Here is a 52945-nt window from a genome sequence, read left to right as displayed (position 1 = left end):
AATAAACTACCAAGTAACGTTCGTGCCAACGCACCAATTTGTTGGTTTCTTCCTTTAACCAAAACTTACCTAACTCCACTTCAAAGCCCTTTCCCACAGGAGGTTCAAGTTCATCCTGTCGCGGTAAACGAATCTCCACTGTCTGGGAAAGTGGGTCAAGTACCCATTGCTGAAGATATTGGGGGTGTTGCCCACTCATGGGTACAGGGAAGCAATAAACACCTCCATTTGCTGCTATTTGGGCGCGAGTTGCTATCGAGCCTGCTTTGCAATCGGCAACGAAGACAAACTTTTTATGCCCAATGACTTTCGCCATTTTTTGCCAGGTGGGGAAATATAATGGGTCATCGGCTCCATTACCTTCAAGGGTGGCGCTGACCAATGGCATTCCCATTGGGTCGAGGGTTGCCAGTAATTGACGGTATTGCAGCAAGTCTGGGCGAAAATCTTTGGAGTACCCATGACGCAGTAGACTTTCTTCTGGCGATTCACCCTGTTGATGATTCACACTAAAACTGCTTGTATCAGCTCGTGCCACTTCTGTCGGTAATTCGTAGGCACGAATCAGATGTCGTCCCAACTTTATTTCTATTTCAAGCCTTGCCTCTGACTGCTTACCTAATTCTTCTACTACCCTTCCCAATCGGTCATCACTGGCATCTTTTTCCGCTATCGACCACCCGGTGCTTAACTCTAAAATATGCACGGTGTGCTTCTACCCAAGGTTCCACCGCAGATAACCGATGGTCTGACTGGGTCGTGATATATGTTAATAATAATACACTCAATTTTCCGTAGCTCAGTCCTTTGTGGTTTCCATGCGGTTCCCTCAGTTTTTGGTCAATACATTTGGCTATCTCCATCTGTTTGAGCCATTCCACTATTACGGGAATATCGTCAATCCGCTCAGAAGTTATTTCCATGATTTTTTTGGTGATCTGACGTTGGCGAAAAAGGACTCTTGTGTATACTAGTACCGTGCGGCGTAAATACGCCTACCATTTTCAAAGACTACAAATGATGATTTTTTCAAGGTTCGTAATGGTGGGTTTATTTCCGCCATGCTGTACTAGCTAGTTAGTGCCGCAATAAAATGATTGAGGGCAATAAGATGCTGCTTTGTAGCCTGGAGCTTGCTTGCCTAACTTTAATTGTAGTAAAACTTCGTCACGTAAAGTTGAGAGTGTTGTCACCGAGAGTGGCGTAGTCGCAAGTTCAACAACACTAGTTTTGGCTTGATCCATTGGCTCTTTTTTCCATGTAATACTTGGGTTAGCATTGCCCCTAATCACCTGTTCCAAGTAATCAGCTCTACTCATACCGAAGCATTCAGCCGCGATCCCCAAAGCCTTCCAGGTTTCATCAGTTACTCTTAAAGAGCGTACTTGACGATAATCATCGTCTTTCAGCGCGAACTTGCCTTGAATGTCCCGCTTCAACATTACTCTTCTCCCGTGTATTACACAGTAAGGTTAACCCCAAATTGGTGAAGTTTTTAATGTATTACACTGAGTTACATCAAGGGGATGTTTTATGAGGAACAGCCTCCAATCGAATTCAATTTTCTCCCATGTAATACACGGAAACACCCTATTTCCCTCCCAGCCGTGTATTACATCGTTAATCTGACAAAGCTTTCCCCAAGTATTACACGGGGTTTGGCTTTATTGTCCACAATCACGTTGAAACCTTGGACAGTAAGCCATTAATTCCTTTCTCCCTTCAATCAGGAGCGAACGTACAGTAATTGATAATCTGATGAACTAATACATTGCGACTTCAACCATGTTGGATAGTTTGTTGTGCCTACCATTGACGTTCTTTAGTATCTTTAACAGCGTCTAAAATATGGACGTTATGACCCTAAGGAATTTGTGCAACAACCTGTTGCACAAATTGTTCGTTTGGATTACTTAACCCACTAGCAATTCAAATTACCGAACTCATAGCACAAGGTCTAACTACTATTGTCAATGCTCTTTGATACTCTTCTTCTGTTTTTATTAGCTTAGGCTGATATTGAATTAGTAGGTCAGTATAGGTAAGAAATACTTTGCGATCGCACATCATGTTCGCTATACGTCCGGTTAACAGTTTCAAAAAGGTATTTCCCGTACTTTCGTTCTTGTTGACACAGAACAACCAGAGATAATTACACAGTTTAAGCCAGTAACCACCCGAAAGCGATCGCTATACCCAAAATACATTAAATTGACAAGTTGAAGTAGAGGTGCTTCCCCATTGTGTTATCTTTTAGTTAGGTAGCTAATTATAAGGTAACTAATTATAAGCTAATTGTCATCTTTCAAGAATCACCCAATTGCGAAAGGAGAACTAGATGAAAAAGTTGAGTGTCAAACCCAAGAACTGGCTACTGTCTTTCCATGTAGCCTCTGGAGGGATTTGGTTAGGAACAGCACTTTGTATTGTTGCAGTTGCCATAACGAAAAAAAACATACTAAATGGAGACGAGCTTTATGGCATCAACTCAGTATTAAAGTTTATGGATGATTGGGTAATTATTCCAACTGCTATTCTGTCACTAATCACTGGTGGACTGCTTTGTTGGCTCACTATCTGGGGATTTACAAAACATTATTGGGTTATCGTGAAATGGGTAGTAACTGTGACATTAATTACCACAGGAACAATTTGGCTAGGTCCTTGGTTAAATACCATGACTGCCATTTCCGAAACAGAACGAATACAGGCTTTACACAACCCACTATACATACTTAATCAACAGGGTGTAATCCTTGGCGGTGCGATTCAAACTGCTTGCTTATTAGCGATCGTTGCAATTTCAATAGTTAAACCTTGGGGAAGACGGCTAGTCAAACAATCAAAAGAAATGAAAGAAGTGGTATCCTCAAATAGTTGAAATACTCTTGCTACAGAAGTGCCGTAGGTTTACAGATAGGGCAAGTCTTGTATTAATTTTTACTCAAAGCTTGCCCAACACAATTAGACAAATTTATTCTTTAAAATAATTTTTTGTATCAAATACTGCCGAACGCTAATCAATGGCAGATTGAAACATGAAAAAACTTTCGCGAAAAATTATTGCTATCACTAGAGTTAAGCTATGTCTTAACCTCTTCCTAGTGAGTTCTTAAACTAACTAGTATAACTTAATGGTGCGGAATACAAATTAATACCGCCAAAACGCCCAGGTATCATAACTCAATTCCATTTACAAGATCGTGTTCGCCTTTTAAGTAACAATACTTTCGGTTTTGGGGATTTACCTGAAGATGGCGACGTAGATTATAACGACATCGTTTTACAAGTAAATTTAGCTTGATTGGGGATTAGGCATGGGTCATAATAAATAACAAATGACAAATAAACTAACAATCGTACAAACAATTAACAGTCAATTGGTATCTTATATAGTGACAGAAACATTAGGATTTGAAGAACTAGCGATCGCACTCATTGCCAATCAATTTGCTTCTACCACACTGCAACTAGATTTTCTCAAAATGAGTGGAATTCTTCCCCCAGATTGGGAATTACAAAAGCAGCCCGTTCTCACAGCTACTGTATCTCAATTAAACTTTAAAAATGGAGTCAATATTGTTGCCCAAGCACGTAGCATTACATTTTCTCAAGCCATTGAGCCTAATAGTGGAAACACACCACAGATTCCGGCTTTAGCCCGTCAGTTTGTAGAAAAACTCCCCAATGCTGACTATCAAGGAATTAGTATCAATCCTAAGATACTCATTGCATTTTCTGATGGTCAGAACACAGCTAGGAAATTTATTACAGAAACCTTATTATCACCAGGACTTTGGAACACCATAGGTATAGCTCAAGTACAAGCTGCTGTCAACTTTTTCTATCAATTAGAGCGTTGTAAACTGCTAGTTAATTTAAACGAAGCACAAGTTCAACAACCCAATCAAATACCAATGTCAGCTTTGTTATTTTCTGGTAATTTTAACTATGAAATAGGAAATTATGGACTTGAAGAAAGACTTAAACAAATGATAATGAGATTGGAAAATTTTTCAACAGATGTTGAAGAATTCCGAGCAATAGTCAGCAACAAATTTTTAGGACAACAAGAAGATAATGTCTTTAATCAGTGACCAGTGACTACAGGTCGGCTCCTCGTTCCCAGGCAGAGCCTGGGAATGAAAACCTGGAGGCTCTACCTCCAGTCACATATCTTGAGGCGGAGCCTCTAGTCATGCGTTCCCAGGCGGAGCCTAGGAACGAGAGATGAGGGGGAGCTTAGGAACGAGATGAATCCAAAATCTAAAATCCAAAATTCAAACTATGGTGACTACCAACACAATTCGCTTTTCTCAATTCAATGCTTCTTTGAACCGTAGTGCAGAGGGTCAGTTAATTCAAGATTTATCTACCCCCGAAAATGCACAAGCAAAGTCCGTTGCAGAAATTATTCAACGTACAAACCCAGATATACTGCTGATTAATGAGTTTGACTATTACGAACCAGATCCATATAAAGCAGTAGAACTTTTTCAAAAAAATTATCTTTCAGTCAGCCAAAACGGTGCAAATCCCACTGAGTACCGTTATGCTTACATTGCACCCTCTAACACTGGTATCTCATCTGGATTTGACTTGAACAACGATGGTACAGTCGTCACAGAACCCGGTACGCGAGGATATGGTGATGATGCCTTCGGTTTTGGCGAGTTTCCGGGTCAGTATGGGATGTTATTGCTATCAAAGTATCCTATCGATACAGAGAATCTTCGGACTTTCCAAACTTTTTTGTGGAAAGATATGCCAGGAGCTTTGTTACCTACAATTGCGCTTCCCGATTCCAATACACCTTGGTATTCACCAGAAGAACAAGAGGTTTTGCGTCTTTCTTCTAAGAGTCATTGGGATGTTCCCATTTTAGTGAATGGCGAGACTATTCATGCTCTAGTCAGCCATCCCACACCGCCTACATTTGACGGACTTGAAGACCGCAACGGTAAGCGCAATTATGATGAGATTCGCTTCTGGGCAGATTATATTACTCCTGGAAAAGGCGACTATATATATGACGATGCAGGAAACAAAGGCAGTCTTAATGCTGGGTCGCGCTTTGTAATAATGGGTGACCAAAATGCAGATCCCTTTGATGGTGACAGTTACAACAACGCAATCCGACAACTGTTACTCAATCCCGGTATCAATACGAATTTTATCCCTTCAAGCCCTGGCGGTCCTCAACAAGCAATATTACAAGGTGGGGCAAATCTGACTCATCGGGGGAATCCTGCTTTTGACACTGCGGACTTTGCCGATACAGCTCCTGGAAACTTGCGGGTAGACCACATACTACCCTCTGCTGACTTGCAAATTAGTAATTCAGCTGTTTTTTGGCCTCTCAATACAGACCCTCTGTTCCGACTGGTAGGCACATTCGATCCAACTTTACCTGGTGGGTATCCCAGTTCTGACCATAAATTGACTTGGGCAGATTTACAAATTCCACCAACAGAAGCGGGGAGAACTATTCCCGACGCTGACTTTTTGGGACAAACGGTATTTCCTACTGGCTTTATTCCTGGTGGTGCGGCTGGAACAACTGCAATAGGCGGACTGTCTGGTATTACTTATGATGGTGCAAATAATGTCTTTTACGCTATCTCTGACGATCGCTCTCAATTTGCTCCTGCCCGATTCTACACATTGACAGCTGACCCGTCCACTATTGCGACTTCAGGAGTGACTTTCACCAATGTCACTACCTTAAAATACGCCAACGGTCAAGAGTTCGCACTTAATAGCGTAGATACAGAAGGAATTGCACTTACCAACAAGGGAACGGTGTTTATCTCCTCGGAAGGAGAAGCAAATATCAGTGCGGGTCGAATCACGAATCCCTTTATCAATGAATTTTCCCTCACTACGGGACAGCAAATACGTTCTTTACCCGTTCCGACAAAGTTCCTACCAGTTTTTCAAGATACCAACGGTAACGGGATTGTGGATACAGGAGATACTCAGGTATCTGGTATTCGCAATAATTTAGCGTTTGAAAGTTTAGCGATCGCACCCGACCAAAAATTCCTGTACACTGCAACTGAAGGTTCTTTGTTGCAAGATGGTGCTATTGCCAGTCTCAATGGGGGAAGTCGTTCTCGGATTCTTCAATATAACTTGGTTTCAGGTCAACCAGAAAAAGAATACCTCTACATCACCGACCCAGTTGCTACACCACCAAACCCTGCAACCGGCTTTGCTGACAATGGTTTAGTCGATTTGTTAGCCATTGATAACCGAGGAACTTTACTCTCATTAGAACGTTCCTTCTCTGAAGGCGTTGGCAACACAATTAAACTCTATGAAATCAGCTTGCAAGGTGCAACTGACATTCGGTACTACGATTCTCTCAACGCTTTAAGCCCCGAACAGTTGGCAGCAATTCAACCCGTTGAGAAGCGCCTGTTATTGAATCTCAACTCACTGAATCTGCCCACAGGTATAGACAATATTGAGGGGATTTCCTTTGGACCCAAACTAGCAGATGGTCGTCAGTCCATTGTGTTGGTGAGTGACAACAACTTCAGCCAAACGCAATTTACCCAAATCATCGCTTTAGGTGCAGACTTAGTTCCTACCGCAGCACCCACAGTCGAAACCCGTCCCGACCTCTTTGATGACCCCACATTACCACGTGACCAACGGGCTGATGCAGATGACCCAGCTATCTACGTAAATTCCACACATCCAGAACAAAGTCTGGTGTTGACGGTGGTTAAAAATGCTGGTTTGCGAGTTTATGACTTGTCTGGTAATTTGTTGGAAGAAATTAATCCCGGTAATATTCGTTATAACAATATAGACTTGCAATATGGTTTTAACTTAGGCGGTTATCCCGTCGATATTGCCGTAGCCACAGACCGCAACAACGATAAGTTGGCAATTTTCAAAATCAATGCCCAACCCAATGCTTCTGGTCAATACCTAGAGGATATTACCGACAACAGTATCAGTACTCTGTTTCAATCATCTCCTTACGAACCTCCTTATTCACCATCTTCAAGGAGTGCTTACGGAGTTGCTTTATATCGCAGCCCAGTAACAAACGATTACTATGTCTTCGCCAATCGTAGAGAAACCGGAGACGTTGCACAGTTAAAGCTAGTTGATAAAGGGAATGGTAAGCTCGGCACTGAGTTAGTCCGAAATTTCACCGTACCTACAACAGCAGGACGCGATCCGCAACTTGAAGGTATGGTAGCAGACCAAGAACTCGGCTACCTTTATATTGGTCAAGAAGATGTGGGTATTTGGAAGTACCAAGCAGAACCAACGGGTGGTACAACAGGTGTATTGATTGACAAAGTTAAAGATTTGGGCGGTCAATATCTAGAAGATGATGTTGAGGGGTTAACAATTTACTATGGCAATCGAGGGACTGGTTACTTGTTAACATCCAGTCAAGGCGATAACACCTTTGTTGCCTACACTCGTGAGGGGAACAATGACTTTTTGGGACGCTTTGCTGTTGGTAACAATGGACCCATTGACAGCGTGCAGGAGTCCGATGGTGCAGATGTTATTAATGTGCCTTTAGGTCCTAATTTCCCTGATGGTGTGTTCGTGACCCAAGATGGTAATAATTTACCTGCAAGATTGGTTGAGGATGATGGAGAGTTTGAGAACGTTAATTCTAACTTTAAGTTAGTGCCTTGGGAAAATATTGCCTATGGTTTCTCAACTCCTCTCGTACTAGATACAACTAGCTACGATCCTCGCAATCCTAGCCCTTACTACTTGTTTGATTCTAACAGCACCATTGCTAGTTCAGTTGAAGTAACACCTCTTCTGTAATCAGTGAGCAGTGACCAGTTACCATTTTAAAGATGGAGAAGAGCATGGTGGAATTATGGAAGTCACATCGGCTATTGAATTACTTTTACCTGATATATCCGATCGCAATCTATTAGATCGATACCTAGAAGCTGCTGTCGGAATTTGTGAAGAATACAAATCACAAAACGAGATGTATAATTACTAAAATCGCCTCAATTTTTCTCAATAAGCACATCAGGAAATTGGCTCTATTTGCTGCACTTGGGTTGTTAAGATCTTGCCGTAATTCTTGAATTGCTTCGGTAGCAGTTTGGACTTTGAACCTACTTGAGATGCTAGGGTTCGCGATCGCGAACCCTATCATTTTAGTTACAATTTGGTTGTTCTACAATCCACCCCCATATAAGATGGTAGTTGGTCTATTTGAGTAACCAAATTACCTGTATTTTGATTTTCCACAAAGAGATTGCTGGAAGCAAACCTTGATGGTGTTTCAAAAGGTGTATCAGAACCTAGAATTTGTCTATTGTCAAGTACAAACTGTTCGCTCAAATCAGTATTTTCACCTTGACTGATAATAAAATCATTGAGCTTTGCATCTCCTTCTGATGGTAAGTTGTACAAACCATCATTAATCAGCCCATACTTTTCGTAGTCTATGTCACTGTTACTTTCTTGGTCTGGTTCAGAGGTAGATTCATCTAATGTATAACCCATAACAGACTGGGTTGTAGAGACGTCAGATCCTGATATGGAGTTAGATCCAGCCTCTGAAGAGGTTGGGCTTGCTAGTACAGTATCGGGGTTGAGATCGCCACTGCCAAAATTTTGAACCCAATGATTGTTAAAAAAACCAGTGCCAATTTCGGTAAAGTTACGGTTAAGGATATTTGCTCTGTGTCCACTGCTCTTCATCCAAGCTTGAACAACCTGTTGTGGTGTTCGTTGACCTTTCGCGATATTCTCACCTATTCTTTGAGCTTCATAGCCTACTTCTTCTAGCCGATCTCTTGGTGTTGAGCCATCTGGTTCTATATGACTGAAGAATTTACCATTGGACATATCTTCAGCATATTTGTCTGCAACATAATTTAGCTCAGCATTTGCCTTCAGAGGTTGAAGCCCTTTCTCTATACGTTCTTGGTTCGTAAGTTCAAAGACCTGCTGTTCAAATGTCAAGTTATCTGATGCCATGAATCCGTCCTCTTAAAGATTTGTTCGTCTGGATTCAGCAGGAATAAGCTAAAGCACATTCAATTTGCATAAGAAAACTTGGTAAGATGGAGATCTTGCCCTTCTACCTTATGCTAATTAGATGTGGAACCGCTTAACAATTCTGCTGCAACAATTGGTAGAGGCAAACCTGTAGAGGCTGGTGAAACGTGAGCCAACATCTTAGTGCAAACACTGGCTATGGTAAACGAGTTGTCTCTCTGTGGCTAACTAACAGAGGTAAATGCGCTTCACCCTTGGACTTTACCATAGCCTTGTTTTTCTAGTTGAACAGTCTAACATAATTTATTGGCAAAAGTTTATTTTTTACAATTCTGCCATCGCACAAATAACTCCACAACGGCAATCAGCTTGTCGTTTGAGTCAAACGATCGCTATTTTTCTCAATAGGCGCATCAGGAAATCGGCTCCACTCATTCCAAGAACCATAGTAGTTCCGCACATTTGGATAGCCCAATAAGTACTTTAGAACAAAGCAAGTGTGTGCCGAGCGCGCTCCAACTGCACAATATGCGATCGCATTCTTGTCTGGAGTGATGCCTTTACTATGATACAGTGCCTGTAATTCCTCAACCGACCTAAAAGTTCCGTTTTCATTTAAAGTCAGTTCAAAGGGAATATGTATTGCACCAGGAATGTGTCCTGTCCGTTCGTCTCCTTCAGGAGGTTTAACATTGAACCATTCACCGCTATACTCTTGAGGCGTTCGCACATCAATTAACACGCAATCTTGACGCTCCATGGCTTGTCGTACATCCTCATACATCACTCGCAAATCTGTATTAATAGTTTGCACGGAATACTGAGTTTGTGTGACTTTTATCTGTTCTGTTGTCAGTAAACCTCCTTCTGCTACCCATTTCTGAGGATCGCCATTGAGGACGCGCACATCTTTATGACCAAAGACTTTCAATAACCAAAAGATAGCTGTGCCAATAGCAGGGTGTTCGCCACAGACGATAATAGTACTGTTATTGCTTATACCAGAACGACTGAGCAATCTTTCCATAACAGCCGGATCGAAATTAGTGCGATCGTTGGAAAGCATAAGTTCGCTAAAGACATTCCAAGATATTGCACCGGGAATATGTCCGTTCTTGTAGGATTTTGGATTGATACTCCCTTCAATTAAACATACGTTGGGATTGTCCAATTGCTCTGCAAGCCATTGAGTCTCAACAAGTACTTCAGGATGTGCATAATTCAACATAAATTTTTTCCTTTGCGCGATCGCGATTGTAAAAATCTAGAATTTATAGTACGGATAGCCATAAACTATGCACAGTCCTCGATCGTGTACACTTTGCAGCACACAATGGCAAACTCTCTGCAATCTCTATTTCAGGCGATCGCTCGAGTGCGTGACGAAACCGAACTCTAACAAGATGTTATAGAGTCTTCTAACTTGCGATAGAAAACTAATTTAAGCTAATGTTTTTTTCCTACCTATAGTAAGAGTTCTAATTAATTAAAAATTGTTATTCTTAATTTTATAAGAATATAAAAATTTAAGACTTATGTAAGGAAGTACTATACATTTGCTACTCATAGCAATTATGTTTGATTTTTGGAATATACGTAGGGTGGGCAATGCCCACCACATTATATTGGTGGGCATTGCCCACCCTACAGTACTTGCAAATTTTTTATAGATAGCTTATGAGTCACTTATTATTAAAAAAGCTGTAGATAAAATTGAAATGCCAATAGAGAAACACTTCATCATGCATCACACATCAAATATTTTTGATCGACAGTATTGGCTTTCAATAAAATAATCTTTATAAAATTTTTCATGCAATGTTAAGTCAAAATTTACTAGGAGGTAAGCATGAATAAGCCCCAGCAAAAATTTAAAAAATCAGTTGCTTTTCTCGGTGCTATTTGTGGAGGATTACTAATGGGTTTGTCCTCTGTTCCTAAATTTGTAGTAGCTCAGGAACTGCAACAGCCTCAGCCGAAACCAAATTCTCAAGTTAACCCCTGTCCTAGTATTTTCTACGTAGAACCTCACAATAGTAGAGTTTTGGTTCCTCAAGGATGTCCGCCAAATGCTTTGACTCGAAAACAATTATCTCAAAGTGGGACTTCTACAGGAGTCGTTCCGGCTAATCCAACTCAAGAACAAATCAATATGGGTGTTGGTGGTGAAGCACCATATAACGAAAATCAAAATTATTCTAGCAGACAGCAAGGACAAACTTCTGTCATTACACCGCCATTACCTAGTCAGCAACAATCTCCTATCGCTTCAGTAACACCTACAAACGGACAAGTCTCTGTAAAAATTAAAAACGACACAAATGCCGCTATTAATTATGAAGTTATTGGACATACAGAACGACGTGTTCTAGGTGGAAAACAAGAAGTTATTTTGCAAAACTTACCAGTACCCGTAACGATTTCTACAGTTCGTCAAGATAATGGCTTTGTTCAAGTGATTCCAGTTTCCACTAAACCTGGAATGATTGAATTTTCTCTAAACGAAAAAGCAAATCCGGGTAACGAACAGGGTGTTATCAGAATTCAACAAAGCGGACAAGTTTACTTGAATTAAGGGTGAGTAGTTAGTAGGGTGGGCATTGCCCACCAATCTCACCAATATTATGATGGTGGGCATTGCCCACCCTACTGCTAACCACTAACAAACAAATATTATGATGGTGGGCAATGCCCACCCTACTGCTAACCATTAACAAACAAATATTATCTTTTCTTTTTAGACCTACTCGTCGCAACCTTACCTTGAATCTGCCTCATTTTATCTAGGAGTTGCACTTCCAATTTGTTTTCATCAAGAGTTCTCGCTAGAATAACTGCTCTTTCATAAAAATTGCGAGCGGTTGGAAAGTCGCCCATTTGCTCGTATAGTTGAGCATAAGCTTCAAATGACTTTAATTCTTCTTGCCGACTGTTTAGTTCTTTTGCGAGTGTCAATCTCCGTTGTAGCAAGTCCAAGGCACGTTCGTAACGTTTTACACTACCGTGGGCAATAACTAAACCATCAATGGCTCGCAATTGATTGGGACGATCGCCTGCTATTTTTGCTAACCCCAGTGCTTCACCGTAAGCGCCAATCGTACCACTATAATCATTGGCTGCTGAGTAAGCATCGCCAAGATTATTTAGAATATTAGCTTGACCAATAACATCGTTGAGTTGACGGCGGTAAGTCAAAGCTTTTTCGTAGAGTTTAACGGCTTTGTTATACTCTCCTAATCTTGCCGTTGCCAAACCCAAACTATTTAAAGATAACCCTTGACCTTCTATATTCTTTAACTGGTTGGCAATTTCTACCGCTTCTGTCAAAGTTTGGAGGGCAGCTTTATTTTCTCCTTTCTGTAGAAGTAAGTTGCCAATGTTATTTAAGCCAAAAATCTGACCTTGAAAGTCTTTGATGTCGCGAGCGATCGCCAAACGTCGGCGCATGGCATCTTCTGCTTCTTTATAAAGACCCAATTGCACGTAACCCCTACTCAGAGCATCGTAAGTCAGACCTTGTGCTTTGAGGTCGCCGACTGAGTGGTAAAGCTCTAGTGCTTTTAACCAAGACTCAACGGCTTTGTCCGAACGTCCTTGCTGGTACTGTTGTTCTCCTTGACGCTGCAACTCATCTGCTTGAGTCGTTGTTTCTCGCATCATGGAACGATCCATGGGACGATGAAGTTGTTCGGTAATGTCGCCCGCACTTGCAACTGATGGACACAGCAAAATGACCAACAGCAAAATATAGTTTGCCCCTGGGAATAAACACCCTCTTTTCATAAAATTTTTCCGTGCTATTACGGTTTTAAGTAAACGGTTTAACAAGAAATTTAAAATTTACCAACCAAGTAACACGTTATTACGTAAATCTACGCTACTTCAGGTTGAAGAAAATTCTCACCTAAGTAGATAGCGCGTATATCTGTTGGTAATTTTTCCTCTAACATACGATAACCTTCCTGGAGAAAATTTGCTACCTCAATCGGAGCGATCGCTTCTCCTTCGGCTTGTAGGTAAGCAGCAATTCTGGTTTCGCTCCAGTGAAAGGTTTGAGCCATCACCACAATCAGGCGCAACATAGGTGGTAACCTATCCAAAGCTTGTTCCACATAACACCAAAGTGGCGGAGAGGTGGTTTTCAGAGAATAATGAATGGCTTCGGTGGGCGGTAATTGAATTTCGTTAATACAGAAAGCAGTCATATTAATCAACCAGTTTTGTAAAGTCAGACCTTCCCTGGCGGACTGACCGCTGTTTAAATCCAAGCCTCGAAGTTCGTGATAAATGTGCCGCCACGTGAGAGCAAACAAATAATCTGCTTGTACGGGCGAGCGAGCCGAATGCCGAATCAAGGTATAAACTATAGGAGTGTACCGACAAAAAACGGCTGTAAAGAATTTCCCCGCATCCGGGTTTTGTTGAAACTGAGTCAGCAGTTCCTGGTCGCTTTGGTGAAAGAGTGACTTGACCAATGGGTGATTGGCTTCAGTAAAATGAGGTATTTGTATCATTGAGATAAAGGTATGTTGCTAGAATTAGTGTGAAAGTGGCAATCTTGTTGTTAACCGAAATAATATCCTGCTATCAGCCCATAAGAGCTGAACAGCTAGAATGTATCAGTTAAGATACATTAGAGATACAAATTTAACCAAACTCTTACATCTACAAACTTAGAAAACAGATATCCTTATACAAACCCAAACGTATTCATGATTATAATTGCCAACGTGTTACAGTCCCTGTTTATTCCTCATACCATCGGATCGTTCCTGCCCTCCCTACCCTTAGACAGCATATTTTCCACCCAGGGCATAATGGTGATGCTACTAGCTGCATATGCAGGTGCCATGTGGATGTTTCTCACCAGCGCCCCAAAAGTGCATACTGTGATGGTGTCCGATTTAGAAATCGCAAGGCAGTTGTACGAAGGGCTGCTCGATCTACCAGCAGCAGAAGTTCCTTTGCATTATTACTACAACTACGAGCAAACCATTGGTGCAACAGGAGTTGATCCGTTGTACCTCTCTAGTAGCCCCTCCTTAGCTGGTAGTAGAATGACAAACGCTAGTGACGGGCTGTGGTATCAGCTTAAGAAAAATACACAATTGCACGTCATCACTGGAGCAAGTATAGGCACTAAAAATCAGCAGCGTCACGTTTGCTTCGACCGAGATTGCTTAGAAATGATTTTAATGCGAGTCGAAACCCGTGGTTTAAAATTCAAGATTCGTAACCAAAAACCCCTCAACTTTCTAGTTAAGGATTACGAAGGGCGCATCATTGAGATGGCTGAAGTGGCAAATTGATAATAGCTAATGGCTAATGGCTAATCGCTAGTTGCCTACAACGTATGAATAATGGTCTTGTGGAACTGGTCTTGTGGAACTGGTCTTGTGGAACTGGTCTTGTGGAACTGGTCTTGTGGAACTGGTCTTGTGGAACGGGCGTCCCGCCCGTTTTAACCGGACAAGATACCCGCACCACAAGAGCTGTATTGGGTTCGAGTGAAAAGCGTTAACAACAGTTAACAAAATTACCGTATTAATCTTTTGGTGGGCAATGCCCACCCTACTTGTAGTTATGTATAGTAGGCAACTAGCGATTAACAATTAGCCATTAGCCATTAGCCATTAATTAATTTGTCCCAGATATCCAACGAAAATTTTCCGCTAATTTTTCCAGCAATTCTTCTGCTAAATCCAATAACTCAAACTCCTTATATTGAGTGCTAGTCAGAAAGTCATTATCTGTAGCTGTGATAGCATCAGCCAGAACTTTCTTGACAGCAAACATTCTTTCATGAGGTTCGGGAATGCTCAAACATTCCTCTATCGCGATCGCAACTTCTGCTAGAGACTGGGATTCATCCTTGAATTGCTTGCGTATCCTCACAGCTACCCAATCATTGCTTTCCAGAAATCCAGTTATAGCTGCTACCATTTTTTGGCTCTGAACCTCTTTGTCTTCTCCATCTCCCCACGTTTCCAACCAATCTCCATCCACATCCTCAACATACAAATCTACACAGTCGATTCCATAATTCATCCAACTAATCTGTAATTGTCTAGCTTCTTCTAAATGTTTTAAGAATGTTGTAAATCTTGCTCGATCTTCAGAAGATGTTTCTTTCATCATAACGACTAAAATTTAGTTAATAATGCTTGTTTTTAAAAAAGACTAAACGGAAAAATGCGACTATAAATTGAGTTTTAAATAAAGGTTTATTCTCTGGCGATCGCTGTTATACAGCACTACATTAACTATCTGATTTACACCATCAATTGTATTAGGATTGTAACTTAAGAAAAGCCCTCTATCTATACCCCAGTGTTGTAGAGTACTTTTCCAATACTCGTACTTTTCCTGAGAGAATTCATCAGAGAGACTAGTAATCTGGCTGCAAAGTGGCTTTTGCTGCTTGTTACTAATAATTATATCAGTTGCCATTGACAAATCTGCAATATAGCACTGCCAAAAAGTTCCTTCACGCCGGACGACTTCAGCCGCTATGGATTGCAAAAGCGTGGTATCCGCTTGATTAAACTCGCCAGCCATTAATTTTTGTTTCCAAATTAAGAACTTTGAATCATTCTGCTCCAACCATTTGGGAAATAGATAACTGTACCAATATCTTTCAGTTGCAGTCATCTGCTGATAGTACAATTGCCGTTCTTCTTCTGAAGTTTGCGCTTTGATGTCTAACCAGATTTGAGCATCTCCAATCATTTGTTGAAGAAAGAACATGACAAATTTCTTAGATGTCAGCGACCCCTGCTTGACATCCTTAACCCAACGATTTATCTCATCTAATTTTTTCGCTAAATTAGAGTCGATGGAAGATGCTTCTTTCAGGAGTGCTCTTAGTCTATCTTTTATCTCTTGTGCTTGCAACAGATGTTCTACCTCAAACCATGTTATATTCTATATCCCGTAATGTGAATCGTACTTAATATAAAATATACAGGTTTGTTGAGTACCAGTCGTCAATTGTAACGTACCCTTTTACAATTTCTTATAGTTACAGCAGTTTTTAAGTAATGTAATACAGCACTTTGCTTATAGAAATGTAACACACCTCTTTCTTGTGGAACGGAGAGCAGCGCCGTGCGGGGGTTCCCCCCGTTAAGGCGACTGCGGGGCGTCCCCGCCCGTTCATACCGGAGAAAGCGGGCGAGACGCCCTCCCCACAAGATTTTTATTTAAAATTTAGGTTTGCAAATTTAAATATTTTTAGCTTACCTGAGTCAGTTCGGTTGTGGTCTTTTACTTGTACCTAATAAAATCCATACATAATAAAAATTATAGCCCTATAGAAAATAATGAGACCTCAGCTTCAATTTGGGGAATGTAGACCAAATGTATTCTTTAAATTGGCTCATCTTAACCCTTGGCATATAAAAGCAGCCCAGTGGCTAGGATGTGAAAAGGGAAAATCCAGAACCGAGTTTTTGACAATGTTAATTCGTTTTGTAACTCCAGCATACTTTCTATATTCACTCTCCCATTCCAAACGCTGTAGTGAATCCCCTAGATACTGTTTTCGCTGTCTTATCAGTTCCTTTTCCTTAGCTTCTACCTGCCGAGATATTTCTTCAATATCCTCTTTTCTCATATTGCGTAGCTTTATTTGCGCTTGCTGTAATGCTTTGGGACGGCTTTTGCCCTCTTGCCGTTGCTGATGATAGAAGATGGAGAAAAGCGCTGTGGCTAAATCCTCAACTGCCCAAAGAGTACTAACAACGCTTCAGGCACCCGCACACAGAAAACCGGTAGAAAGTGTGAGTACATCATCCGTGAGTGAAGGATTACCAAGATTCGTCTCGCAGCAAGAAAGAAATACATCTAAAAGATTAGGCAAACGCCAGCCAGGACTCATCAGCTGCCCCAAAGTAATACTGCCATCCCCTAATTTCAATTGCGATTCTAAGGGATTGTCTAACCGAGATTCAGCGTGGTGACAGGTATGCAATACCTGAACTTGTTGTGCAAGCTGGCGGTAGTTGCTACGGGTGGCTTGATTGCTACCGATTAATCTTCTTTCCTTAGGAATTTTACATAATTGAGAAATTTGTTCCCCTTCAAAACTCGCACAAGGAAGGTTGTCCTCTGCATCCTCTACTGTGCAAAATAGCAAAGACGTTGTATGAAACATCTTGGTTGCATCACGTTGTTGGCAAAATTCCAAAACTTGACAGCTAGGGGTATAACGGATAAGAAATTGATCGCCTAAATATTTCTGGTTATCTACAGGCAAAGCAGTAAAGGGAATTTGATGCAGCAAAAGATGAGGTACTATAATCAGTTCTTTAATACCCTTTAAATGTTGAGAAATAAGTTGGTCGATCTGCAAGCGTTTAGCCAGTTCCATTAAGAATTCAGGGACTTGAGACTTCCAAGTATTTCTATCTGTTATGTAAGGTATCAACCAGTTCTGCGCAATCCACTTTTGCAAGCTGTTAACACCTTGTCCATTACAGGTATGCAAAGTAATCTGATTTTGCCTCAATACAAAAATATATGTGTTGTTACTAGTGGTATAGAAGCTAAGGATAGCCGTAGTATGTAGGTCAATAAGGTTTTGTATTGCCAAAAAGTTAGGAGCATTAACTTGAATCTCACCTGCTAACACCGGATCTAGTCGTCCGAGTTGTTCCCAAATATCTTGTTTTTGTACTTCAAAGGATGCGATCGCTTGCGTCTTAGCTTGGAAAGCAACGTGGTTATTTATTCTGCTTTGCACTTCCATTCGTTCCTGGTTCTTGTCGGAATTATTCTGCGAGCGTTCTTGGTCAATTTGCTGCTGCAAAGTTTCATATTGCTGCAATAACTCTTTGAGTGCTGAAGGAATTTCGCCGTTTTGGTATAAGTCATTACTTGTCATTAAATCTACAAGCCTTTTGGAACGCGATCGCTCCACATACTCAACGGCTTTTTCCAGTTGACCTACATTCACACACGCTTGCACTATATTTTGGTACACATTGATCGACTCTTCTAAAATCTCTTGGCGACGTGATTCAGAAACTACCCAAGTGCGGCTTGTTTCCACTGCTTGAATTGCAATACTGTATCCCTCAATTGCTTCTTTCCACAGCCCAAAACTAAAAGCAGTGTTACCTAAGTTGCGCCCAACCCAAAAGCAGTCCAATGGCAAAACATTTTTTTGGTAAAATTCTACGGCTACTTGAAAACATTTAATGCTCTCTATTATATTTCCGTGCAAACCATGTATGTGTCCTAAATTTGTGTAAGTTATAGCCCTGTCTTCAGGAAAGGATTCTTTAGTGTAAACTTGTAAAGATGCTTGAAAAGCAGTAATAGATAACTCCAGATTCTTTTCTCTATCGCCCTTTATACGCTCTCCGTAAGCAATTCCTAAATTCATTTGAGTCCTAGCCCAATCTTGTGGGCAGTTCTTTTGAGTCCGAAATTGCAAAGCTGCTTGCAAAGCAGTAATAGATAACTCTAAATTTTCTGCTTTATTTCCATAAATTCTATCCAAGTATGCAATTCCCAAATTATTTTGAGTCATAGCCCATTCCTCAAAACAGGTTTCTTGGGTAAAGATTTGCAAAGCTGCTTGAAAAGCAGCTAGTGCTAATTCTATATTCTGTGCCCTGTCTCCTCGAACACGCTCTAAATAAGCAAGTCCCAAACTGTTTTGTGCCTCCGCCCAATCTTTTGAATAGTATTCTAGGGTAAAAACTTTCAAAGCTGCTTGGTGAGAGAGTATAGCTAACTCTATGTTTTCTGCTCTATCTCCTTTAATACGACAGCAATAAACTTTACCTAAGTTGTTCTGAGTTTCAGCCCACTTTTGAGGAAACACCTCTTGGGTGAAAACTTGCAATGCTTTTTGGCAGGTAACCATAGCTAATTCTAAATTCTCTGCCTTGTTTCCTTGAATACGGCCACGATAGACAGTTGCCAAATTGTTTTGAATATTTGCCCATTTTTGAGAATATTTCTCTTTACTACAGACTTGCAGGGCTGCATGAAAAGCAGTAACAGCCAATTCCAGATTTTCAGATCTGTCTCCGTTAATACGTTTTAAATAGACAGAGCCTAAATTGTTTTGGGTCATCACCCATTGTTCCGGAAAAGTTTGTTGATTAGAAACTTGCAAAGCTGCTTGCAAAACAGTAATAGCCATCTCAAAATTTTTAGCTTTATCTCCTTGGATGCGCCGAAAATAGGTAGATGCTATACAGTTTTGAGTTATAACCCATTCTTCAGGAAAGGTGTCTGTCGTAAATACTGTTTGTGCTATTCCATAGCCAGCAAGAGCAATTTCTAAATTTATTGCTTGGCTTCCCAAAGAAAACTCAGTCATCCGGTTGCTAATATTAAAAATATCTGACGCTAGTACTTCTTTTGGGATTAGCTCCTCTTGAGCTAAGATATTTGTAGCCCAAGCCTTTAAGAACTGAGGAAATTTATCATCAAGTTTGTCTAAGTTAACTTCCAAAATAGAGTGTAATACTTGTGGCTCGGTATTGTTACTATTGGCTGCCAACAGCATTTGCATAAGTTGGTCGTAGCTTTCTGCTAATGATGGCTGACCCATAGCAGCGGAAATCGTAACAGCTACATTTCGTAAAAAAAGAGCGTTGTCTTTATCTCCCTGTTCTGCTAGAGTTGCAGCTACCTGTTTCATTGTCGTCTCTAAACCCGTATCTACCAGGCTTTTATGAGTATTTAAAATCTCTAGTTCTTCCCCAAGACTTGATTCAAGAAGCTTTTGAATCAAATTTAAATAAGCTTGATTTCGTTCTTTGTTCACTACTAGCTTCCTATTGATAAGTCGGGTTCCTAAATTCTCTACTTATGTTTCCCCAAACTCTCTACCAAATTACCCAACCGTCTCTCAACTAAATTTGTAAATCAATTGTATTAAGCTTGCGCTTAGCTTTTCAGTTACTTACTCCACCATTAACGCTACCAGCTAACAGTTTGCCATCTTGTTTCATTCCACCTTATGATTTACGGAAATTGCCGCTAATTTCTCCAGTAGTTCCTCTGCTAAATTGAGGAGTTCGATTTCATCATGATGCTCATCACTAACATTGCGGTAATTCCCGTTACCAGTGATGCTACCTGCTAAGACATTTTTTACAGCAAAAATCCGGTCTTCTTCTTCCGGAAGACTGAGACATTGTTCCAAATCATCAACAATTTGTTGAGTAGACTTTGCTCTCAAACGCTCTCTTACCCTTACTGCTACTGGATTATCACTCTCCAGCAACTTCATGAGCGCTTCTCTCACGCCATTGCTTTTTGCTGAGTAGTTTTCAATAGCTGCACGTACATATTGACGCAAGCTCATTCCCGCCTCCTCAGCTTTTTGTGCGATTGACGTTGGCACATCTATGAGCAACACTTCCTCTTTGTCGCTTACCTGATAGAAATCTTCTCCCCGCTTTACAGCTACAAGCAAATCTGCCTCCAAAATATGCAAGTAGTGCAGCACTGATTCCAATTCATGGTCTTTAAGCGCTGACTCCAACTTTGACACAGCAGCTTGCTGTACACCTAATTTTTCAGCAAGTTGTGCTTGAGTCAGTCCTGCTTTTGCCCTTAAGTCGCGCATTGCATCTGTTAAGTAAACCCGTAAGTATTCTAGTTTTCCCGCTAGAACTACTTCTGGAGCGTCGCTTACCTTTTGCTGCAACCAAGCTTGAAAATTATACTTGCTCATGATGTTTCTCTCTGCTGCAATTCCCGCAGTCTAATCCGTGCAGGTTCTTTATCTTTCTCCCGAATAGCACCGTCATATTTCTTCATAAAAGCGTGGAGAACTACGAAACACTAAGGAGTAGCGGTTGTCAAGATAAATCGAGGGTTATGTTCGCTCTTCGTCATGCGTAACTCATACAAGTCATCCTCTAGCTTCTCAAAGATACCACTACTGAGCGAAGCAAGCCCTTTGTCGCATAAGTAACCCAGATTAACTTGAAGACGCTTAGTTTCCGAAGCACTAAGTAACGGCTTGGGTGGATTTTCGGGTTGTTCCTCCTCAGGAATCATCATAATGAAAAAAGCCAACAACTCTTTTGGTACTTCTCCACTCACGTCTTCGTAAAGTTGCCAAGTCCAACTCACTTCTTACCTCACACTATAATATTCCTTTTAAGGAATGTCAAATTGACTGTTAATTATAGCGGTTTTTAGTTGTGTAAAATACAGTTCTCGTGAATGACTCAGAGGTGCGTCTAATCGCTATTGTTACTTGTCACTCTTCGACGAGTAGTCTAAGAAGGTACATTATCACTTGAGCATCATGTACCTTAGATGTGCTTAACTGGCTTACTTAGGGATTTCCAAAAAATAAATTTTTCATCTTGTGGGATGGGCGTCCTCGCCCGTCCTATGTTGAGTGCGGGCGAGGACGCCCGCACCACGAAATTTTGAGAAATTTTTTTACTTGGAAGTCCCTTAACTCAATTGTTCGTACTTAAACTTGCCTTTAATAGACTCATTAAAGTACTTCCCATCAGATGGCGCATTCTCTAACGCTTCCTTAATTTCAGGAGGTACTTTGTAATATTCGTAAATGCTTCCACCACTAAATTCAATGGTAAGTGTTTGAGTTGCTGAGTTGTAGTCAAATCCTTTAATAACGCTGCCAGCAGGTTTTAGTAATGGGAATGCGATCGCATCGCGAATGCTAGCACAATCTGTTAGCACCATCACCAAGCGGTCAATTCCAATACCCAAACCACCAGTAGGGGGCATACCATATTCCAGCGCCGTCAAGAAATCTTCATCAACTCCATGCGCTTCCAAATCGCCAGCTGCTTTGCGTTCGGCTTGGGCTTCCAAACGCTTTCTTTGGTCAATAGGGTCAGTCAATTCAGAAAAACTATTGGCAGTTTCCCGCCCAACGATGAATAACTCAAAACGTTCTACAACACTGGGCTTAGAACGATGAGGTTTTGCCAGTGGCGAGATTTCCACAGGATAATCGATAACAAAAGTCGGCTGAATTAAGTTTTCCTCTACCTTTTGCTCGAAGGCTTCATTCAGAAGCTTTCCAATTGAGGAGCAATCTTCTATACCTTCAAGACCAGCATTTTTACTTGCTTCTTTCGCCTCTTCCAAAGTCTGGAACGAGTTAAAGTCTAATCCCGTATGTTCCTTCACCAAGTCATGCATAGTCGCACGCCGCCAGGGTGGAGTCAGATTCACTGGTGTACCTTGATAGCTAATTTCGAGCGTGCCGAGAACTTCTTTGGCAACGGTGGCAATAATATCCTCCGTTAATGCCATCATATCGTTGTAATCGGCGTAAGCTTGGTAAATTTCAATCGTGGTAAATTCAGGATTGTGGCGGGTAGAAATTCCTTCGTTGCGGAAAACTCGACCCAGTTCAAACACCTTTTCAAAACCCCCAACAATCAAACGCTTGAGATGAAGTTCTGTTGCAATCCGCAGGTACAGATCTATCTCTAAAGTGTTGTGGTAAGTGATGAACGGACGCGCATCTGCACCTCCTACTTCTGCTTGCAAAACAGGAGTTTCTATCTCAATAAAATCACGCTGTTCTAAGTAACGCCGAATACCAGCAGTAATGAGGGCGCGGCGGCGGAACGTTTGCCTAACTTCGGGATTAACAATCAAATCAACATAACGTTGACGGTATCGTTTTGCAACATCAGTCAACCCGTGCCATTTATCAGGTAAGGGGAGAAGGGATTTAGTAAGAATAGTGTATTTTTTTACGTATACAGATAACTCGCCCTTTTCAGTTCGTTTGATTGTTCCCTTTACTCCCAGAATATCGCCGACATCTGTAAGTTGTTTTAAATTATCGAAAGCACCAGCAACATCTGCCATGCCTTCCTCAATGCGCTTTTTCTCCAAGTAAAGCTGAATTGTGCCTGTTTCATCTTGCAAGGTGAAGAAAGCTAGTTTGCCAAAAACACGACGCGCCATAATGCGTCCTGCTACAGCGACTTCAACATCAACTTCTTCACCGCTAGGTAAATCGACAAATTTCTCCTGTAGTTCAGCAGCATGATGAGTTAATTCCCCATGATAGGCATAGGGATTCATGCCTAGCTGTCTGAGTTGTTCTACTTTTTCTAGTCGCGTGGCACGAATATCTTCTTCCGACATGATTAACGAACTAATTAGGGCAAGATTTAATTATAATTACGTTCCATTGTAAAAAGAACGGATAAGCAGCAACAACTCGCTTCAAACCCAAAAACAGTTGTTGACTAACTGCGCTCGTGGAATGTAAAGGTTACTGTTTGTTAAGTGGTAGACAGTTGTGTCAGCGTCCACTACGAGAAACAAAAGCACTCTTGTTGCTTGCGAATCGCTGTCTTCACCTCAAAAGTTAACAAAGAGACACTCTATGCTAGGGAAATTACAATTTGAATACGACAGTTCTGACGATATCTTGTATATTAACAAGCGCCCTCCGTACCCAGAACAGGAACCAGCTGAAATCGATTATGGTGTACGTGCTCGTCTTAACCCTACAACTGGCGAGATTGAGAACTTAGAAATTCTGTCTTTCTCTCAAAGATTATCGCAGCATCCTCTTGTCGAACTGCCTCTGCTAGCAGATTTCCACTTCTGTGCTGCATAATATATTTGCGCCTCTCGTTCCCAGGCTTAGCCTGGGAATGCGTAGAGCGAGGCTCAGCCTCGCATTCTCTATACAAGAGGCTTATATATTACCAGAATCAGATCTTCTCATTCTGTCAATTTCTCTTTGCAATTCTTCAATTTGCCGACGCAAAGTATCCACCTCTCCTCGTTGAGCAGTTTCTGCTTCTACATTAACTGCACCAGATGCGGGCGAACGTTGATAGTTCCCCCTCTTAATTTGCCGATACTCCTCTGATTCTGCCCACTGTCGCAAATAATGCACGCGCTCTACAGCAAATGGATGGCTTAAAAATACACCTCTACCTCCGTTATAAATCAAAAATTTGTAAATTTGATTGAATCCATCAGCATCAAGTGCTTGATAATCCTCTGACTGACGAATAAACTCTTGTAAGCTGCATTCGTTAGCATATTTAAGACTGCCCCCAGAAACTTTCATCATTGAAGTCATCACTGGGTTCAAGTCATCCATAACTAACAAAGCAGCCCGATCTGCTGATAACTCAGCTTTGCGTCGCCATTCATAGAAGGCGTAAATCAACCCTTGACTTAATAAGTTACCTATGCCTAAAGTTAATTCTCCAATGACAGATGCAGCACTCATCGCCCATATTGCCATTTGAATTAAAATAGTATGACCACATTTAATATGCCCCAGTTCATGGGCTAACACAGCCCTGATTTCGGCTTCGCTTAGCAAGTCTAAAATCCCTGTATTGATGACTATATAAGGATGCTCTTGCCCAAGCGCGTAGCTATTGGCTTGGGGATTTTGTTCGACAAACAGTGTTGGTTCTGGATAAATATCCAAATCCCGCACGCATTCCCGAAACATATGGTAAATAGTGGAATATTGACGAGGCCCAACTTGGATGGTGTTACCCATTAGATAAATTAACTGAGGGCGCTCAACAAAAAATTCCACGAACTTCCGGGCGATAAAATCAAACCCCGGTAAACTACGTAGGGCTTCCTCAGCTTGGCGGTCTAGGGGATGTTTAAAGGCTTCACTAGAGATTCCTGTATAAGTTGGCATAACTTAATTGTTAATTATTAGTGGTTAGTTATTAGTTGCTAATATAGCAAGCTACTGACGAATAACCACTAACAACTAACGACTAACCACGTAATGGATTTTTATGGGGCTATTACAAGTAAAAAATGAATTTGTAGGGGATTGAAAGCGAGTGATTGAGGCAGAAGTTCATTTATCACTACATAACTTCCTGCGATCGCAGGCGGGGTTCCCTTCGTGGCCTCATCATTTGACGATGGCACGGTTGGTGGCACGCGCTCTGCGTCTCGGACGGAGTGCTCTCATTCAAGTGGGGGCAGTGAGTGGCTATCAAGGGAGATATCGCACGAGTTTTGTTGCTTCGGCTTTGATGTGGCCCGGATCGGTGATTATTGTTGCCACCCAAACCGTACAGCAACGCTTGTTAAAGGTAGAAATACCTCGCCTGCAGCAGTGGTTGCAAGTCAATAAGCCAATCAGAACGGGGGACACTTGGCCCGGACATGATTTCCAGGGGCTACTTCTCATTTCTCCGGATGCTTGGTTAAAAGGACAACTTTCATCAGAGAATAGTTTTCCAGCTGGCATTCCCACAATTATTGATGGGGTAGACGATTTAGAAGATTGGGCGCGTCAACAAATGGCAGCCAGTTTGGAAGCACATGATTGGGATGAACTCATGCTCGCTTACCCAAGCCAAGCAGAAACAATTCGTGCTGCACGAGTACAACTCACCCACGAACTCTTCCAACATCCAGCCAACCCTTACGAGTGCTATCTCCTGACTTTAGCTGAAGAAGAAGTTTTGAGCCGCTTGTTTGGAGCATTGGACATAGCAAAGACACCACAAGCATGGCAAAACTTCTGGCATCAATTCAAAGAACGCCACGAAAACCTCCCCCTCACCCTGTCTTCTCCCCCTCATCCTCCCTCTCCTCCCCTCCTCTGGGCAACTATCGCTCGCCGTCAGGGTTTATTTTCTTTACACTGCGCCCCCATTCAATTAAGCAAGAGACTAGAGACAATTTGGCAACGTCAACCTGTCGTGCTTGTTGGGACTGCGTTAGAACCAGAAACGGAAGCACCTCTATTCCGCGCTCGATTGGGTTTAGGCGATTTGACTTGTTTGAAGTTTTCATCGGATAGCCAAACAGAAGCCATCCAATTGTACGTTCCTTACCAGTTCCCCCTACCTAATACGCCAGAATTTCAAGCAGCATTTATTCACAAAGTGCGAACTTTGGTTTGTCTCAGTGCTACAGCCCCTGGTTTGACTCTTGTTATCGTGGGAGATGTACCATTAAAAGCTCAAGTGGGCGCTATTCTGGCGGCTGAATTCGGTTCGCGAGTACAAGTAGAAAAAACTTGTTTGGATGAGAAAGGGATTTTGGTAACAGGCTGGGAATTCTGGCGCGAACATCAAAAAGTTTTGCCCGCCCCCCAACTCCTGGTTGTCTCCACTTTGCCCCTGCCATCTTTAGAACATCCTTTAGTGGCAGGAAGAGTGTCATACTATAAGCGATCGCATCAGGATTGGTTCCGTCTGTACTTGTTACCAGCAGCATTGAATGAATTGCAACGGGCAATAGCCCCCGTGCGAGAAAGCAAAGGTGTTGTTGCCTTACTAGATACTCGTGTCATTCTCAGAAGCTACGGCGCTCAGATTTTGGCAGCCCTCAGCCCTTTGGCACGTATCAATTATCTCGACCCCAGCTTGTTCTCCCCCACGCAAGAAGATTCTGCTAACCACTAACCACTAACCACTAACAGCTTATGAACGGTCAACTTTTGGGTGGTCGTTATCAAATTATTCAAGTTTTAGCACAAGGAGGATTTGGGCAAACTTATCTTGCCAACGACACCCATCGTCCCGGTCATCCTGTTTGTGTTGTTAAGCAATTACGACCAACAAAACAAAATCCAGAATTGATGCCAAAAATTCAGCTTTGGTTTAAAAATGAAGCGGAAATTTTGGAAAAATTAGGTTTGCACGAGCAAATCCCCCAATTATTAGCATATTTTGCCGAAAAAAAAGAATTTTATCTCGTTCAAGAGTACATTGCCGGACATACTCTCACTCAAGAGTTAATTGTGGGACAACCTTGGGACTCACAACGAGTTATCAATTTATTAACTGGTATTTTAGAAATCTTAAAATTTGTTCACAGTTATGGAGTTATTCACCGCGATGTCAAACCTTCTAACTTAATTAGAAGACAAACAGACGGGAAGTTAGTTTTAATCGACTTTGGTACAGTTAAACAAATTCCTCCCCTAGATGGACAAGGTGTACCAAATTTAACCCTGGCAGTAGGGACTCCTGCTTATATGCCCCCAGAACAGGTTTACGGTTACCCTCAGCTGAACAGCGATATTTATGCAGTGGGGGTGGTTGGCATACAAGCAGCAAGCGGATTATCCGCTCAAGAAGTAAAAACTCTCATCGATCCTAATAGTCCGTATGCAGGTATAAAAGATTGGCGCGATAATACTTCAATTAGTCAAGAACTGGCTAATATCCTTGGGAAAATGGTAGATTCCGACCGCCGCCAACGCTATCAAGCAGTGGAAGAGGTCTTACAAGACTTACAAAAAATTAACCAATCTAGTCGAACTCTTGCTGTTGAATCAAGATCGCCAATTTTCAGTAATTCTACAGTTTCAAGTGTAACAAGAATTGAATCATCCCCCCAGAATAAATTTTTAACAAATTGGTTACCCATAGGGCTAGGAGTTATAACCCTTGCGATCGCTACAGCAGCTGGGTTTTACTTTTTCCTAAGACCTAAATCCCCAGTCATTCCAGAAGCCAATCCTATAAGCCAACAACCAACCCCCTCAGAAGGTCAAAACAGAGAATACAGAGAATACACTCTTGCCAGAGTTGTTCCTGCTCATGACAGTTTTGTGTGGTCAGTTGCTTTAAGTGGTGATGGACAAATTCTCGCAAGTGGTAGCGAGGACAAAACTATTAAAATTTGGCAAGCCGATACGGGAAAACTCTTACACACGCTTAAATCTCATACTGAGAATGTCAGGGTAGTGACTCTGAGTGCAGATGGACAAACACTAGTCAGCGGGAGTGGGGATAATACTATTAAAATTTGGCAAACACGAACTGGTCAGTTGCTAAATACTCTCAGGGGTCACTCTCAACCCGTGTGGTCGGTGACCTTGAGCCGCGACGGTGAAACTCTTGTCAGTGGAAGTGAAGATAACACTATTAAAATTTGGAATGTCCGTACTGGAGAACTCTTAAAAACTCTCAACGGACACACAAGCGCTGTTTTTTCTCTGGCTTTAACACCTGATGGTAGAACTCTTGTCAGTAGTAGCCAAGATAAAACTATCAAAATTTGGAATCTCCAAACCGGAAAATTAATTCGCACGCTTGAAGATCGTACTGATGCTGTTAGATCTGTCGCTATCAGTCCAGATGGGCAAAAGTTTGCTAGTGGCAGTTGGGACAAGACAATAAAGGTTTGGAATCTCGGAACAGGTAAGTTACTTCGCACAATTCAAGGACATAGCGATCGCGTTGTTGCTGTTGCTTTTGGCTTTGATGGCGAAACGCTTGCGAGTGCAAGTGTTGATAAAACAGTTAAGATTTGGGACTTAAAAACTGGAAATTTGTATCAAACGCTTTCCGGTCACTCGGACTGGGTATTGTCTATGACGGTGAGTTCTTGGGGACACATTCTAGTAAGTGGTAGTCGCGATCGAACGATGAGGATATGGAAATAACGTAAAAAGTTAGAGGTCTTCCATGCTAGATGACAAAACAACAACTCAAAATCAAACTCCGATTCGCAAACCATCGAAATTGCTTATTGGAGGTATTGCAGCTGTAGTAGCGCTTTCTGGTACTGCATTTGGGGTTTATCAGTGGCAAACTCATAATTCTTCCATTGAAGCAAAAGCCGTAGATTGGCAGAAGATTCAGCTTGTAAAAACCTTTACAGGTCATACCGACAAGGTTTGGTCGGTTGCAGTGAGTCCCAAGCCTGTGTCAAAGGATCGTATGCCTTTACTTGCTACAGCTAGTGAGGATAAAACTGTTCGACTTTGGGACTTACAAACAGGAAAACAGCTTAAGACTTTGTTTGGGCATACTAAAGGAGTTTTGTCAGTTGCCTTTAGTCCCAACGGACAAATGTTAGCGAGTAGTGGCAAGGACGCAACTATCAAGCTTTGGGATGTACCATCGGGAGAACTCATTCGGACTTTGGCAGAACATCCTAAGAATGTCAGATCGGTTGTTTTTAGTCCCGATGGGCAAACACTGGTGAGTAGCAGTTGGGATAACACAATTAAAGTATGGAACGTAGAAACTGGTAAATCTCTCCATACTCTCAAAGGGCATACCGAAGGAGTGTTTGCTGTTGCTATGAGTCCTGACGGTCAAACCATTGCTAGCGCTAGCAAAGACAAAACTATAAAGCTTTGGAACCCAATTAAAGGTATACTCATCAGTACTATACGCGGACATCAAGATTCAGTGCGATCGCTTGCATTCAGCCCTGATGGACAAACACTCGCGACTGGTAGCAACGACAAAACAATCAAATTGTGGAATGTCAGTACTGGACAACTCAAGCGAACTCTTGCAGGTCACACCAGTTTGATTAACTCTATTGCCTTCAACCCAGACGGACAAACTATAATTAGTGGCAGCGAAGATAAAACCATCAAACTCTGGAATGGAAGTACGGGAGAACAAATCCGTACATTGACATCATATTCCGACGTTGTTACATCTGTTGTCTTTTATCCAGATGGGCAAGGCTTTGCCAGTGGTAGTGGTGACAAGACTGCCAAAGTCTTTTCTTTGTAGAATAATTCTTTGTCAATGTCCTATGCTCCAATCCCCAATCCCTAATCCCTAATCCCCAATCCCCAAGAGAAAACTGCTAAAACTCATAACTTTTTCTTACCATCGCTGCAACCAAGCGCTATTATCAGCCATAGGTATTGATTTTTCTTGAACATTATGGGTGAAGCAAAGCGTCGTAAAGAATTGATAGGGGAGAAATACGGTCAAGAAGCCCGTATCCTACCTTGGATACCCGTTACCAAATCTCAAGCAGAATTTCTTGTGAAATGGGCAAATCGCCTAACTTGGTTTGGAATCGGCGGTTTAGTTGCTGCTTGGTTGACCATTCGTTTTATCGGTCCGGCTTTTGGTTGGTGGCAAATTGTTGATTAGGGAGTAGGGAGTAGGGAGTAGGGAGTAGGGAGTAGGGGAAAAACTACCAACTACTAACTACTAACTACTAACCAAGTATCCAATTTCTGCCGAAATGGCAACATAGGTTTTTAGATTTTAAGTATATTCAGCTATAAGTTAAACGATTAAGGTTTTTCATTTGAGATTGTAGAGAGGAAAAGATTGTATAGATAGTTACCCTTCCGATTTGTAGTTGTCGGCGGAAGGGCAAAAACTACTTGCTTCAGGTCTAATTTACAGAAATGCCCATGTTAGGTTGGAAACCAAGCCATACACAATCGCAGTATACTGAGGAAACTTGCTACATTGGTAGTAGGATGGGCATTGCCCACCAACATCTGCTGCATAAGTAGTAGGATGGGCATTGCCCACCAACATCTGCTGCATAAGTAGTGTAGACAGTGTTTACCGTATTTAGGGGTGGTAGGTAATACATTGGCTTGCATAAAAGCAACCATGTCTGCCCCATATTATATTAGTCCTTCACGGAACATCACAAAAATCTTGCTATGAAAGAGAAGTCTTAACCCTCTGCCCTGTGCTTTTTTCAAAACAGTGAAGCAGATACTTGGAATATTGTGTCATACTAATTGCTGTGAGATAACTGTCAAGTCAGCTTGCCATCTCTTACAATACTAAGGGTGTAAAGATGCACTTGTAGCATCAGGGGTAGCATTTTCAGTGCAATGTAGCCGATAAAGAGGAAATATCGGTATTTTCTTCAGTTGACTTGTGCGAAATTTAAGTTAATCTAATAGCGAATTACCACTGCTTTCCGTCTACCTCGACAGAACTGTATAAAAACAATATAAATTTTTGCCGTTCTGTCCGAAATTATGGACTAGCAAACTGAATATTTTGATACGACAACTCAAAAATATATAGATTAACCTAAATCTAGGTAACAATTAAGGATTCTGTTTACATCTATAAATTGTAATGAATAGTTTACAATACCAGTTGGAGAGAGAATCTAAAGAAAATATAAAAGAGACCCAAATGATAGTGGTGTTAGGAGGAAAGACGTGTTTCTCAGATTAGCACAACAACATCGGCAATTTGTCCAGGACTTAGTGATGAACCTGCAAGCTTTAGCAATCGTGCTAGAGAGACGGGGATATCCAGCATCCTGCTATACTTGTGGCGACCAAATGAACAGTGCTTCGTTTATGGTCAGTTTAGGAGAAAATCACCTCATCCGATTTTTGGTGTCCGATTATGGCATCACTTGGACTGAGATGCGGGACGATCGCGAATTGATGAAATTAGAAGGTGCAGAAGCGGTCAATCAATTACAGGAACTTGCCAATATTGTCAAGCATCCCGTGCAACCACCCATAGCAACTAAAACTCTAGCGAAGCGTTACTAAATTTAACATTGCTAAAAAGCTCATTGCCGATCGCTAATTGCTTTCCCTAAAAAATGGTGAGCCATAAATCATTAACTATTAGCCATTAGCAATTAGCTCTTAGCTATGGAGATGAGGCTACCTATCAAAGAATGAGCACTCACATTATTTGATACTTATTATTGTCAAATTCGTTTGGGCAATAAAGTCAGTGCAATATGTACTTACTTAACAATTGAGTATCGCCACTGATAGCGGCTCGTACTCAAGCACTAACGCATTTAGCGCCGATTTTCAGCATCAAAGCAATTACAATCAAAGTTTCCTCTCCATTACCTTAATTTCCTGGTGTATAAAGGCAGAAGTAAGAAGGCAAAGGAGTCACTGCGGTGGACGGGTTCCACAGGCTACAGCAAGTGGCGTGGCAGAAGGTGCAAACGCTGGAGTAATATCTGCAATCTTTTTCTCACCAAAACTGAGCAGTATTGCGCCTGCGATCCCTCTTCATTTCAACTATTGCAGTATAGCACTGGGATCGCTCCATATCATTAAAAAATTTGTTGCACACTTTGTACAAATTTTATGCTATGTCAGATGAGGCAGTCTCTTGAGTTTTGAAAATGTCAGAAGAAACACTAAATCAGCCACAACTTCCTCCCACAAGTGCTCTTGACAAACTATCAAATCAAGGGTCAGAAAATTGGTTTGAATATCCTGTAAGAGTTCAACCACACCATACTGACTATGCTGGTGTTGTTTGGCACGGTACTTACATAGCTTGGATGGAAGAAGCACGTGTAGAATGCTTGCGAGCAATTGGGGTTGACTACGCCGAACTTGTAGTTTTGGGTTGCGATCTACCCGTTGTAGAACTATCAGTACGCTATCACCGTTCTATTCAATTAGGCATGGCAGCAGTTGTGAGAACGCGCATGGCTGAAGTCACAGGAGTTCGTATTAACTGGGATTACGCCATTGAATCGCCAGATAGACAAGAATTATATGTAACTGCACAAGTGACTTTAGTGGCAGTAGACCGTGAAAGAGGTAAAATTTTGCGTCAATTACCCGCCACAGTCCAAGATGTTTTGGCACGCCTTTCTGCATCAATAAGTCAGTGACCAGTATAGTGACCAGTGACCAGTTACGTAATCAGGTGTATTCGTACTACATCGTTATTAAAACGATAGAAATTACAAAAAAGCGGAACAGAGAACAAACAGAAAATTCCCTCTGAATTTTAAGCGTGGGAGATACTTCTTACATCGATCGCTGGTCACTGGTCGCTGGTCACTGGTCACTGGTCATTGTACTGGTCACTAGTCACTGTTTGCGTGGATTTGGGCAAATTCATGACAGAGTTCCAGATATCTGGTGGACTAATACCAAAACCCGCTTCTAATAAAACAATACTGACAGCAACAATAAATGCAGTATTTGCCGTTGTTTTCATAGCTTTAACTAGGATTGTAAAGACAATCCAAGCTACAAGCAGTGTAGCAATCATAGACACACTACTCCTTTGAGATAACCCTGATGAACAAATATGTGAATTGACAAAGAAAAATCGGACATTTGTAACAATTACAAATGTAATACTCTCATAAGCATAGAAGTTGTATATGCTCTGACGCAAAATATATACGTCTAACGTATTACGGGTTCGTTTTGAGTTTTGTAATTGTTCTCCGCTTAATATACAACAAAAAAATCAGAAATAGGGTAAGTTTTAGATACTTTTTTTAAAAAAACAATGGTAAATTTTATTGAATTTCTTCAATTGATGCTTTAGGAGTTATAATAGTCTGGGATAGTGTTTTCTATAATCGTTATATAAAAAATCAGTATTTTTCAGGATGGCATAATACAAAAAGTTGCTGTAAAACAGTATTATTCAGTACCAACTATATAAGCTTCTAATAGAATAAATATTTTTTATTGTTGGTTGCTTTATAGGGAAATTACCTTTCTTTTGAATTAAGAAAGCGAAGAGCGTAAAGCTTTACGTTCAATATAAAATTTATGTATCGCGTTCTTTTTTCCAACAAGTATCATTGATATAGAACTCCTATTTGATTTTTGAAATATACGTAGGTAGGGAAGACAGCCCACCACATAAACCTTTTGGTGGGTATTGCCCAACGCCACTCCTAGCAGTCGCGCATAAAGACGCGCACGAGGGTGGCTCCCCTACAGTACTGAGATTTTTTCATAAATCATTTATGATTCCTATTTTGATAAGGATAACCTTAAGGTACTGTATATCCAGGTAAACCATTGGTGAAAAGCTAATTAAAGTCAGCATTCAAAAGTCAAAAGTTAAAGCATTTTATTTTTTAACTTTTGACTTTTCACTTATTCACTCCTTTGCGAGTTACCGTGCAGAAATAATATGAGAGCGAGATTGTAGGTTTTCAGTTGCTGTGAGAACTTCCTGTCTTGCCCATCGATCTGCTGCTACAATGTCGTCTAAAGAGGGATTTGAACGGTTATCTTTTGAGTGGCGATCGCACACCCATTCAATACACCAAGGAATATCTAAAAACCGAATTTTTTCTTCCGAAAACAAAGCCACAGCTTGCTCGTTTGCCGCATTTAATACAGCTGGCATTGAACCACCAGCGCGACCCGCAGCGTATGCTAGCTTCATACAAGGATATTTTTGGTGATCGGGTTCGCGGAAGGTTAAACTGCCAACTTTCACTAAATCCAAACGTTCCCAATTTGTGTAAATACGGTCTGGCCAGGACAAAGCATAAAGTATAGGTAAACGCATATCGGGCCAACCGAGTTGAGCTAAGACAGAGGTATCTTGCAGTTCGATCAGCGAGTGAATGATACTTTGGGGATGAATCACAATTTCGATGTCTTCATAATCCAACCCAAAGAGGAAGTGCGCTTCAATGACTTCCAACCCTTTATTCATCAAAGTGGCTGAGTCTATGGTAACTTTAGGTCCCATTGTCCAATTAGGATGCTTGAGAGCATCAGCAACAGTCACCTCTGCTAACCTGTCTACTTCCCAATCACGGAAAGCACCACCAGAAGCAGTGAGTAAAATTTTCTTTAAACCAGCTTTAGGAACACCTTGCAAACACTGAAAAATAGCCGAATGTTCTGAATCAGCTGGTAATAATTTTACACCATGTTTTTCAATCAAGGGTAAAACGACGGGACCGCCAGCAATCAGTGTTTCTTTATTTACCAAGGCAATATCTTTGCCAGCCTCAATTGCTGCAATCGTCGGTAACAAACCAGCACAACCAACAATACCCGTAACGACGGTTTCGGCATCGCCATATCGGGCAACCTCAATAACTCCAGCCTCCCCTGCAAGTACAATAGGTTGGGGATCGATATCTTTAATTGCTTCAGTGAGTGCTGGTAATTTCTCTACGGCGCACAGCGCTACTATGCTGGGTCGAAATTGCCGGATTTGAGCAGCCAAAAGTTCTACATTATTCCCAGCAGCAAGTCCAACAATCCGAAAGCGATCGCTTGACTGAGCTACTATATCTAGAGTCTGGGTACCTATCGAGCCAGTAGAACCAAGAAGTGTTATTGCTTTCACAATTATTTTGGGATCGACAAACAACAATACTATAGAGTGACCAGTGACCAGTGACCAGTGACCAGTGACAGGAAGTTAATTGGTCACTTGTCATTTGCTGCGTTTCTCGATCCGGTGGCTCCGCCTGGGAATGCCTTCTTTAGAGGCTCTGCCTCTATGTTCTAATTTGAATAAGTGGCTAAGCAGAAATACACATAACTATATTAAAAAATGTAAAGATATCTGAAACCCTTACTCATCACAAATGACAATTCAAAATTATGGACAAAAATTTTTATCTCCAGTATGCCGCCGTTGAAGACAAGCATTGGTGGTTTGTTGGTCGCCGTGCGATCGTAAATAGGATAATTCGCAAGCTCGCTTTGCCCAAAAATCCCAAAATTTTAGAAGCTGGGTGCGGTACGGGCGGTAACTTGAGTATGCTGGCTCAACACGGTCAATTATCAGCCATGGAGATAGATGAAGTTGCTTGTATAATCGCTAACGAGAGGCAAGTCATCCAAGTTCTGTTAGGAAGTTTGCCAAACAATATTCCTTTTACAGAGAAATACGATCTGATTGTTATACTCGATGTCTTAGAACACATAGAGGACGATAAAGCAGCTTTGTTAGCATTGCGTTCGAAACTCAAGCCTGGTGGCTGGTTATTAGTGACAGTTCCTGCATACCAGTTTTTATGGAGTCAGCATGATGAAATTAACCATCACAAACGGCGTTATGTGTTAAAAGGCTTGAAGCAACTTGTGAGGAAAGCTGGTTTTGCAGTCAGTTACAGCAGTTACTTTAATACTTTTTTATTCCCTGTCGTTGCTCTTGTTCGTGGCTTGCGGAGGTTGTTCCGTTTGGAGAGCAATTCTGTTGCTAACAGTGATATAGCTTTGCCATCGAAACCTGTGAATCGATTTTTGAGTCTTTTGTTTGCAAGCGAGCGCTATTTACTAAACCGGTTTAGCTTACCGTTTGGTGTATCTATTGTGCTCTTGGCACAGAAAACGGACTAGGAATAGAGTTTATTTAACAAAACAAAAGAGTGAATTATAATGATTTACATATTAGTATCTATTGAGTTATCAACTTTATGATAGTATTAGCTATCGTACTATTTTAGAAATATTTTGTCAATTATATGGAACGCGATCGAGTCATTGCTATTCTCAAAAATCTAAAGACTCATTTGGCAGTGTTAGGTGTTCATTCCCTAGCTTTATTTGGTTCTGTAGCTAGAGATGAAGCTCAATCAGATAGCGATATAGATATTTTGATTGATTTAGAACCACCGATTACCTTTGACCGATACATGGATGTCAAATTCTATTTAGAGGAGCAGTTGGGAACTCGCATAGATTTGGTGACTTGGAAAGCTTTGAAGCCGCAAATTCGTGAAACTGTAGAGCAAGAAGCAATCTATGTCGCGTAATATCAAGCTGTATTTAGAAGATATTGTTTCTAGTTGTACGAAAATACTGCATTATACTCAAGCTATGACTTTTGAAGAGTTTGTTGCAGATGAGCGGACTTTTGAAGCTGTAATTTTTAACCTTTTAGTCATTGGGGAAGCTGTTAAAAATGTTCCTCAAGATATGCGTGCTCGATATCCTGAAATAGAGTGGTGTAAGATAGCTGGTTTACGAGATATTCTTGCTCATACTTATTTTCACGTAGAAGATGAGATTATTTGGGATATTGTGCAAAGTAAAATACAACTTCTACAACTACATATACAGCAATTGTTGAATACAGGTTTAGGGTAATGCGATCGCTCTAACGTATAGTGAAGAGAACTATTACAAAATAATCCCGTCTACCAATAAGTGATTTGGTTGGATTGTTGTTAAAGTGGCAAATTTTGGGCGTTGCACAAATACAGCAAGATGAATTAAGAGTATTGTATTATACTTGTATTTTCTTATACACCTGAATAGGATGAGGGGTGAAAAATATTACAAGTACTGCTTACTTGTTATTTTGCTTGCAATATGCCCTATATGATGCTTAGTTATTTAATAAGCATTTGTCCTAATACCCAATCCTCGATCCCCAATCTAACAGGAGAACTGTTATAGCTGTGATTAAGCCAATATACTCTATAGTTATACCGATATATAACGAAGAAGAAAATATCTCTGAGATGCATCGGCGTCTGTGCCACGTGATGCAGCAATTAGACGGGGAAACAGAGGTTATTCTAGTAGATGATGGAAGTCGCGATCGCTCGCTGTTTCTGATACGCGATCTCCACATAAGCGATCGTCGGATACGATACTTGAGCTTAGCTCGAAATTTTGGTCATCAGATTGCGGTTACGGCAGGTTTGAACTTCGTTCAGGGTAGGATTGCGATCGTCATGGACGCCGATCTCCAAGATCCACCAGAACTGATTCTGTCCATGATTGAAAAATGGCGACAAGGTTACCAAGTCGTTTATGCCCAACGAATCTCTCGCAAACAAGAAACTTGGCTAAAACGCTTCACGGCTTTTGCGTTTTATCGCATTCTCCAAAGGTTGTCTGATGTGGACATACCACCAGATACGGGTGATTTTTGCTTGATGGATAGGCAAGTCGTTGATATTCTCAACTCTATGCCAGAACGCAATCGCTACATTCGGGGTTTAAGGGCTTGGGTAGGGTTCCGTCAAACAGCCGTTTACTTTGAAAGAGAACCTCGTTATGCAGGAAAAGTCAAATATACCTTTGGTAAATCTTGGGCGTTAGCACTGAATGGAATTATTTCCTTGTCAAGAGTTCCCTTGCGCTTAGCAACTTACCTAGGGTTAGTGTCAGCAGTAGCAGCTGTATTTATGATATTCCTCGTGCTTTACTGGCGCTTATTCGATCCTGCAACTCCATTAATGGGCTTTACTCTGATTACCATTGCTCTATTCTTTATTGGATCTGTCCAATTATTTTGCATTGGTATTCTTGGGGAGTATATTGGTCGTATTTATGAAGAAGTGAAAGGGCGTCCTATTTATACCTTGAAAGAAACTGGAGGCGTTTCTCAATCATCAGTACTTTTAACAGTGACCAGTGACCAGTAATCAGTGACCAGTAATCAGTGACCACCTGACCAGTGACTAATACTCAATCCCCAATCCCTAATCGCCAATCCCCAATCCCTAATCCCCAACTCCCACACATTTTTTTTCCTTTGACAATGTGGCTATCGAGCCGCTTAGTCATAATCGTTGTGATGTTATTGATTGCCCCCTTGATTCCTGCTCCACCAAATGGTGTTGCTGCTAAATTTGACTGGGAGGTTTTCTATGCTTGGGATAGTGGTTGGTACGAGCAAATTGCAACTAAAGATTACTATTACTCCGATAACAATAAATTATATTCAGTTGCATTTTTTCCATTATTTCCCTTAGTTACGCGAGTATTTATGACCTTTGGCTTGCCTTTTGAAATTGCAGGTACATTGGTCAATAACTTGGCGTTTTTAGCAGCATTGGTAGTTCTTTACTTATGGGTTGAAGAGCGTTACAGTACTAGTGCTGCTCGTTGGGCGACTGCTGTTTTAGCGTGGTGTCCCTATTCTGTTTATGGAACTGTAATTTACACTGAAGGACTTTTTCTCCTGTGCAGTACATCTGCTTTAAGAGCCTTTGATAAAAAGGAATATACTTGGGTAGCATTGTGGGGATCGCTAGCCACAGCAACGCGAATCACAGGAGTAGCTCTAATAAGCGCTTTTTTATTTGCGTCTTGGAAACAGCACCGAGGTGTCAAAGCTTTCATTGCTAGTTTGGTAGCTAGTGGAGGTTTACTGCTCTACAGCTTATACTGTCAAATAAAATTTGGGGACTTCCTAGCTTTTCTCAATGCTCAGAAAGGGTGGCGTTCTTCCTATGGCTTTAACTGGGGCGGTTGGTGGAAGGTACTCATGCAAATTGTGGTTGGTTCGGTCAATGTAAGACACGGTAGCATCAAAGACTTTTCGTACCCACTGCTGTTTGCAATTGTCCTTGGGGTTGGTTATGTACTGTGGCGATTCCGTTCTCAACTAGGTTCAACAAAAGTAAGGTATGGCTTTTGTTTTTTGTTGCTTGTAGTCTGGATTATGGCAGGAGATGCATTCCTGAAAACAGTAATGATTTTTGGCGGTCTTAGTTTACTTTGGTTATCAAGGAAGAAGCTTCCTCTTGCTGCTTTTGTCTATGGCTTATGCTCCTATGCAATGATTTTTAATACAGGGCTTGTAGCCTCTGTTGACCGTTATGCCTACGCAATTGTAACGCTTTCATTTGCTTTCGGGTTGTTACTGGCTCGATATCCTCGTTTGGGTTATTTAATTATTGGCTTCTTTGCGATTCCATTGGTCACTTTTGCTGTACGATTTTCCCAGAATCTTTGGTTGGCTTAATTAGTAAATTGTTAGTTGATAGTAGTTAGTGGTTAGTTGATAGTTGTTAGTTGTCATCAACTACCAACCACTTACCACCAACCACCAACCACTAACTACCAACCACTAACTACTAACTACTAACTACTAACGTGAAAACAAAAGTGATAATTCCTAGTACAGTTATTTGGATGATTGGTGTTAGTGCCATTCTTCTCTTTGTATCTAGCAGTTTACGACATATCCTTTTTCAATCAACTGCTTTTGATTTAGGAATCTTTGACCAGGCAGTTTACTTGATTAGTCAAGGTCTAACGCCTGTTTCTTCTTTCATGGGTTATCACATTCTTGGGGATCATGCTGCTTTCATTTTCTATCCCTTAGCTTTACTCTACAAAATTTATCCTAGTGTTTACTGGTTATTTGCCGTACAGGCAATAGCTTTAGCAATTGGTGCTTTACCAACTTGGTATTTGGCGCGTCAAGCTAAATTAACAGATCGGCAATCAATTGCAATGGTGACTGTGTATTTACTGTATCCGCTTATTTACAACGTCAATCTATTTGATTTTCACCCGGAAGTTATGGCTCTCCCTATGTTCTTGGCAACAATATGGTGGGCAAAACAGGGTAAAGTTGCTTGGTTTTGTTTTGGCATTGTCTTTATTTTGGGATGCAAAGCTGTCCTATCACTTACAGTAGCAGCTATGGGCGTTTGGTTACTTTTAATTGAGAAGCGACGTTTCTGTGGTGCGTTTGCTATTAGTACTGGCATTGCTTGGTTTTTCATCAGTTCTCAAATTGTGATTCCTTTTTTTAGCGGTCGGGAAGCAGCCGCCGTTGGACGTTACAGTTATTTGGGGAACTCAGTTGTAGAAATTGCTCAAAATTTGGTGTTGAAACCAGGGGTTGTTTTAGGAAAAGTTTTCTCTTTCGAGAACTTGGGATATTTAGTTTTGCTCTTAGTCCCTGTTGCTTGGGGGTTGTCTTGGCAAAGCCTTAAACCTTTAATAGGTGCCATTCCATGTGTCGCACTCAACCTAATTGCTGACTATCAACCACAAAAAGATTTAGTCCATCAGTATTCTCTACCAGCACTTCCATTTTTATTGTTAGCTGTTATTGCCAGTCTTGCTTCAAATCGTGGATGGTTAAAGAAACCAAAATTCATTATTATATGGTCTTTAATAACATTTTTATGTTTAGCTAAATTCACCCATTTTAGTGGCAAATATTTAGAATTGGTAGATAATTTGCCAGCTACACGAGAAGCGATAAGCCAGGTACGGCTTGCGCCAAAGGCGATAGCCGGGTACGGCTTGCGCTTCGCGATCGCACGAGTTCAATCAAAGGAAAGTCTCTACACGACAGCTTCCATTTCTCCACATTTGTCGCACAGACAATTCATTCAGTTAACAAATGCTGATTCGCCACCCAAGGATTTAGCTCAATTTCAATACGTGTTGCTCAATGTTCGGCATCCAGGTTGGGCGAGCAATCAACAGTTTGCTACTAGCTTGCTTAATCAACTCAAAAGCCATTCAAAATTTCAATTAAATTACGCTCGCGATGATGTTTATTTGTTTTCTCAAAAACCATGATGAAACTTCCAAACTTCCTAAGCAAAGGATTCTTTTTTGCAATAACAATGTGGCTAACAAGTCGGCTATTTATTGCAGTAATTATGTTGTTAGTTGCTCCTTTGTTACCATCTCCACCTGGAGGTCTTGCAGCCACGTTTAGCTGGGATGTTTTCAATGCTTGGGATAGCAAACAATACAATATTGTCTCAACTCAAGGTTACACTGATTCTCAAAATGGAGAACCATCTGCAATAGTTGCTTTTTTTCCATTATTTCCTTTAATTGTTCGGGCAATAATGACTGTTGGCTTGCCTTTTGAAGTAGCTGGAACGCTGGTGAATAATTTAGCGTTTTTAGGAGCACTCATAGTCTTATATATTTGGATAAACGAACGTCATGGAGTTAATGCAGCAAGGTGGACAACTGCTGTTTTGGCATGGTTTCCCTTGTCTTTGTTTGGTACAGTTATTTACACGGAAGGCTTGTATCTTCTTCTAAGTACGGCAGCTTTAGGGGCTTTTGACAATCAAAAGTACGGCTGGACTGCTCTTTGGGGTTCTCTTGCTACAGCAACACGTCCCACCGGAATCGCTTTGTGGATATCATTTGTATTGGTTACAATACTCGATCGCAGAGGGATCGGCGCTTTTCTTGCCAGTTTATCCACTGGTTGTGGTCTACTTTTGTTCAGTTTCTACTGTCAGATAAAATACAACGATCCTTTGGCATTTCTCCACGCACAGAAAGCATGGCGTCCTTCATGGGGATTTGACTGGATACGTTGGTTAAAGATGTTTATGCAAATTCTTGTTGGTACAACCAATTGGAAGTACGGCTACATAAAAGACCCTTGGCATCCATTGTTATTTCTAATGATTACCATTATGGGTTACTTGTTGTGGCGTTTCCGCAAACAATTAGCAGCTCGCAAAGTCAGATATGGCTTTGCTTTCTTGGGACTACTTCTTTGGCTCTTAGCAGGCGATCCCTTGACTAACGTTGTGATGATTGTTGGAGGAATCTATTTACTATGGCTTTTCCGTACCGAAATTAGTACGAGCGCACTGGTTTACGGATTGTGTGCGATCGCCATGCTACTAGCTTCTGGAGGTACAATTTCTCTAAACCGTCTAGCTTACGGCGTTGTATCGCTGTCAATAGCGCTTGGTTTACTACTTAGCCATCATCCTCGGTGGGGATACGTTGTGTTATCCTCCCTTTCCATTCCACTTGCTAGCTTTGCTGTACGATTTGCCCAGGATTTATGGGTTGCATAGGAACTTAACATAGATAATGCAGAGTAGAGCACAATTTCTGTTGACTTCATAGAAATTTTAAATACTGTCTGCCATGTTTACATAAGCTTTAATTATTTGTATAGGATTTTGCACTGTTGTTAGCTCGTGAAATCCTTCAAAAACTCCACCACAAAATATGTAGAGAATACACAATTTATGAAACTTATAGTTAAGTTCAGTATTTATACTGAAAACATATATGTTTAATATAGAATATTAATGAGGTAACAGTCGTAATAAACTTGTGATTGTGAGTTTTCCATCAAGGCAACCACTTTATACTTACCTTAGTACAAGCTGAGATGAACCACCCAAGGCAGAAGACGCAAATGCTTATTATTTAAGCTTTTGTTTTCATCTATATAAGGCATAAAGTGAAATCAATTCAAGTATGCCTTGTAAAGATAGGTTAATGACATTTGCATTAACCAGGAATTTTGATTTCTAATAAGAAACATATTAAGTCAGCCCACGTCTAGCTTATTGTTAGAAAAATGAGAGTAAACTTAATATGTTCAAATTTTAACTTTTTTTTCTAGAAAGGAACAATATTCAGCAGTAGAATATACTGGGGTATATAATTTTGAACTGTGGTGTTGAGACTATAAATTGAGCAGTCTGATGTGGCTTGGCTTTTAGCCTAAAACAAGTCGCAAAGATTTTTCCGTTCTGGTTTTAATATGTCAAAAGCCCTTAGTACAATAAAATAGCAAGTTATGTCCGAACGTATAATCGATTTTATCTTTTTTATCTTTGCTGACTATTGAGTAGCAATGTGACTACTAAGTCACCCAGTTTTTGCTTGCATTGAAACCTTATATTTATTGGCTTAATATCTATCATTTATTATTGAGCCTATATTTTAGTTTTCAAGATTTTCAGAAATTTCTGGAAATATTAAATACTTAAAGAAAATGTGCTATAACATACCGTCATACTGTAACTGACGGTTCCACAAGTGAAGGAGCGCTTGAAGTGGAAAGCAATAAATCATATGTTTGGTCTCAAGGAATATTAATAGCCTTAGTTGCTTTATGCGGGAGTTTTAGTCTTGGTTTGATGATGCCTATCAACCCAAATGCTTCTAAAGCTCAAATTGAAAATCCCGTAAATTTAAAAGAAATAGCTGCCAGTACAGGTAATCAACAACGTCTTGAGAAATTCAAGACAGCAATGATAACAACTTGGCAACAAGAGGCGAGTGTGAAGGGTCTTGCTTACGCTATCCCATCTCGCTTTCAAGGCATCACTATTAAAAGTGCAAACCAAATAACAGGTGAGAAAATTATTGCTTTAACTTTTGATGATGGTCCATGGCCTGACGGTACAACAAAGATATTAGATATTCTTAAGAAAAACAATATAAAAGGGACGTTCTTTGTCGTTGGGCAGATGCTCAAGCAATACCCAGAGTTAGGTAGAAAAATAGTAGCGGACGGTCACATTATAGGCAACCACACGTGGCATCACTGGTATCATCATTTTAGTCCGCAAGCAGCAGCGTTTGAAATTGAAACGACATCAGACCTAATTTATAAAACGACAGGTGTAAAAACAACTTTATTCAGACCACCGGGCGGAATGATGCACAACGGCTTGGTGAATTATGCTAGAAACCAGAAACAGACAGTCGTTATGTGGTCGGCTGACTCTATTGATTACAGCCGTCCCGCCGTACCCAGGCTAGTGAAAAATGTTATGAGAAATTCCGAACCAGGTGGAATTGTGCTCATGCATGATGGTGGTGGAAATCGCACGAGAACCATCCAAGCATTACCGCAAATTATTAGTACTTTTAAAAAGCAAGGTTATCGTTTTGTAACAGTCCCAGAACTTCTAGAAATGGAAGATAATGGCATCAAGTTAGCAGAAGCTAAAAAGAAGAAATTTGTAGCAGGGAAACAGTGACCAGTAACCGAATCACCTCGTTCCCAGGCTGAGCCTGGGAATGCTTTCATGGAGGCTCCGCCTCCTACTCCCTTTGGGCTCTAAAATTACAGAATTTTGTAGAGTGGGCACTGCCCACCATTATCACGTTGGTGGGCATTGCCCACCCTACGCCCATAGGTAATCGAATGGTACCGAAGGGAGTAATAAGACCAATCCTCTTTTGAGCCAACAGCACCAAATAAAATTTGGTGGATTCTGGCTAGAAGTTGGATATAACTTTTCGTCCGAACTTGTTTGCACAAGATGACTACTCCCTTTGGGCTCTAAAATTACCGATCTTTGTAGGGTGGGCACTGCCCACCAAAGCGCTTTGGTGGGCAGTGCCCACCCTACTAGCGCATCTAGGCTAATTTTGTGAGTAGAAATTAATCGGTTAATTAGTCTATAATTCTTTCTCAAGAGCACCCCTGCACCCCTGCTCCCCCTGCTGTCTCAACCCACCATTTCAAGGTAGACGCGGTACTACGTGTTTGGGTAATCATAAGAGCGGGAAGGGAGTAATACAAAATAATACAAAAAATATTATTCCAATACGATAAAGGCTCATTCCTAAAGAGAATGAGCCTTTGCTTTAGTAATATTGCACGTTACCATTTGTATCAGACAATTTTGCCAACTTGCAAAGATTTTACAAAAACTACGAGTGAGTAGTTGAACACCAATGCCTGTAAATTGACTAGTATATATTCGCATTAAGAAGTAGGTAGATAACCATCCGTATCCGTTAACTTAGCGACGGGTTAAATCACCTCGTTTTCTCTGTCTTGCTGATTAGCCGCGCTTTGAGAAGAAAAATGTTTATCCATAAGTGCAGGAACTTGTGCTGCGTGAATCCGACTGTAACGAGTTTTATCTGGCATAACTAAATTTGGCCCCGCTTTGCAATTTTTCATGCAACCCGTTCCTTTAATTGTCACTTCTGATTCCAAACCACACGCACTGACAGATGCTTCTAGTGCTTGGCAAAGCTGCTTACCACCTCGTTTCATGCAATCCGATTTTTGGCACACCAATATAGTGGATTTTTTTGTCCTAACTTCTCCAGAAGAGGACATAGCGACATCAGCACGTGGAGATGTAGAAAAAGAAGAAGACAAGGAAACTGTTTCTTCCCTTGTCTCCTTGTCCTCATGTTTCCTTGCCTCAATTTGGACTGCCATGACTTGATAAGCTTTGAGCTTGACTTCGCCCGTTTTCAAATCGTGCTTTTTCTCACCCAAGACTTGAAGCCAAGTTCCCTTTTGTAACCGCCAATCAAAAGCAATGCGTAAATGTTTGGCGAGTTTAACGTAGCATTCGCCCTCAGAAGTTTCTAGCAGTAAGCCTTTAAGCTTATAGCCATCTTTAATAACGAAATCGAGAAACCGTCCCTCTAGACGGAATTCCGACACCTCTGTCATGTCACATTTCCCCATCTTTTTACCTCTCTTTAACAAAGACTTTAATTTCAGTATGGTAATTGTTACCAGTAGTTTCTGCGACTATGACTGCCGATAGCGAATTTGCCAGCACTTTTTTAAAGTCGCAACCAATTCTTGACGTGAGGCTGTAGATTGCCGCACAACACTCCAGATTTGAATAGCAGTCGTGACATTGTTAATGTCAACCGTCAATGACTGATTCGTCTCACACCAACAAGGAATATCTAACTCCCGCAAACGATAATATATCTGCCATCGGTCTATCTTATTGACCTCTATATTGTACTTTTCCTCTTGTGGTTGCGAAGTTAATGGTTTCAAGACAATCCCCCTAAATATGCAATAGTTTTGCAGTAACTACTACGCTTTTGCTCCCATTGTTTTCCGATCTGGAAAGCTAAGCTTCATTCATTAGAATAACCTAAGTGCAAACTTTTCTCAGTAATTTTTGAAAAAAAACTTGGGATTGGGGATTAGGCATTGGGTAATAAGCAGACGCTATCTCAACGATTAATATTTATTAACTATTAACCGGTCATTGGTCACTGGTCACTGGTCACTGGTTACTGGTCACTGGTCATTGGTCACTGGTCACTGGTCACTGGTCACTGGTCACTGGTCACTGGTCACTGGTCACTGGTCACCGATCGCTGGTCACTGCTTTAGCATTTATTATTGAGAATGTCAGTGCTTTAGATTACATTTTTTTGCTAAAATAAAAATACATAAGATACATTGAGCATTCTTTAAATAAAACAGTCAAAATTCTGTGATGACGATCGGGCTTGCTATTATTTTTAAAATGTTAATATGTAAAGACCAAAGCAGTTAAAAACTGCGTCTGCCATAAAGCGAGGAAAACCATGTCTGAAACGCAAACTGTGTTACGAAATTTTGGTCATGTTTATGACAATCCTGTTCTCCTGGACAAAAGTGTAACTGAGCCAGTTTGTGAAGGGTTTAATGTCCTGTTAGCCAGTTTCCAAGCACTGTACTTGCAGTACCAAAAGCATCATTTTGTAGTTGAAGGTGCAGAATTCTACTCGCTGCATGAGTTCTTCAACGAAAGCTATGGTGAAGCGCAAGAACACGTTCATGATATTGGAGAACGTTTGGATGGACTGGGTGGAGTGCCAGTTGCAACCTTTAGCAAATTAGCAGAACTGTGCTGCTTTGAACCTGAAGCGGATGGCGTATTCTCTTGCCGTCAAATGGTAGAAAATGACCTAAAGGCAGAGCAAGCAATTATCGGTGTTCTTCGCCGTCAAGCCGCACAGGCTGAGAGCTTGGGCGATCGCGCTACACGGTATTTGTACGAAAAAATCTTGTTAAAAACAGAAGAAAGAGCTTACCACCTAGCTCACTTCCTAGCTAAGGATAGCTTAACTCTAGGTTTTGTTCAACCAGCTCAAAACTAAAGTACTCATAATATAGAGCTATCTAACACAAGACTTAAAAAAGCTACAAATACTCGTCCTTAAACAAGTAGAAGAAATGGCAGAGAAGATGAAAATTTATCTCTCTGCCATTTTTTATGAAAATCTACAAAAAAACATAATATTTAATCTCAAAAAAGTTTCATTCAGCTAGTTAATAATTATTCTTATTTATAGTTTTTCACACTGTTAAGAAAAGCTTGTTAAAAAAAGCATAAATTCTTGTTGAAAATCTTCCTCAAAAAAAGTTCCTTCATATTTGAGAAAAATCTTCAGTGTAAATGCAAACAAATTGCAAAAATTAGGGAATAGGGATTGGGCATTGGGGATTAGGAATTAAGTATTAATATTTCTCCCATATCCAATGCTCCGTTCTCAATCGCCAGTCACCAGTCGCCAATCCCCAATCGCCAGTCACCAGTCCCTAATCCCCAATCGCCAGTCCCCAATCCCCCTTTGTCATAAAACCTACAAAAAGCGGCAAAATAAAAGTCTGTAAGACCCTTACAATGGTCGAGACTTATATTCTCTGTACTTGAAGGCAACAACTATGCCCCGCCGTGACGACATCAGGAAGATTCTGCTGCTAGGGTCTGGTCCCATCGTAATTGGACAAGCTAGCGAGTTTGACTACTCTGGCACCCAAGCTTGTAAAGCATTACGAGAAGAAGGTTATGAAGTGGTGTTGGTTAATTCCAATCCAGCGACGATTATGACCGATCCAGAGACAGCCGATCGCACGTACATCGAACCACTCACTCCAGAGTTAGTCGAAAAAGTCATCGCCCAAGAACGCCCCCAGGCAATTCTACCAACCATGGGAGGACAAACAGCCCTCAACCTTGCTGTGGCTTTAGCCAAAAATGGAGTGTTGGAACGGTACGGTGTTGAGTTAATCGGTGCCAAACTACCAGCTATTGAGAAAGCCGAAGACAGAAAACTGTTCAACGAGGCAATGGAAAAAATCGGGGTTAACGTATGCCCTAGCGGAACAGCTTCAACTTTAGAAGAAGCCAAAGCAGTTACCAAAAAAATTGGTACGTATCCCCTGATTATTCGTCCTGCTTTTACCCTGGGTGGTACGGGGGGCGGTATTGCCTACAACGAGGAAGAATTTGCAGAAATGGCACAAGCTGGTCTTGATGCCAGCCCGGTTTCACAAATTCTCATCGACCAGTCCCTACTTGGTTGGAAAGAATATGAATTAGAAGTCATGCGCGACTTAGCAGATAACGTTGTGATTATCTGTTCCATAGAAAACCTCGACCCCATGGGCATCCATACAGGAGATTCCATCACAGTTGCCCCAGCCCAAACCCTAACTGATAAAGAATACCAACGGCTGCGGGATATGGCAATTAAAATAATTCGCGAAATTGGGGTAGAAACGGGTGGTTCCAACATTCAATTCGCCATCAATCCCGTCAATGGGGATGTCGTTATCATTGAGATGAATCCCCGCGTTTCCCGAAGTTCGGCATTGGCATCTAAAGCAACGGGTTTCCCAATCGCCAAAATGGCAGCAAAGTTGGCAGTAGGATACACCCTAGATGAAATCAACAATGACATCACCAAAAAAACACCAGCCTCGTTTGAACCAACCATTGATTACGTAGTCACAAAAATTCCACGTTTCGCCTTTGAAAAGTTTCCCGGTTCTGAATCAGTCCTGACAACACAAATGAAGTCAGTCGGAGAAGCCATGGCAATTGGGCGAACCTTTAACGAATCTTTTCAAAAAGCCCTGCGTTCCCTAGAAACCGGGCGTGCGGGTTGGGGTTGTGACATGAAAGAAAAATTGCCCAGTGGCGAACAAATTCGCGCCCATCTGCGGACACCAAACCCCGAACGTATTTTTGCCGTGCGTCATGCCATGCTGTTAGGTATGACCATAGAGGAAATTTACGAATTGACAGGTATTGACCCCTGGTTCCTCGATAAGATGCAGGAATTGCTGGATGTAGAAAAATTCCTCAAACGGACACCGTTGCAACAGTTGACAAAAGAGCAGATGTATGCTGTTAAGCGGCAAGGTTTTAGCGATCGCCAAATTGCCTACGCCACCAAAACAACAGAAGACGACGTGCGGACATACCGCAAACAACTCGGCGTGATTCCAGTGTACAAAACAGTAGACACCTGTGCCGCCGAATTTGAAGCATTCACCCCATACCATTACTCCACCTACGAAGAAGAATCCGAAGTTCAACCAACTACCAAACCCAAAGTCATGATTTTGGGAGGAGGACCCAACCGCATCGGGCAAGGTATCGAATTTGACTATTGTTGCTGTCATGCTGCCTTTGCCCTAAAAGATGCAGGGTACGAAACAATCATAGTTAACTCCAACCCAGAAACTGTTTCTACCGATTACGATACAAGCGATCGCCTTTACTTCGAGCCACTAGCAAGAGAAGACGTACTTAACATTATTGAGACAGAAAACCCCGTTGGCGTCATCGTACAGTTTGGCGGTCAAACACCGTTAAAGTTATCAGTGCCTTTACAAAAGTATTTACAGGGATTGGGGACTAGGGACTGGGGACTAGGGACTGAGGAAAATTCCCAATCGCCAATCGCCAATCACCCTCCGGGTATCTCCTTCGGAGACGCTTCGCGAACGCAGTCCCCTACGAAAGGAAACCTTTCTACAGGGCTGTCTCACCAATCCCCAATCACCAAAATTTGGGGAACCTCACCAGATTCCATTGACATGGCTGAAGACCGAGAGAAGTTTGAGAAAATACTCAAAGACTTGGATATTGCCCAACCTCCCAATGGAACCGCTCGGAGTTATGAAGATGCTTTGATAGTTGCCAAACGAATTGGTTACCCAGTAGTTGTGCGCCCTAGCTATGTATTGGGCGGGCGAGCAATGGAAATTGTCTACTCTGATACTGAGTTAGAACGTTATATGACCTTCGCCGTACAGGTAGAGCCAGAACATCCCATTCTCATTGATAAGTTTCTGGAAAATGCCATCGAAGTCGATGTCGATGCGATCGCCGACCATACTGGGCAAGTCGTCATAGGTGGTATAATGGAACACATAGAACAAGCAGGTATTCACTCTGGAGATTCTGCTTGTACCTTGCCGAGCATTTCTTTACCCCCGTTAGTTTTAGAAAAAATTCGTGCTTGGACAACCCAATTAGCAAAGGCACTCAATGTTGTGGGATTAATGAATATCCAGTTTGCCATTGTTGGTTCTCAAACATATTCACCCCAAGTTTATATCCTTGAAGCCAATCCCCGCGCCTCCCGGACTGTTCCCTTCGTTTCCAAAGCTACGGGCGTACCGCTAGCAAAGCTAGCATCTCTAATTATGTCCGGTAAAACCTTACAAGAACTAGGATTTACCAAAGAAGTCATTCCCGATCATATTGCTGTCAAAGAAGCCGTCCTACCCTTTAACAAATTCCCCGGTACAGATGTCATCTTAGGTCCCGAAATGCGTTCCACAGGTGAAGTGATGGGTATCGATAAAGACTTCGGACTTGCCTTTGCCAAAGCAGAACTAGGCGCAGGGGAACGTTTACCCTTAAGTGGAACAGTCTTCGTCTCAATGAACGATCGCGATAAGGCCGCGATCGTTGCTGTTGTCCGAGAGTTTATCAATTTAGGCTTTTCTGTCATGGCGACGCAAGGAACTCGTAGCGTTCTTACTGAACATGGTTTAGATGTTGAATTGGTGCTGAAACTACACGAAGGGCGTCCTCACGTTTTGGATGCAATCAAAAACCACAGAATTCAATTCATTATTAACACCCCATCAGGAGAAGATGCTTACAGCGATGCTAAACTCATTCGCCGCACAGCCTTAACTTATAAAATCCCGATAGTGACTACCATTGCTGGGGCAAAAGCCACTGTCGCTGCTATCCGTTCGCTTCAAAGTACCACTTTGGACGTGAAAGTTATTCAAGAGTACAACACGGCGACTGAGAGGTAGGGACTGGGGATTGGGCATTGGGCATTGGGGAGCCAGTTTCCCTATTCCCCATTCCCCAATTGATCTTGAATTTTTTTGAAAAAACTTAGAAATTTTTCTTTGACAAGATACATTTATTAAATAAGGTTATAAATCCTACGAGGGAGGATATTGGGCTTAAATAACCTGTAAGTAAAAGAAATTTGGACTTACATCTAGCCAAGTCGTTATCATAAATGTTACAGTAGTTAATAATAAAAAATAAAAAGTGTTTACATAGCGAGCTTTTATCTAACTGTAGATACTTGTAAAAAATGGGAAATCGCTGTATTTTTTTGCAGTTAAGAACCAAAATAGGGTGACCAATAGCCGCAAAATAATCCTTGTGCGTCAGTGGCGATAAGCTGGGTACAGCTTGCGCTTCGCGAACGCAACTTGAAGAAGGCAGGAAGCAGATGGCAGAAGGCATCTATCAATTCTAGCCCCCACTATTAAACCCAATTATTAAAAAAGAGCAGCGCCATGAAGACCGCTCAGACAGCTACAGACCTAGTGCGGACTTACTTACGCGAGATTGGCAAAGTGCCACTCCTGTCGCACGAGGAAGAAATATTTTACGGAAAGCAAGTACAACGTTCAACAGCATTACATGAAATCAGGGAAGTCTTAGCTACTCAGTTAAATCGTCAACCATCTCTAGAAGAGTGGGCAAAGGCAACACAGCTAGAACCTGCTGAATTAAACGAAGCGATCGCAGATGGCGAAGTAGCGAAACGCAAGATGGTAGAAGCGAATTTGCGGCTTGTTGTGTCTGTAGCTAAAAAATATATTAAGCGAAATGTTGATTTGCTTGACTTAATACAAGAAGGTAGCATAGGAATGCAAAGGGGTGTAGAAAAATTTGACCCCACAAAAGGATATAGGTTCTCAACCTACGCTTATTGGTGGATACGTCAAGCTATCACTCGTGCGATCGCTGAAAAAGGTCGTACCATTAGATTGCCCATTCACATAACAGAAAAACTTAATAAAATCAAGAAAGCGCAGCGTCAATTATCCCAAAGATTGGGACGTGCTCCTACAGCTTCCGAATTAGCCGAAGAATTAGAACTAACGCCAAGACAAGTACGAGAGTATCTCGAAAAAGCGAGGCTACCATTATCCTTAGATTTACGATTGGGTGATAACTACGATACAGAACTAGGAGAAATGTTAGAAGATCCAGGAACTTCTCCAGAAGACTTTGTGACCCAATCATCCTTATCTAACGATTTGGAACGTCTTATGGCGGAACTGACACCACAACAAAGAGAAGTCTTATCTTTACGATTTGGTTTAAATGATGGACAAGCGTTGACACTCTCCAGAATTGGCGAACTTCTTAACATCAGCCGCGAACGAGTCCGACAAATTGAGAGAGAAGCCCTCAATAAACTCCGTAAATCCAAAGTAGGTATGAACGAATACCTAGCAAGTTAGTTACTGGTTACTGGTCACTGGTCACTGGTCAGGTGGTCACTGATTACCGAGATGAAAAACCCGATACTCATGGTACGGTTACAACGACTCCCAAACAAAAAGTTACTTGTTACATTAGATTATAGGAACATATAACGCGAAAGCATTGTCCCTAGGTAAAGGGGTAATTGTAATCTAAGTAATTTTGACCACAATTGTGGTATTCATAAGGAGGTAAAAGTGAGTAACCCATCTAACCGAGTCTCAGAATTCTTTAACGGTGAGTCAGAAACAGGCAATTTGTTATTGCAGTATGTTAAATCTCTAAGCCCAGATATAATTAGCCAGCTATCCAAACCGACTTCTCCAGAAGTTTTTCAAGCTATGGAGCGTAATATTGTGGGATTATTAGGGAACTTGCCTTCAGAGCACTTTGGAGTTACGATCGCGACTAACCGCGAACATCTAGGTCGCTTACTTGCCTCCGCCATGATTAGTGGTTATTTTTTACGTAACGCCGAACAGAGAATGAACTTTGAAATGGTTCTGCAAAGCACTGAAAGTAACGGGGAATTAAGTGACAAGTAATCTTAAAAGTTGACCAGTGAGAATTATTCAGATAGAAGAATGCTTGGGCAACACCAAAAATATAGAGTTATCTCCTAGTCCATGATTGACTGAACATTACTTGACAAAATTGAACATCATCTATTAGCATTGTCATAAAG

Annotated in this window: 45 protein-coding genes and 2 pseudogenes; 28 read left to right on the top strand and 19 right to left on the bottom strand. The window is 41.3% G+C overall.

All coding sequences use genetic code 11. The features are described 5' to 3' along the window. From ACKTT2_RS16355 to ACKTT2_RS16340, 3 genes and pseudogenes are all read right to left on the bottom strand, one after another. Positions 1 to 923: pseudogene (locus ACKTT2_RS16355) on the bottom strand (IS1634 family transposase); the annotation flags it as partial. Between the two features lie 150 nt (positions 924 to 1073). Next, positions 1074 to 1442 carry a hypothetical protein gene (locus tag ACKTT2_RS16345; RefSeq protein ID WP_407888697.1) on the bottom strand — a complete coding sequence of 123 codons (369 nt, stop codon included), beginning with the start codon at positions 1440 to 1442 and terminating at the stop codon, positions 1074 to 1076. Positions 1443 to 1929: 487 nt separating this feature from the next. Then, on the bottom strand, positions 1930 to 2100 hold the full coding sequence (locus tag ACKTT2_RS16340) for a hypothetical protein (protein WP_407888695.1): 171 nt from the start codon (positions 2098 to 2100) through the stop codon (positions 1930 to 1932). A gap of 238 nt (positions 2101 to 2338) precedes the next feature. Between ACKTT2_RS16340 and ACKTT2_RS16335 the strand changes: the two genes are divergently transcribed. The 5 genes from ACKTT2_RS16335 to ACKTT2_RS16315 all read left to right on the top strand — a co-directional run bounded on the left by ACKTT2_RS16335 (position 2339) and on the right by ACKTT2_RS16315 (position 7999). Beyond that, the gene (locus ACKTT2_RS16335) at positions 2339 to 2881 is read left to right on the top strand and encodes a hypothetical protein (RefSeq protein ID WP_407888693.1); all 543 of its coding nucleotides are present in this window, start codon (positions 2339 to 2341) and stop codon (positions 2879 to 2881) included. A 273-nt stretch (positions 2882 to 3154) separates the two neighbouring features. Then, positions 3155 to 3304, top strand: coding sequence for a DUF4114 domain-containing protein (locus ACKTT2_RS16330; protein WP_407888707.1), 150 nt, complete (start codon positions 3155 to 3157; stop codon positions 3302 to 3304). Positions 3305 to 3338: 34 nt separating this feature from the next. After that, positions 3339 to 4097 carry a hypothetical protein gene (locus tag ACKTT2_RS16325; RefSeq protein ID WP_407888691.1) on the top strand — a complete coding sequence of 253 codons (759 nt, stop codon included), beginning with the start codon at positions 3339 to 3341 and terminating at the stop codon, positions 4095 to 4097. Between the two features lie 190 nt (positions 4098 to 4287). Next, positions 4288 to 7812 carry a phytase gene (locus ACKTT2_RS16320; RefSeq protein WP_407888689.1) on the top strand — a complete coding sequence of 1175 codons (3525 nt, stop codon included), beginning with the start codon at positions 4288 to 4290 and terminating at the stop codon, positions 7810 to 7812. A 10-nt stretch (positions 7813 to 7822) separates the two neighbouring features. Then, positions 7823 to 7999 (top strand): hypothetical protein, encoded by a 177-nt coding sequence (locus ACKTT2_RS16315; protein ID WP_407888687.1) that lies wholly within the window; start codon positions 7823 to 7825, stop codon positions 7997 to 7999. A 164-nt stretch (positions 8000 to 8163) separates the two neighbouring features. On the opposite strand, the gene ACKTT2_RS16310 is transcribed toward ACKTT2_RS16315, so the two are convergent. Beyond that, positions 8164 to 8988, bottom strand: coding sequence for a CAP domain-containing protein (locus ACKTT2_RS16310; protein ID WP_407888685.1), 825 nt, complete (start codon positions 8986 to 8988; stop codon positions 8164 to 8166). A gap of 385 nt (positions 8989 to 9373) precedes the next feature. Further along, positions 9374 to 10237: a sulfurtransferase gene (locus ACKTT2_RS16305; protein WP_407888683.1), complete on the bottom strand. Its 864-nt coding sequence runs from the start codon at positions 10235 to 10237 to the stop codon at positions 9374 to 9376. On the opposite strand from ACKTT2_RS16305, the gene ACKTT2_RS16300 reads away from it, so the two are divergent. Together ACKTT2_RS16300 and ACKTT2_RS16295 are read left to right on the top strand one after the other, a co-directional pair. Next, the gene (locus ACKTT2_RS16300; RefSeq protein WP_407888681.1) at positions 10220 to 10408 is read left to right on the top strand and encodes a hypothetical protein; all 189 of its coding nucleotides are present in this window, start codon (positions 10220 to 10222) and stop codon (positions 10406 to 10408) included. The genes ACKTT2_RS16305 and ACKTT2_RS16300 overlap by 18 nt on opposite strands. 450 nt (positions 10409 to 10858) lie before the next feature. Then, the gene (locus ACKTT2_RS16295) at positions 10859 to 11584 is read left to right on the top strand and encodes a hypothetical protein (RefSeq protein ID WP_407888679.1); all 726 of its coding nucleotides are present in this window, start codon (positions 10859 to 10861) and stop codon (positions 11582 to 11584) included. A 149-nt stretch (positions 11585 to 11733) separates the two neighbouring features. Here the strand turns inward: ACKTT2_RS16295 and ACKTT2_RS16290 are convergent, their stop codons facing one another. Further along, positions 11734 to 12792, bottom strand: a complete 1059-nt coding sequence (locus ACKTT2_RS16290; RefSeq protein ID WP_407888678.1) for a tetratricopeptide repeat protein — start codon at positions 12790 to 12792, stop codon at positions 11734 to 11736. An 89-nt stretch (positions 12793 to 12881) separates the two neighbouring features. Beyond that, on the bottom strand, positions 12882 to 13520 hold the full coding sequence (locus ACKTT2_RS16285) for a sigma-70 family RNA polymerase sigma factor (protein ID WP_407888705.1): 639 nt from the start codon (positions 13518 to 13520) through the stop codon (positions 12882 to 12884). A 201-nt stretch (positions 13521 to 13721) separates the two neighbouring features. Between ACKTT2_RS16285 and ACKTT2_RS16280 the strand changes: the two genes are divergently transcribed. Both ACKTT2_RS16280 and ACKTT2_RS16275 read left to right on the top strand, forming a co-directional pair. Beyond that, positions 13722 to 14318 carry a glyoxalase-like domain protein gene (locus tag ACKTT2_RS16280; protein ID WP_407888676.1) on the top strand — a complete coding sequence of 199 codons (597 nt, stop codon included), beginning with the start codon at positions 13722 to 13724 and terminating at the stop codon, positions 14316 to 14318. Between the two features lie 44 nt (positions 14319 to 14362). Continuing rightward, entirely contained in the window at positions 14363 to 14530 is a 168-nt protein-coding gene (locus ACKTT2_RS16275) for a hypothetical protein (protein WP_407888674.1), read from the top strand. 116 nt (positions 14531 to 14646) lie between these two features. On the opposite strand, the gene ACKTT2_RS16270 is transcribed toward ACKTT2_RS16275, so the two are convergent. From ACKTT2_RS16270 to lysS, 6 genes and pseudogenes are all read right to left on the bottom strand, one after another. Continuing rightward, positions 14647 to 15147, bottom strand: a complete 501-nt coding sequence (locus tag ACKTT2_RS16270) for a hypothetical protein (RefSeq protein WP_407888672.1) — start codon at positions 15145 to 15147, stop codon at positions 14647 to 14649. A 60-nt stretch (positions 15148 to 15207) separates the two neighbouring features. Further along, positions 15208 to 15903: a hypothetical protein gene (locus tag ACKTT2_RS16265; protein WP_407888670.1), complete on the bottom strand. Its 696-nt coding sequence runs from the start codon at positions 15901 to 15903 to the stop codon at positions 15208 to 15210. Positions 15904 to 16387: 484 nt separating this feature from the next. Continuing rightward, positions 16388 to 18883 (bottom strand): annotated as a pseudogene (locus tag ACKTT2_RS16260) (CHAT domain-containing protein). 1095 nt (positions 18884 to 19978) lie between these two features. Next, entirely contained in the window at positions 19979 to 20710 is a 732-nt protein-coding gene (locus tag ACKTT2_RS16255; RefSeq protein ID WP_407888668.1) for a helix-turn-helix domain-containing protein, read from the bottom strand. 110 nt (positions 20711 to 20820) lie between these two features. Then, entirely contained in the window at positions 20821 to 21114 is a 294-nt protein-coding gene (locus tag ACKTT2_RS16250; RefSeq protein ID WP_407888666.1) for a hypothetical protein, read from the bottom strand. Between the two features lie 333 nt (positions 21115 to 21447). Beyond that, positions 21448 to 23130, bottom strand: a complete 1683-nt coding sequence (gene lysS / locus ACKTT2_RS16245; protein WP_407888664.1) for a lysine--tRNA ligase — start codon at positions 23128 to 23130, stop codon at positions 21448 to 21450. Between the two features lie 244 nt (positions 23131 to 23374). Between lysS and ACKTT2_RS16240 the strand changes: the two genes are divergently transcribed. Continuing rightward, positions 23375 to 23611: a DUF2283 domain-containing protein gene (locus tag ACKTT2_RS16240; protein WP_407888662.1), complete on the top strand. Its 237-nt coding sequence runs from the start codon at positions 23375 to 23377 to the stop codon at positions 23609 to 23611. A gap of 81 nt (positions 23612 to 23692) precedes the next feature. Here ACKTT2_RS16240 and ACKTT2_RS16235 read toward each other — a convergent pair whose 3' ends face one another. Beyond that, on the bottom strand, positions 23693 to 24670 hold the full coding sequence (locus ACKTT2_RS16235; protein ID WP_407888660.1) for a M48 family metallopeptidase: 978 nt from the start codon (positions 24668 to 24670) through the stop codon (positions 23693 to 23695). A 151-nt stretch (positions 24671 to 24821) separates the two neighbouring features. Here ACKTT2_RS16235 and ACKTT2_RS16230 point away from each other — a divergent pair, with 151 nt between their 5' ends. The 4 genes from ACKTT2_RS16230 (at position 24822) to ACKTT2_RS16215 (ending at position 29855) form a co-directional block, all read left to right on the top strand. After that, a complete protein-coding gene (locus ACKTT2_RS16230) occupies positions 24822 to 26402 on the top strand; it encodes an ATP-dependent DNA helicase (protein WP_407888658.1) in 1581 nt (526 codons plus the stop codon). A 20-nt stretch (positions 26403 to 26422) separates the two neighbouring features. Further along, positions 26423 to 28393: a protein kinase domain-containing protein gene (locus tag ACKTT2_RS16225; RefSeq protein WP_407888656.1), complete on the top strand. Its 1971-nt coding sequence runs from the start codon at positions 26423 to 26425 to the stop codon at positions 28391 to 28393. A gap of 22 nt (positions 28394 to 28415) precedes the next feature. Beyond that, the gene (locus tag ACKTT2_RS16220; protein ID WP_407888654.1) at positions 28416 to 29483 is read left to right on the top strand and encodes a WD40 repeat domain-containing protein; all 1068 of its coding nucleotides are present in this window, start codon (positions 28416 to 28418) and stop codon (positions 29481 to 29483) included. A gap of 156 nt (positions 29484 to 29639) precedes the next feature. Next, positions 29640 to 29855 carry a DUF2839 domain-containing protein gene (locus ACKTT2_RS16215; protein WP_407888652.1) on the top strand — a complete coding sequence of 72 codons (216 nt, stop codon included), beginning with the start codon at positions 29640 to 29642 and terminating at the stop codon, positions 29853 to 29855. A gap of 255 nt (positions 29856 to 30110) precedes the next feature. On the opposite strand, the gene ACKTT2_RS16210 is transcribed toward ACKTT2_RS16215, so the two are convergent. Continuing rightward, entirely contained in the window at positions 30111 to 30263 is a 153-nt protein-coding gene (locus ACKTT2_RS16210) for a hypothetical protein (RefSeq protein WP_407888650.1), read from the bottom strand. A 638-nt stretch (positions 30264 to 30901) separates the two neighbouring features. On the opposite strand from ACKTT2_RS16210, the gene ACKTT2_RS16205 reads away from it, so the two are divergent. Next, positions 30902 to 31246, top strand: coding sequence for a DUF1815 family protein (locus tag ACKTT2_RS16205; protein WP_407888648.1), 345 nt, complete (start codon positions 30902 to 30904; stop codon positions 31244 to 31246). A 599-nt stretch (positions 31247 to 31845) separates the two neighbouring features. Continuing rightward, a complete protein-coding gene (locus ACKTT2_RS16200; RefSeq protein WP_407888646.1) occupies positions 31846 to 32346 on the top strand; it encodes an acyl-CoA thioesterase in 501 nt (166 codons plus the stop codon). A gap of 176 nt (positions 32347 to 32522) precedes the next feature. Here the strand turns inward: ACKTT2_RS16200 and ACKTT2_RS16195 are convergent, their stop codons facing one another. Both ACKTT2_RS16195 and ACKTT2_RS16190 read right to left on the bottom strand, forming a co-directional pair. Continuing rightward, positions 32523 to 32732, bottom strand: a complete 210-nt coding sequence (locus tag ACKTT2_RS16195) for a hypothetical protein (RefSeq protein WP_407888643.1) — start codon at positions 32730 to 32732, stop codon at positions 32523 to 32525. 867 nt (positions 32733 to 33599) lie between these two features. Further along, complete coding sequence (locus tag ACKTT2_RS16190) at positions 33600 to 34796, bottom strand: 1-deoxy-D-xylulose-5-phosphate reductoisomerase (RefSeq protein ID WP_407888641.1); 1197 nt, start codon at positions 34794 to 34796, stop codon at positions 33600 to 33602. Between the two features lie 260 nt (positions 34797 to 35056). Between ACKTT2_RS16190 and ACKTT2_RS16185 the strand changes: the two genes are divergently transcribed. The 8 genes from ACKTT2_RS16185 (at position 35057) to ACKTT2_RS16150 (ending at position 43929) form a co-directional block, all read left to right on the top strand. After that, positions 35057 to 35797 (top strand): class I SAM-dependent methyltransferase, encoded by a 741-nt coding sequence (locus tag ACKTT2_RS16185; protein WP_407888639.1) that lies wholly within the window; start codon positions 35057 to 35059, stop codon positions 35795 to 35797. A gap of 125 nt (positions 35798 to 35922) precedes the next feature. Further along, positions 35923 to 36213 carry a nucleotidyltransferase family protein gene (locus ACKTT2_RS16180; protein ID WP_407888637.1) on the top strand — a complete coding sequence of 97 codons (291 nt, stop codon included), beginning with the start codon at positions 35923 to 35925 and terminating at the stop codon, positions 36211 to 36213. Further along, positions 36203 to 36547: a HepT-like ribonuclease domain-containing protein gene (locus ACKTT2_RS16175; protein ID WP_407888635.1), complete on the top strand. Its 345-nt coding sequence runs from the start codon at positions 36203 to 36205 to the stop codon at positions 36545 to 36547. The genes ACKTT2_RS16180 and ACKTT2_RS16175 overlap by 11 nt, the downstream gene beginning before the upstream one ends. 314 nt (positions 36548 to 36861) lie before the next feature. Next, positions 36862 to 37836, top strand: a complete 975-nt coding sequence (locus tag ACKTT2_RS16170) for a glycosyltransferase family 2 protein (protein WP_407888633.1) — start codon at positions 36862 to 36864, stop codon at positions 37834 to 37836. A 152-nt stretch (positions 37837 to 37988) separates the two neighbouring features. Continuing rightward, positions 37989 to 39161, top strand: a complete 1173-nt coding sequence (locus ACKTT2_RS16165) for a putative hexosyltransferase (protein WP_407888703.1) — start codon at positions 37989 to 37991, stop codon at positions 39159 to 39161. Between the two features lie 131 nt (positions 39162 to 39292). Then, a complete protein-coding gene (locus ACKTT2_RS16160; protein ID WP_407888630.1) occupies positions 39293 to 40741 on the top strand; it encodes a DUF2079 domain-containing protein in 1449 nt (482 codons plus the stop codon). Further along, the gene (locus ACKTT2_RS16155; RefSeq protein WP_407888701.1) at positions 40741 to 42000 is read left to right on the top strand and encodes a putative hexosyltransferase; all 1260 of its coding nucleotides are present in this window, start codon (positions 40741 to 40743) and stop codon (positions 41998 to 42000) included. The genes ACKTT2_RS16160 and ACKTT2_RS16155 overlap by 1 nt, the downstream gene beginning before the upstream one ends. 996 nt (positions 42001 to 42996) lie before the next feature. Next, positions 42997 to 43929, top strand: coding sequence for a polysaccharide deacetylase family protein (locus ACKTT2_RS16150; protein WP_407888628.1), 933 nt, complete (start codon positions 42997 to 42999; stop codon positions 43927 to 43929). A 782-nt stretch (positions 43930 to 44711) separates the two neighbouring features. Here ACKTT2_RS16150 and ACKTT2_RS16145 read toward each other — a convergent pair. After that, the gene (locus tag ACKTT2_RS16145; protein WP_407888626.1) at positions 44712 to 45386 is read right to left on the bottom strand and encodes a (2Fe-2S) ferredoxin domain-containing protein; all 675 of its coding nucleotides are present in this window, start codon (positions 45384 to 45386) and stop codon (positions 44712 to 44714) included. 66 nt (positions 45387 to 45452) lie between these two features. Further along, the gene (locus ACKTT2_RS16140; protein ID WP_407888624.1) at positions 45453 to 45713 is read right to left on the bottom strand and encodes an Asr1405/Asl0597 family protein; all 261 of its coding nucleotides are present in this window, start codon (positions 45711 to 45713) and stop codon (positions 45453 to 45455) included. A gap of 542 nt (positions 45714 to 46255) precedes the next feature. Between ACKTT2_RS16140 and dpsA the strand changes: the two genes are divergently transcribed. From dpsA to ACKTT2_RS16120, 4 genes are all read left to right on the top strand, one after another. After that, the gene (gene dpsA / locus ACKTT2_RS16135) at positions 46256 to 46810 is read left to right on the top strand and encodes a DNA starvation/stress protection protein DpsA (RefSeq protein ID WP_407888622.1); all 555 of its coding nucleotides are present in this window, start codon (positions 46256 to 46258) and stop codon (positions 46808 to 46810) included. 568 nt (positions 46811 to 47378) lie between these two features. Then, the gene (carB, locus tag ACKTT2_RS16130) at positions 47379 to 50780 is read left to right on the top strand and encodes a carbamoyl-phosphate synthase large subunit (RefSeq protein WP_407888620.1); all 3402 of its coding nucleotides are present in this window, start codon (positions 47379 to 47381) and stop codon (positions 50778 to 50780) included. Between the two features lie 501 nt (positions 50781 to 51281). After that, complete coding sequence (locus ACKTT2_RS16125) at positions 51282 to 52238, top strand: RNA polymerase sigma factor, RpoD/SigA family (protein WP_407888618.1); 957 nt, start codon at positions 51282 to 51284, stop codon at positions 52236 to 52238. A gap of 219 nt (positions 52239 to 52457) precedes the next feature. Beyond that, a complete protein-coding gene (locus tag ACKTT2_RS16120) occupies positions 52458 to 52805 on the top strand; it encodes a DUF760 domain-containing protein (protein ID WP_407888616.1) in 348 nt (115 codons plus the stop codon). Positions 52806 to 52945: the final 140 nt, after the last annotated feature.

Origin of the sequence: Scytonema hankhaensis NUACC26 (assembly GCF_045865695.1) — a bacterium.
Lineage (GTDB): Bacteria > Cyanobacteriota > Cyanobacteriia > Cyanobacteriales > Nostocaceae > Scytonema.
The sequence above is the reverse complement of the archived record's forward strand: the minus strand, read 5'-3'. Positions and strand labels throughout refer to the sequence as shown.

Bases quoted from the DNA above. Each gene is read 5' to 3' on its own strand.
- dpsA (WP_407888622.1), top strand. From the start codon at position 46,256: ATGTCTGAAACGCAAACTGTGTTACGAAATTTTGGTCATGTTTATGAC.
- ACKTT2_RS16290 (WP_407888678.1), bottom strand. From the start codon at position 12,792: ATGAAAAGAGGGTGTTTATTCCCAGGGGCAAACTATATTTTGCTGTTG.
- ACKTT2_RS16325 (WP_407888691.1), top strand. From the start codon at position 3,339: ATGACAAATAAACTAACAATCGTACAAACAATTAACAGTCAATTGGTA.
- ACKTT2_RS16165 (WP_407888703.1), top strand. From the start codon at position 37,989: ATGTTATTGATTGCCCCCTTGATTCCTGCTCCACCAAATGGTGTTGCT.
- ACKTT2_RS16270 (WP_407888672.1), bottom strand. From the start codon at position 15,147: ATGATGAAAGAAACATCTTCTGAAGATCGAGCAAGATTTACAACATTC.
- ACKTT2_RS16180 (WP_407888637.1), top strand. From the start codon at position 35,923: ATGGAACGCGATCGAGTCATTGCTATTCTCAAAAATCTAAAGACTCAT.
- ACKTT2_RS16145 (WP_407888626.1), bottom strand. From the start codon at position 45,386: ATGGGGAAATGTGACATGACAGAGGTGTCGGAATTCCGTCTAGAGGGA.
- ACKTT2_RS16310 (WP_407888685.1), bottom strand. From the start codon at position 8,988: ATGGCATCAGATAACTTGACATTTGAACAGCAGGTCTTTGAACTTACG.
- ACKTT2_RS16280 (WP_407888676.1), top strand. From the start codon at position 13,722: ATGATTATAATTGCCAACGTGTTACAGTCCCTGTTTATTCCTCATACC.
- ACKTT2_RS16255 (WP_407888668.1), bottom strand. From the start codon at position 20,710: ATGAGCAAGTATAATTTTCAAGCTTGGTTGCAGCAAAAGGTAAGCGAC.
- ACKTT2_RS16305 (WP_407888683.1), bottom strand. From the start codon at position 10,237: ATGTTGAATTATGCACATCCTGAAGTACTTGTTGAGACTCAATGGCTT.
- ACKTT2_RS16225 (WP_407888656.1), top strand. From the start codon at position 26,423: ATGAACGGTCAACTTTTGGGTGGTCGTTATCAAATTATTCAAGTTTTA.
- ACKTT2_RS16125 (WP_407888618.1), top strand. From the start codon at position 51,282: ATGAAGACCGCTCAGACAGCTACAGACCTAGTGCGGACTTACTTACGC.
- ACKTT2_RS16320 (WP_407888689.1), top strand. From the start codon at position 4,288: ATGGTGACTACCAACACAATTCGCTTTTCTCAATTCAATGCTTCTTTG.
- ACKTT2_RS16295 (WP_407888679.1), top strand. From the start codon at position 10,859: ATGAATAAGCCCCAGCAAAAATTTAAAAAATCAGTTGCTTTTCTCGGT.
- ACKTT2_RS16240 (WP_407888662.1), top strand. From the start codon at position 23,375: ATGCTAGGGAAATTACAATTTGAATACGACAGTTCTGACGATATCTTG.
- ACKTT2_RS16215 (WP_407888652.1), top strand. From the start codon at position 29,640: ATGGGTGAAGCAAAGCGTCGTAAAGAATTGATAGGGGAGAAATACGGT.
- ACKTT2_RS16335 (WP_407888693.1), top strand. From the start codon at position 2,339: ATGAAAAAGTTGAGTGTCAAACCCAAGAACTGGCTACTGTCTTTCCAT.
- ACKTT2_RS16300 (WP_407888681.1), top strand. From the start codon at position 10,220: ATGTGCATAATTCAACATAAATTTTTTCCTTTGCGCGATCGCGATTGT.
- ACKTT2_RS16185 (WP_407888639.1), top strand. From the start codon at position 35,057: ATGGACAAAAATTTTTATCTCCAGTATGCCGCCGTTGAAGACAAGCAT.
- ACKTT2_RS16175 (WP_407888635.1), top strand. From the start codon at position 36,203: ATGTCGCGTAATATCAAGCTGTATTTAGAAGATATTGTTTCTAGTTGT.
- ACKTT2_RS16345 (WP_407888697.1), bottom strand. From the start codon at position 1,442: ATGTTGAAGCGGGACATTCAAGGCAAGTTCGCGCTGAAAGACGATGAT.
- ACKTT2_RS16210 (WP_407888650.1), bottom strand. From the start codon at position 30,263: ATGCAGCAGATGTTGGTGGGCAATGCCCATCCTACTACTTATGCAGCA.
- ACKTT2_RS16155 (WP_407888701.1), top strand. From the start codon at position 40,741: ATGAAACTTCCAAACTTCCTAAGCAAAGGATTCTTTTTTGCAATAACA.
- ACKTT2_RS16195 (WP_407888643.1), bottom strand. From the start codon at position 32,732: ATGATTGCTACACTGCTTGTAGCTTGGATTGTCTTTACAATCCTAGTT.
- carB (WP_407888620.1), top strand. From the start codon at position 47,379: ATGCCCCGCCGTGACGACATCAGGAAGATTCTGCTGCTAGGGTCTGGT.
- lysS (WP_407888664.1), bottom strand. From the start codon at position 23,130: ATGTCGGAAGAAGATATTCGTGCCACGCGACTAGAAAAAGTAGAACAA.
- ACKTT2_RS16235 (WP_407888660.1), bottom strand. From the start codon at position 24,670: ATGCCAACTTATACAGGAATCTCTAGTGAAGCCTTTAAACATCCCCTA.
- ACKTT2_RS16275 (WP_407888674.1), top strand. From the start codon at position 14,363: ATGAATAATGGTCTTGTGGAACTGGTCTTGTGGAACTGGTCTTGTGGA.
- ACKTT2_RS16200 (WP_407888646.1), top strand. From the start codon at position 31,846: ATGTCAGAAGAAACACTAAATCAGCCACAACTTCCTCCCACAAGTGCT.
- ACKTT2_RS16220 (WP_407888654.1), top strand. From the start codon at position 28,416: ATGCTAGATGACAAAACAACAACTCAAAATCAAACTCCGATTCGCAAA.